Origin of the sequence: Streptomyces racemochromogenes, assembly GCF_044129415.1 — a bacterium.
GTDB lineage: Bacteria > Actinomycetota > Actinomycetes > Streptomycetales > Streptomycetaceae > Streptomyces > Streptomyces racemochromogenes_A.
Genome location: NZ_JBBDHD010000013.1, coordinates 1 through 57,017 on the forward strand (window position 1 = coordinate 1; position 57,017 = coordinate 57,017).

General features: G+C 73.1%; 51 protein-coding genes, 2 tRNA genes and 1 pseudogene (1 of these 54 running past the window's edge). 9 read left to right on the forward strand and 45 right to left on the reverse strand.

The features are described from left to right. The first annotated feature begins 210 nt into the window (after nt 1–210). On the forward strand, nt 211–879 hold the full coding sequence (locus WDV06_RS07425) for an SAM-dependent methyltransferase (RefSeq protein ID WP_395508840.1): 669 nt from the start codon (nt 211–213) through the stop codon (nt 877–879). Nucleotides 880–921: 42 nt separating this feature from the next. Here the strand turns inward: WDV06_RS07425 and era are convergent, their stop codons facing one another. The 3 genes from era to WDV06_RS07440 all read right to left on the reverse strand — a co-directional run bounded on the left by era (nt 922) and on the right by WDV06_RS07440 (nt 4,301). Continuing rightward, entirely contained in the window at nt 922–1,872 is a 951-nt protein-coding gene (gene era / locus WDV06_RS07430) for a GTPase Era (RefSeq protein ID WP_079426822.1), read from the reverse strand. A gap of 145 nt (nt 1,873–2,017) precedes the next feature. Then, complete coding sequence (locus WDV06_RS07435) at nt 2,018–3,079, reverse strand: WxL domain-containing protein (RefSeq protein ID WP_395508841.1); 1,062 nt, start codon at nt 3,077–3,079, stop codon at nt 2,018–2,020. Between the two features lie 232 nt (nt 3,080–3,311). Beyond that, nucleotides 3,312–4,301, reverse strand: a complete 990-nt coding sequence (locus WDV06_RS07440) for a GlxA family transcriptional regulator (RefSeq protein ID WP_395508842.1) — start codon at nt 4,299–4,301, stop codon at nt 3,312–3,314. A 71-nt stretch (nt 4,302–4,372) separates the two neighbouring features. Between WDV06_RS07440 and WDV06_RS07445 the strand changes: the two genes are divergently transcribed. After that, nucleotides 4,373–5,686, forward strand: coding sequence for an MFS transporter (locus WDV06_RS07445; RefSeq protein ID WP_395508843.1), 1,314 nt, complete (start codon nt 4,373–4,375; stop codon nt 5,684–5,686). Between the two features lie 57 nt (nt 5,687–5,743). Here the strand turns inward: WDV06_RS07445 and WDV06_RS07450 are convergent, their stop codons facing one another. From WDV06_RS07450 to hrcA, 12 genes are all read right to left on the reverse strand, one after another. After that, entirely contained in the window at nt 5,744–6,121 is a 378-nt protein-coding gene (locus WDV06_RS07450) for a cytidine deaminase (protein WP_395508844.1), read from the reverse strand. A gap of 175 nt (nt 6,122–6,296) precedes the next feature. Continuing rightward, on the reverse strand, nt 6,297–6,650 hold the full coding sequence (locus WDV06_RS07455) for an MmcQ/YjbR family DNA-binding protein (RefSeq protein WP_395508845.1): 354 nt from the start codon (nt 6,648–6,650) through the stop codon (nt 6,297–6,299). After that, nucleotides 6,647–7,954: a hemolysin family protein gene (locus WDV06_RS07460; protein WP_395508846.1), complete on the reverse strand. Its 1,308-nt coding sequence runs from the start codon at nt 7,952–7,954 to the stop codon at nt 6,647–6,649. Before WDV06_RS07460 ends, WDV06_RS07455 begins: the two co-directional genes overlap by 4 nt. Then, a complete protein-coding gene (gene ybeY, locus WDV06_RS07465; RefSeq protein WP_395508847.1) occupies nt 7,951–8,448 on the reverse strand; it encodes an rRNA maturation RNase YbeY in 498 nt (165 codons plus the stop codon). Before ybeY ends, WDV06_RS07460 begins: the two co-directional genes overlap by 4 nt. Before the next feature lie 13 nt (nt 8,449–8,461). Then, nucleotides 8,462–9,523 (reverse strand): PhoH family protein, encoded by a 1,062-nt coding sequence (locus WDV06_RS07470; protein WP_395508848.1) that lies wholly within the window; start codon nt 9,521–9,523, stop codon nt 8,462–8,464. Between the two features lie 127 nt (nt 9,524–9,650). Beyond that, complete coding sequence (locus WDV06_RS07475) at nt 9,651–10,748, reverse strand: carbohydrate kinase family protein (RefSeq protein WP_395508849.1); 1,098 nt, start codon at nt 10,746–10,748, stop codon at nt 9,651–9,653. Between the two features lie 117 nt (nt 10,749–10,865). Next, on the reverse strand, nt 10,866–11,768 hold the full coding sequence (locus tag WDV06_RS07480) for a ribonuclease Z (RefSeq protein WP_395508850.1): 903 nt from the start codon (nt 11,766–11,768) through the stop codon (nt 10,866–10,868). 6 nt (nt 11,769–11,774) lie between these two features. Then, nucleotides 11,775–12,134 (reverse strand): histidine triad nucleotide-binding protein, encoded by a 360-nt coding sequence (locus tag WDV06_RS07485; protein WP_395508851.1) that lies wholly within the window; start codon nt 12,132–12,134, stop codon nt 11,775–11,777. Between the two features lie 129 nt (nt 12,135–12,263). Beyond that, nucleotides 12,264–13,010 (reverse strand): 16S rRNA (uracil(1498)-N(3))-methyltransferase, encoded by a 747-nt coding sequence (locus WDV06_RS07490; RefSeq protein WP_395508852.1) that lies wholly within the window; start codon nt 13,008–13,010, stop codon nt 12,264–12,266. Next, complete coding sequence (locus tag WDV06_RS07495; RefSeq protein ID WP_395508853.1) at nt 13,007–14,098, reverse strand: nitronate monooxygenase; 1,092 nt, start codon at nt 14,096–14,098, stop codon at nt 13,007–13,009. Before WDV06_RS07495 ends, WDV06_RS07490 begins: the two co-directional genes overlap by 4 nt. A gap of 182 nt (nt 14,099–14,280) precedes the next feature. Further along, nucleotides 14,281–15,420, reverse strand: a complete 1,140-nt coding sequence (dnaJ, locus tag WDV06_RS07500) for a molecular chaperone DnaJ (RefSeq protein WP_395508854.1) — start codon at nt 15,418–15,420, stop codon at nt 14,281–14,283. After that, on the reverse strand, nt 15,421–16,437 hold the full coding sequence (hrcA, locus tag WDV06_RS07505) for a heat-inducible transcriptional repressor HrcA (RefSeq protein ID WP_395508855.1): 1,017 nt from the start codon (nt 16,435–16,437) through the stop codon (nt 15,421–15,423). Between the two features lie 149 nt (nt 16,438–16,586). Here hrcA and WDV06_RS07510 point away from each other — a divergent pair, with 149 nt between their 5' ends. Next, on the forward strand, nt 16,587–17,318 hold the full coding sequence (locus WDV06_RS07510; RefSeq protein WP_395508856.1) for an MBL fold metallo-hydrolase: 732 nt from the start codon (nt 16,587–16,589) through the stop codon (nt 17,316–17,318). Between the two features lie 28 nt (nt 17,319–17,346). Next, nucleotides 17,347–18,156, forward strand: coding sequence for a DUF3097 domain-containing protein (locus tag WDV06_RS07515; protein ID WP_395508857.1), 810 nt, complete (start codon nt 17,347–17,349; stop codon nt 18,154–18,156). On the opposite strand, the gene WDV06_RS07520 is transcribed toward WDV06_RS07515, so the two are convergent. The 4 genes from WDV06_RS07520 to lepA form a co-directional block, all read right to left on the reverse strand. After that, nucleotides 18,134–18,712 (reverse strand): Uma2 family endonuclease, encoded by a 579-nt coding sequence (locus WDV06_RS07520; protein WP_045946281.1) that lies wholly within the window; start codon nt 18,710–18,712, stop codon nt 18,134–18,136. The genes WDV06_RS07515 and WDV06_RS07520 overlap by 23 nt on opposite strands. 100 nt (nt 18,713–18,812) lie before the next feature. Further along, nucleotides 18,813–20,045, reverse strand: a complete 1,233-nt coding sequence (hemW, locus tag WDV06_RS07525; protein ID WP_395508858.1) for a radical SAM family heme chaperone HemW — start codon at nt 20,043–20,045, stop codon at nt 18,813–18,815. 57 nt (nt 20,046–20,102) lie between these two features. Further along, nucleotides 20,103–21,995: an AMP-dependent synthetase/ligase gene (locus WDV06_RS07530; RefSeq protein WP_395508859.1), complete on the reverse strand. Its 1,893-nt coding sequence runs from the start codon at nt 21,993–21,995 to the stop codon at nt 20,103–20,105. Nucleotides 21,996–22,248: 253 nt separating this feature from the next. Then, the gene (gene lepA / locus WDV06_RS07535; protein WP_045946286.1) at nt 22,249–24,114 is read right to left on the reverse strand and encodes a translation elongation factor 4; all 1,866 of its coding nucleotides are present in this window, start codon (nt 24,112–24,114) and stop codon (nt 22,249–22,251) included. Between the two features lie 198 nt (nt 24,115–24,312). On the opposite strand from lepA, the gene rpsT reads away from it, so the two are divergent. Next, nucleotides 24,313–24,573, forward strand: coding sequence for a 30S ribosomal protein S20 (gene rpsT, locus WDV06_RS07540; protein WP_030030523.1), 261 nt, complete (start codon nt 24,313–24,315; stop codon nt 24,571–24,573). 304 nt (nt 24,574–24,877) lie between these two features. Here the strand turns inward: rpsT and holA are convergent, their stop codons facing one another. Further along, on the reverse strand, nt 24,878–25,873 hold the full coding sequence (gene holA, locus WDV06_RS07545; protein ID WP_395508860.1) for a DNA polymerase III subunit delta: 996 nt from the start codon (nt 25,871–25,873) through the stop codon (nt 24,878–24,880). A gap of 61 nt (nt 25,874–25,934) precedes the next feature. Between holA and WDV06_RS07550 the strand changes: the two genes are divergently transcribed. Beyond that, nucleotides 25,935–26,177 (forward strand): hypothetical protein, encoded by a 243-nt coding sequence (locus WDV06_RS07550; RefSeq protein ID WP_395508861.1) that lies wholly within the window; start codon nt 25,935–25,937, stop codon nt 26,175–26,177. A gap of 20 nt (nt 26,178–26,197) precedes the next feature. Here the strand turns inward: WDV06_RS07550 and WDV06_RS07555 are convergent, their stop codons facing one another. The 14 genes and pseudogenes from WDV06_RS07555 to WDV06_RS07620 all read right to left on the reverse strand — a co-directional run bounded on the left by WDV06_RS07555 (nt 26,198) and on the right by WDV06_RS07620 (nt 40,498). Next, nucleotides 26,198–27,079: a YceI family protein gene (locus WDV06_RS07555; RefSeq protein WP_395508862.1), complete on the reverse strand. Its 882-nt coding sequence runs from the start codon at nt 27,077–27,079 to the stop codon at nt 26,198–26,200. 121 nt (nt 27,080–27,200) lie between these two features. Then, a pseudogene (locus WDV06_RS07560) lies at nt 27,201–29,597 on the reverse strand (ComEC/Rec2 family competence protein); the annotation flags it as partial. Between the two features lie 77 nt (nt 29,598–29,674). Further along, on the reverse strand, nt 29,675–30,313 hold the full coding sequence (locus WDV06_RS07565) for a ComEA family DNA-binding protein (RefSeq protein ID WP_395508863.1): 639 nt from the start codon (nt 30,311–30,313) through the stop codon (nt 29,675–29,677). 702 nt (nt 30,314–31,015) lie between these two features. Beyond that, nucleotides 31,016–31,861, reverse strand: coding sequence for a DegV family protein (locus WDV06_RS07570; protein WP_395508864.1), 846 nt, complete (start codon nt 31,859–31,861; stop codon nt 31,016–31,018). 105 nt (nt 31,862–31,966) lie between these two features. Beyond that, the gene (locus WDV06_RS07575; protein WP_395508865.1) at nt 31,967–32,752 is read right to left on the reverse strand and encodes a hypothetical protein; all 786 of its coding nucleotides are present in this window, start codon (nt 32,750–32,752) and stop codon (nt 31,967–31,969) included. A gap of 132 nt (nt 32,753–32,884) precedes the next feature. Further along, entirely contained in the window at nt 32,885–35,755 is a 2,871-nt protein-coding gene (gene leuS / locus WDV06_RS07580; protein ID WP_395508866.1) for a leucine--tRNA ligase, read from the reverse strand. Between the two features lie 246 nt (nt 35,756–36,001). Beyond that, nucleotides 36,002–36,074, reverse strand: a tRNA-Ala gene (locus WDV06_RS07585). A 157-nt stretch (nt 36,075–36,231) separates the two neighbouring features. Then, nucleotides 36,232–36,465 (reverse strand): hypothetical protein, encoded by a 234-nt coding sequence (locus WDV06_RS07590; RefSeq protein WP_007264019.1) that lies wholly within the window; start codon nt 36,463–36,465, stop codon nt 36,232–36,234. 143 nt (nt 36,466–36,608) lie between these two features. Further along, nucleotides 36,609–36,681 (reverse strand) — tRNA-Ala (locus tag WDV06_RS07595). Nucleotides 36,682–36,793: 112 nt separating this feature from the next. Next, a complete protein-coding gene (locus WDV06_RS07600; protein ID WP_395508910.1) occupies nt 36,794–37,471 on the reverse strand; it encodes a histidine phosphatase family protein in 678 nt (225 codons plus the stop codon). Continuing rightward, nucleotides 37,468–37,914, reverse strand: a complete 447-nt coding sequence (gene rsfS, locus WDV06_RS07605) for a ribosome silencing factor (protein WP_365159128.1) — start codon at nt 37,912–37,914, stop codon at nt 37,468–37,470. Before rsfS ends, WDV06_RS07600 begins: the two co-directional genes overlap by 4 nt. 66 nt (nt 37,915–37,980) lie before the next feature. Then, the gene (locus WDV06_RS07610; RefSeq protein WP_395508867.1) at nt 37,981–39,627 is read right to left on the reverse strand and encodes an LCP family protein; all 1,647 of its coding nucleotides are present in this window, start codon (nt 39,625–39,627) and stop codon (nt 37,981–37,983) included. Nucleotides 39,628–39,653: 26 nt separating this feature from the next. After that, a complete protein-coding gene (gene nadD, locus WDV06_RS07615) occupies nt 39,654–40,271 on the reverse strand; it encodes a nicotinate-nucleotide adenylyltransferase (RefSeq protein WP_079426883.1) in 618 nt (205 codons plus the stop codon). Nucleotides 40,272–40,330: 59 nt separating this feature from the next. Next, nucleotides 40,331–40,498 (reverse strand): hypothetical protein, encoded by a 168-nt coding sequence (locus WDV06_RS07620; protein WP_395508868.1) that lies wholly within the window; start codon nt 40,496–40,498, stop codon nt 40,331–40,333. 137 nt (nt 40,499–40,635) lie between these two features. Here WDV06_RS07620 and WDV06_RS07625 point away from each other — a divergent pair, with 137 nt between their 5' ends. After that, complete coding sequence (locus WDV06_RS07625) at nt 40,636–41,715, forward strand: M48 family metallopeptidase (RefSeq protein ID WP_395508869.1); 1,080 nt, start codon at nt 40,636–40,638, stop codon at nt 41,713–41,715. On the opposite strand, the gene WDV06_RS07630 is transcribed toward WDV06_RS07625, so the two are convergent. The 7 genes from WDV06_RS07630 to WDV06_RS07660 form a co-directional block, all read right to left on the reverse strand. After that, nucleotides 41,699–42,943: an SCO2583 family membrane protein gene (locus WDV06_RS07630; protein ID WP_395508870.1), complete on the reverse strand. Its 1,245-nt coding sequence runs from the start codon at nt 42,941–42,943 to the stop codon at nt 41,699–41,701. The genes WDV06_RS07625 and WDV06_RS07630 overlap by 17 nt on opposite strands. Before the next feature lie 67 nt (nt 42,944–43,010). Then, entirely contained in the window at nt 43,011–43,544 is a 534-nt protein-coding gene (locus WDV06_RS07635) for an SCO2584 family spore wall biosynthesis protein (RefSeq protein ID WP_395508871.1), read from the reverse strand. A 77-nt stretch (nt 43,545–43,621) separates the two neighbouring features. Next, nucleotides 43,622–44,905 (reverse strand): glutamate-5-semialdehyde dehydrogenase, encoded by a 1,284-nt coding sequence (locus WDV06_RS07640; protein WP_395508872.1) that lies wholly within the window; start codon nt 44,903–44,905, stop codon nt 43,622–43,624. A gap of 357 nt (nt 44,906–45,262) precedes the next feature. Further along, on the reverse strand, nt 45,263–45,673 hold the full coding sequence (locus WDV06_RS07645; protein WP_395508911.1) for a hypothetical protein: 411 nt from the start codon (nt 45,671–45,673) through the stop codon (nt 45,263–45,265). Nucleotides 45,674–45,754: 81 nt separating this feature from the next. Beyond that, nucleotides 45,755–46,882: a glutamate 5-kinase gene (gene proB / locus WDV06_RS07650; RefSeq protein ID WP_395508873.1), complete on the reverse strand. Its 1,128-nt coding sequence runs from the start codon at nt 46,880–46,882 to the stop codon at nt 45,755–45,757. 82 nt (nt 46,883–46,964) lie between these two features. Further along, complete coding sequence (locus tag WDV06_RS07655) at nt 46,965–47,411, reverse strand: GtrA family protein (protein ID WP_395508874.1); 447 nt, start codon at nt 47,409–47,411, stop codon at nt 46,965–46,967. Beyond that, nucleotides 47,408–48,385 (reverse strand): glycosyltransferase family 2 protein, encoded by a 978-nt coding sequence (locus WDV06_RS07660; protein ID WP_395508875.1) that lies wholly within the window; start codon nt 48,383–48,385, stop codon nt 47,408–47,410. Before WDV06_RS07660 ends, WDV06_RS07655 begins: the two co-directional genes overlap by 4 nt. 159 nt (nt 48,386–48,544) lie before the next feature. Here WDV06_RS07660 and WDV06_RS07665 point away from each other — a divergent pair, with 159 nt between their 5' ends. Both WDV06_RS07665 and WDV06_RS07670 read left to right on the forward strand, forming a co-directional pair. Beyond that, the gene (locus tag WDV06_RS07665; RefSeq protein WP_395508876.1) at nt 48,545–51,415 is read left to right on the forward strand and encodes a bifunctional glycosyltransferase/CDP-glycerol:glycerophosphate glycerophosphotransferase; all 2,871 of its coding nucleotides are present in this window, start codon (nt 48,545–48,547) and stop codon (nt 51,413–51,415) included. Next, nucleotides 51,412–52,560, forward strand: a complete 1,149-nt coding sequence (locus WDV06_RS07670) for a glycosyltransferase (RefSeq protein ID WP_395508877.1) — start codon at nt 51,412–51,414, stop codon at nt 52,558–52,560. Before WDV06_RS07665 ends, WDV06_RS07670 begins: the two co-directional genes overlap by 4 nt. Before the next feature lie 77 nt (nt 52,561–52,637). On the opposite strand, the gene galE is transcribed toward WDV06_RS07670, so the two are convergent. From galE to rpmA, 4 genes are all read right to left on the reverse strand, one after another. After that, a complete protein-coding gene (gene galE, locus WDV06_RS07675) occupies nt 52,638–53,654 on the reverse strand; it encodes a UDP-glucose 4-epimerase GalE (protein WP_395508878.1) in 1,017 nt (338 codons plus the stop codon). Nucleotides 53,655–53,671: 17 nt separating this feature from the next. Beyond that, the gene (locus WDV06_RS07680; RefSeq protein WP_395508879.1) at nt 53,672–55,303 is read right to left on the reverse strand and encodes a glycosyltransferase family 2 protein; all 1,632 of its coding nucleotides are present in this window, start codon (nt 55,301–55,303) and stop codon (nt 53,672–53,674) included. A 55-nt stretch (nt 55,304–55,358) separates the two neighbouring features. Next, nucleotides 55,359–56,804 carry a GTPase ObgE gene (gene obgE / locus WDV06_RS07685; RefSeq protein WP_395508880.1) on the reverse strand — a complete coding sequence of 482 codons (1,446 nt, stop codon included), beginning with the start codon at nt 56,802–56,804 and terminating at the stop codon, nt 55,359–55,361. Nucleotides 56,805–56,974: 170 nt separating this feature from the next. After that, nucleotides 56,975–57,017 carry the final stretch of a 50S ribosomal protein L27 gene (gene rpmA / locus WDV06_RS07690; RefSeq protein ID WP_008738950.1) on the reverse strand. The gene runs 212 nt beyond the window's last position, so only the last 43 of its 255 coding nucleotides appear in the window; its start codon lies beyond the right edge, outside the window; the stop codon is at nt 56,975–56,977.

Consider the following 57,017-nt stretch of genomic DNA (forward strand, 5'->3'; position numbering starts at 1 on the left):
GAGCGGGAGGGGGTGGTAGCGGTGGGGTTCGCTTGGGAGCCCCAACCCCGCCCGGCGGGGCGGGCGGGGGGGGCGGGGGCGGGCCGCGCCCCCCCCCGCCCCCCCCCCCCCCCGCCGCCTTTTTGCGGAAACGGCAAGAAGGATTGCCGGGGTCGCGGGAGGGGCCGGAGCATCGGCGGTGTCCGTACAGGCACCCACCGAGGAGACCCCGTGCCCACCCACTCCCCCGCCCACCACGAGCACGACCACGGCCACCGCGCCGAAGCGGCCGGCCAGGAGTTCTGGGACTCCCGCTACCGCGAGAGCGAGCGGATCTGGAGCGGCCGCCCCAATTCCGTCCTGGTCCGGGAGGTCGCGGACCTCGCCCCCGGCCGGGCCCTGGACCTCGGCTGCGGCGAGGGCGCCGACGCGGTCTGGCTGGCCGGGCGGGGCTGGACGGTGACCGGTACGGACATCTCGCCCGTGGCCCTGGAACGGGCGGCCGGGCACGCGGCCGAGGCGGGCCTGGCCGGCCGGATCGCCTTCGAGCGCCACGACCTCGGGGAGTCCTTCCCCGGCGGGGAGTTCGACCTCGTCGCGGCCTGCTTCCTGCACAGCCCGGGCGAGATGCCGCGCGAGCGGATCCTGCGCACGGCCGCCGCGGCCGTCGCCCCGGGCGGGGTGCTGCTGGTGGCCGGGCACGGCGGCCCGGCCCCGGGCGCCGAGAACCCGCATCCGGACCTGCACTTCCCCACCCCGCAGGAGGTGCTGGCCGGCCTGGAGCTGCCCGAGGACGGCTGGGAGGTACTGGTGTGCGCAGAGCACGAACGGGTCGGCGCGGAGGCCGACCGGCCCGGACACGGCTACGACAACACCCTCAAGCTCCGCCGGCTCGCCTGAGCCCCGAGCCCCCTGAGCCCGGATCCCTGGGGCCGCGCGGGATCAGAAGCCGAGCTTGCGCAGCTGCTTGGGGTCCCGCTGCCAGTCCTTGGCGACCTTCACGTGCAGGTCGAGGAAGACCGGCGTGCCGAGCAGCGCCTCGATGTGCTTGCGCGACTTCATGCCGACCTCCTTCAGGCGGGAGCCCTTGGGGCCGATGATGATGCCCTTCTGGCTGGGCCGCTCGATGTAGACGTTGGCGTGGATGTCGAGCAGCGGCCGGTCCGCGGGGCGGTTCTCCCGCGGGATCATCTCCTCGACCACGACCGCGATGGAGTGCGGGAGCTCGTCGCGGACGCCCTCCAGCGCGGCCTCGCGGATCAGCTCCGCGACCATCACCATCTCGGGCTCGTCGGTCAGGTCGCCCTCCGGGTAGAGCGGGGGGCTCTCCGGCAGCATCGGGGCGATCAGGTCGGCCAGCAGCTGGACCTGGTTGTCACCGACCGCCGACACGGGGACGATCTCGGCCCACTCGATGCCGAGCTCGGCGCCGAGCTGCTGGATGGCGATGAGCTGCTCGGCGAGCTGCTTGGACTCGACCAGGTCGGTCTTGGTGACGATGGCGATCTTCGGGGTCTTCTTGATCCCCGCGAGCTCCTTGGCGATGAACTTGTCGCCGGGGCCGAGCTTCTGGTCGGCGGGCAGGCAGAAGCCGATGACGTCGACCTCGGCCCAGGTGGTGCGCACGACGTCGTTGAGCCGCTCACCGAGCAGGGTGCGCGGCTTGTGCAGCCCGGGGGTGTCCACCAGCACCAGCTGGGCGTCGGGGCGGTGCACGATGCCGCGGACGGTGTGACGGGTGGTCTGGGGCCGGTTCGAGGTGATCGCGACCTTGGTGCCCACCAGCGCGTTGGTCAGGGTCGACTTGCCCGCGTTGGGGCGGCCGACGAAGCAGGCGAAGCCCGCGCGGTGCGGGGCGGTGGGCTCGGGGGAACGATCGCTCATACGGGCCATTCTCCCCGATGCCGCCCGGCCCGCCGACCAGACCGCCTCCGCGGGGGTACCTCGGCCCTCCCGCCTCCCGCTCACCGGGGCACGCCCCGCACCCCGTACGTGTGCTCCGCGCCCGTGCGCGCAGCGGCACCCGGCCCCGGCCCGGCTACGACAGGGTCAGCGTGAGGGACGCCCGGTACGCACCCGGCGGGGTGTACGCGGGTACCCGGAGGGCGACGGCCGCGTCGACCGTGAACCGCCCTCCCTCCCCCGTGGCCAGGACCGCCCCCTGCGCACCCACCACCCCCGCGTGGCCGGCTGCGCACCCGCCCCCGCACACGGGGGTCCACGACAGCGACGCTCCCGGGACCGGCGCCCCGTCCGCCCCCGTGAACTCCGTCAGCGTGCCCCGCAGCGTCCACCGCCCCGCCCCGGGCCCGCGCGTGTCGACCACCGCCACCGTCCCGATGCGCCCGGCGCCGCCACCCGCACCCCCGTACCCGATCGCGCCCAGCGTGATCGCCGCCCCGGCCTGCGTCATCGTCAGCGAGCCCGCCGCGGGGGCCGGCCCGACGACCGCGTACGCCTCCGGCCGCGCGCCCCGCGCCGCCGACCAGGCCCCGCCCTCGTACGCGACGACCCCCGTCGTCCCCCGGTCCGCCACCGCGAGCTCCACCGCGAACGCGCCCGACCGGTCGGCGGTGACCGTCACCCGGTCGGCCGTCTCGGCGGCGCCCGCGCGGCCCGCGACCGCCACCGCCGCCCCGGGCGTGAACCCCGCCCCGGTGATCCGGACCCGGGCGCCCGGCTCCCCCGACGAGGTGCCGAGGGCGAGGCCCCGCAGGTTCATGACGGGCCGCGGGACGGCGCTCAGCCGCGCCGCGACCGGCGCCGTCGGCGCCGCCACCCCGCAGGCGGCCCCCGCCAGTGCGTAGCCGCCCGGGCTGAGGGTGATCCCGCCGGCCCCGGTGACGACGAAGCTCCCCCGCATGACCGCGCCGGAACCGTCCACCGGCGCGACCGCCACCTCTCCGCTCTGGGCCCCGCCCAGCAGGACCCGCCCCGTCGGGGCGGGGAGGGCGCCTTCCGGCGGGGGTGCCAGGGGGGTCCGGTCCAGCCGGTAGGTCACCGTGACCGTGTCCCCCACGCGCGGCGCCGGGTCGTCCACCTCGATCAGGGCCGCCGTAGGCCCCTCGGCGGCCGGCAGGCAGCGGGTGGGGAACTCCACCCGCCCGGGAGGCGTTCCACCGTCGGCCGCCGCCGGCGCCCCCGGCGCTCCCCCTGCCGTGGCCACGAGCACGGCCACGCCCGCGACCGCCGCCCGGCCCCTCCCGCGCGCCCGTCTCCGCATCACCCGGCCCCCTCCCGCCGCCCCACCCGACCGAGGGCCCATTCACGGGCGGGTGGCCGGAGAAGTCAATGCACGGGCAGACCTGCCACTGCTCCACCGTCAGATGGCGTCAGGCCCCCGGCCCCGTCGCCCGGAACGTCCGCCGGTAGGCCGTCGGGCTCACGCCCAGCGCCGCCTGGACGTGCTTGCGCAGCGACTGGGCCGTTCCGAAGCCCGTCTCCCGGGCGACCGCCTCCATCGGCAGGTCCGTCCGCTCCAGCAGCTGCCGGGCCCGCTCCACCCGCCGGCCGGTGATCCACTCCCCCGGGCTGACCCCCGACTCCTGGCGGAAGCGGCGCGTGAAGGTCCGTACCGACACGGCCTCCTGGCGGGCGAGGTCGCTCAGCCGCAGCGGCTCGTGCAGCCGGTCCAGCACCCAGGCGCGCGCGGCCGTGGTGCTGGCCTGCTGCGGCTCGGGCACCGGCCGGCCGACGAACTGCGCCTGCCCGCCCTCCCGGTGGGGCGGCACGACGGTCCGACGGGCCGCCTCGTTGGCGACGGCCGCGCCGTGGTCGCGCCGCACGATGTGCAGGCACAGGTCGACCCCGGCGGCGACCCCGGCGGAGGTCAGCACGTCTCCGTCGTCGGTGTAGAGCACGTCCGCGTCGACCCGTACCGCCGGGAACAGCCGCTGGAAGTGCTCGGCGGAGGCCCAGTGGGTGGTGGCCGGGCGGCCGTCCAGGTACCCGGCGGCGGCCAGCACGTAGCCGCCGGTGCAGATGGAGACCAGGCGGGTGCCGGGCCGGATGTGGGCGAGGGCCGCCGCGAGCCCTTCGGTCAGCCGCCCCTCCTCGTAGACCGGCCCCAGCTCGTAGGAGGCGGGCACCACCACGGTGTCAGCCGTGGCGAGCAGCTCCGGTCCGTGCTCGACGTGGATGGCGAAGTCGGCGTCCGTACGGACTGGCCCGGCGGCGAGTCCGCAGGTCAGGGTCTCGTACAGGGGCCGCCCGCCGGGGCCCTTGGCGTAGCCGAAGATCCGGTGCGGAATGCCGAGTTCGAACGGCAGCAGCCCGGCGAGGGCGAGGATGACGACGCGGTGCGGCTTCTCGGCAGCGGTCATGGCCCGATCGTATCGAAGCATGTCAGTCAGGCCACTGTCGGGTGGGGACCTCCTGGCCGGAAGCTGTCGGGGTGACGCAGACAGCCCCCACCTCCGGCCGGCAGGACGCCGCCCTCCGCGCGCCCCGCGAGCCCGGCCGCATCCACCGGGCCTGGTTCGCCGCGGCCGTCGCCTTCGTGACGATCATCGGCGCCGCCGCCTTCGCCTCCCTCCCCGGACTGCTCATCGAGCCGCTGCATCAGGAGTTCGCCTGGTCGCGCGGCACCATCGGTTTCGCGGTCTCCGTCAACCTCGCCCTCTACGGGCTCACCGCGCCCTTCGCCGCCGCGCTGATGGACCGTTTCGGCATCCGCAGGGTCGTCGCCCTGGCCCTGACCGTGATCGCCGGCGGTTCGCTCGCCACGGTGTGGATGACCGCCTCCTGGCAGCTGGTGCTGTTCTGGGGGGTGCTGGTGGGCCTGGGCAGCGGTTCGATGGCGCTGGCCTTCGCGGCGACGGTGACCAACCGCTGGTTCACCGCCCGGCGCGGGCTGGTCACGGGCGTCCTGACCGCCGCCGGAGCCTCCGGGCAGCTGATCTTCCTGCCGCTGCTGTCCTGGCTGGTGGAGCACCACGGCTGGCGGCCGGCGTCGGTGACCGTGGCACTGGCGGCGCTGTCCGTCGTCCCCTTCGTCTGGCTGCTGCTGCGCGACCACCCGGCGGACGTGGGCCTCGCCCCGTACGGGGGCGCGTACGAGCCCAAGCCCGCGCCGGTGCGGGGAGCGGCCCGGCGAGCGGTGACCGTCCTCTTCCAGGCGGCCCGGACGGGACCGTTCTGGCTGCTGGCGGGCACCTTCGCGATCTGCGGGGCCTCGACGAACGGCCTGGTCCGGACCCACTTCACGCCGGCCGCCCACGACCACGGCATGCCGGTGACGGCCGCCGCCGGACTGCTCGCGGTGATCGGCGTGTTCGACGTGCTCGGCACCATCGCCTCCGGCTGGTTCACCGACCGGTTCGAGGCGCGCCGCCTGCTGGCGGTGTACTACGCCCTGCGCGGCATCTCGCTGCTGTTCCTGCCGGTGCTGCTGGCGCCCGCCGTGCACCCGCCGATGGTGTTCTTCATCGTCTTCTACGGGCTGGACTGGGTGGCGACCGTCCCGCCGACCATCGCCCTGTGCCGGGAGCACTACGGCCAGGACAGCGCGATCGTCTTCGGCTGGGTGCTGGCCTCGCACCAGGTGGGCGCGGCGGTCGTGGCCTTCCTCGGCGGGGTGGCCCGGGACGCGTTCGGCTCGTACGACCTGGTCTGGTACGCCTCGGGCGGTCTGTGCGCGCTGGCGGCGCTGATGGCGATGGTGATCCGGCGCCGGCCGGAGCGGGCCGCCGTCGCCGTCGCGGCCTGAGCCGCGGGCCCGCGCGTCGGCGCCGCCCGGCCCTCACCGGGCGGCGCCGAGCGGGTTTCAGGCCCCGGCGGGGGTGGTGGACTTCAGGGTGCCGTCCGGACCGGCGAGGAGGACCGGGGTGTCCGGGCCGCCGAGGTCGCGGACGGCCGCGCGGTCGGCCGCGGCGGGGGTGTCGGCCGCGCTGACCACGGCCGCGGCCTCCAGGGAGCGGGCACCGCTGGCCACCGCCATGGCGACGGCCGTCTGGAGCGCGCTGAGCTTGAGGGAGTCCAGCTCGACGGTGCCGGCGACGTAGGTGCGGCCGGTCTCGTCCCGTACCGCCGCCCCCTCCGGGACCCCGTTGCGGGCCCGGGCGCTGCGCGCCAGGGTGATGATCTTGCTGTCCTCGGGGTCGATCCCCGCTCCCACGCTGCTCTCGGTCATAGGCGAAAGCATAGGGAGCGCCCCGGCGGGGGCCTGCAACGACCCCGCCGGGGCGCGGTTCCCCCGTCACGCCTCCCCCCGGGGCGTAGGACAAACCTAAGCAGTCACCGACCGGGACCCTACGATCCGAAGGTCCCGAACCCTCATGACCTTGGACCCTAACCTTCGGCCAGGGGGTAGCCGGGACTCACGGCCGGTCGAGCCGCAGCCGCTGCTCCTTCGGCAGGCCCGCCACGACCAGGTCGTACGAGTCCTCCACCAGCTCGCGCACCAGCGCGTCCGGCAGTTCGCCCACGGTCACGGTGTTCCAGTGCCTCTTGTTCATGTGCCAGCCGGGAACGATCGCCGCGTGCTGCTCGCGCAGCCGCACCGCCGCCTCCGGCTCGCACTTGAGGTTGACCTTCAGCGGTACGCCGTCCAGGGCCGACAGCGCGAACATCTTGCCCAGCACCTTGAACACCGAGGTCTCGGGGGAGAAGGGGAACTCCTCCACCGCCGCGTTGAAGCCGAGACAGAACGCGCGCAGTTCCGCCGGGGTCACGATGCCTCCTCGATCTCGTCGGCCTCCGGAGCCACGGGCTCCACCAGCACCGTGACGATCTTGTTCCGGCGGCCGGCCGGGGATTCCGCCGTCAGCCGCAGCGGACGCCCGTCCGGCAGGTCCACCACCGCCGAGGCCCCCGCGATGGGCACCCGGCCCAGGGCCTTCGCCAGCAGCCCGCCGACCGTCTCCACGTCCTCGTCGTCGAAGGCCAGGGCCCCGAACAGCTCGCCGAGGTCGGTGATGTCCAGGCGCGCGGTGACCCGGTAGCGGTCGTCCCCGAGCTCCTCGACGGGCGGGGTCTCCCGGTCGTACTCGTCGGTGATCTCACCGACGATCTCCTCCAGGATGTCCTCGATGGTGACGATGCCGGCCGTGCCGCCGTACTCGTCGATGACGACGGCCACGTGGTTGCGCACCGACTGCATCTCGCGCAGCAGGTCGCCGGCGTTCTTGGTGTCGGGCACGAAGACCGCCGGCCGCATCACGGTCGAGACCAGGTCGGTCTCGGCCTCGCGGTTGATGTGCGTGCGCCGGACGAGGTCCTTGAGGTAGACGATGCCGACGATGTCGTCCTCGTTCTCCCCGGTGACCGGGATCCGGGAGAAGCCGGAGCGCAGGGCGAGGGTGGTCGCCTGGCGGATCGTCTTGTAGCGCTCGATGCAGACCAGGTCCGTGCGCGGAACCATCACCTCGCGGACGAGGGTGTCGCCGAGCTCGAAGACCGAGTGCACCATCCGGCGCTCGTCGTCCTCGATCAGCGACTCCGCCTCCGCGAGGTCCACCATCGCGCGCAGCTCGGCCTCGGAGGCGAAGGGCCCCTTGCGGAAGCCCTTGCCCGGGGTGAGGGCGTTGCCGATGAGGATCAGCAGCTGCGGGATCGGCCCCATGATCCGCGCCAGCGGGACGAGGACGTACGCGGCGGCCGTCGCGGTGTTCAGCGGGTGCTGGCGGCCGATCGTACGGGGGGACACCCCCACCGCGACGAACGAGACCAGCACCATCACGCCGATGGCCACCAGCAGCGCGGTCCAGTTCTCCCCGAACGCGTCCAGGCAGACGTACGTGACGAACACGCCCGCCGCCATCTCGCAGGTGACGCGCACCAGCAGGGCCACGTTGACGTAGCGGGTGGGGTCGCCGGCGACCTGGGCCAGCTTGGCGCTGCCGCGCCGGCCCTCCCGTACGGCCTGGTCGGCGCGGAAGCTGGAGACGCGGGCGATCCCGGACTCGGCGCACGCCGCGAACCAGGCCACCACCGTCAGCAGGACCGCCCCGGTGATCAGCTGGTAGGCGCCGGTCACGAGACGGTCGGGGCCGGGGAGGGACCGGTCAGGCCGCGCTCACCGCGCCAGCCGTCGACGATGGCCGCCTGGAGGCCGAACATCTCGGCCTTCTCGTCCGGCTCCTCGTGGTCGTACCCGAGCAGGTGCAGCACCCCGTGGACGGTCAGGAGCTGGAGCTCCTCGTCCATGGAGTGCTGCGTGGGGGCGTCCTGGCCCTGCTTCTTCGCCACCTCCGGGCACAGGACGATGTCGCCGAGGAGCCCCTGCGGGGGCTCCTCGTCGTCCTTCGACGGCGGACGCAGCTCGTCCATCGGGAAGGACATGACGTCGGTGGGTCCGGGCAGGTCCATCCACTGGATGTGGAGCTGCTCCATCGCCGCCTCGTCGACGACGATGACGGAGAGCTCGGAGAGCGGGTGGATCCGCATCCGGGCGAGCGCGTAGCGGGCAATGTCGAGGATCGCCTGCTCGTCGACTTCGGTTCCGGACTCGTTGTTGACGTCGATCGACATGGTGCGCTGGGTTCTACTTCCGCTGGTTGCCGTTCCGGGCGGGTCCGGTCTCCCGGGCCGCCCGGCTGTCGTCGTACTTCTCGTACGCGTCGACGATACGGCCGATCAGCTTGTGCCGGACGACATCCTCGGAGGTGAGCCGCGAGAAGTGGATGTCGGGGACCCCGTCGAGGATCTCCTGGACCTGGCGCAGACCGCTCCTGGTGCCGTTCGGGAGGTCGACCTGGGTGATGTCACCGGTGATGACGATCTTCGTGTCGAACCCGAGGCGGGTCAGGAACATCTTCATCTGCTCGGGGCTGGTGTTCTGCGCCTCGTCGAGGACGACGAAGGCGTCGTTCAGGGTCCGGCCCCTCATGTACGCCAGCGGGGCCACCTCGATGGTGCCGGCGGCCATCAGCCGGGGGATGGAGTCGGGGTCCATCATGTCGTGCAGGGCGTCGTAGAGCGGACGCAGGTAGGGGTCGATCTTGTCGAAGAGCGTGCCCGGCAGGAAGCCGAGCCGCTCCCCCGCCTCGACGGCGGGCCGGGTCAGGATGATGCGGCTGACCTGCTTGGACTGCAGGGCCTGCACGGCCTTGGCCATGGCGAGGTAGGTCTTTCCGGTACCGGCGGGGCCGATGCCGAAGACGATCGTGTTCTTGTCGATCGCGTCGACGTACCGCTTCTGGTTGAGGGTCTTGGGGCGGATGGTGCGGCCGCGGCTGGAGAGGATGTTCTGGGTGAGCACCTCGGCCGGCGTCTCCAGCGGGCGCCCCTGCGCGTCGCTGCCGTTCGCCTTGAGCATGGCGATCGAGCGTTCCACTGCGTCCTCCGTCATCGGCTGCCCGGTGCGGAGCACCAGCATCATCTCGTCGAACAGGCGCTGGATGAGCGCGACTTCCGCCGCCTCACCGACCGCGCTGACCTGGTTGCCCCGAACGTGGATGTCGGCCCTCGGGAAGGCCTTCTCGATCACGCGCAGCAGCGCGTCGCCCGAGCCGAGGACGGTCACCATCGGGTGCGTCGCCGGGACGGTGAAATGGGCTCGCGCCTGACCCGGTACGGGGCTGTGGGCTGTCGGTGTCTGAGTCATGGGCCGGCACTGTGGCCTGCGCATACCTCCCGCTGAGGGGCCGCGCCGATCGACGGCCTCCGGAGTACCAAGGGTACGTCCACCCCGGACCGTTCCCGAGGGGTTTTCCGGCCCGGGGCAGGGCTCCCTAGGCGGGGCTGCGGAAGCCGATGGTGGGGACGGCCCGGCGGCGGTAGCAGGGGACGGCGCCCGGCGGGACGAGGGCGTCCAGGAAGGCGTAGCGGCCCCGCAGCTCCTCGGGGGCGGTGCGCCACCAGTGGGCCACCTCGGCCCAGCCCGGGGCGGAGAGGGAGCCGCCGAACTCCTGCACCGAGAGGGCTGCGGTCAGGCCCGCGAAGGCCAGCCGGTCCGCCAGCGGCCAGCCCGCGAGGCTGCCGGTGACGAACCCGGCCACGTACACGTCCCCGGCGCCGGTGGGGTCCAGGGCCTCCACGGCGATCGCGGGGACCTCGGCCGTCTCCCCGGTCCGGGAGTCCACGGCGTAGGAGCCCTCGGAGCCCATGGTCACCACGGCGACCGGCACCTTCTCGGCCAGGGCCCGGGCCGCGGCGCGGGGGCAGTCGGTGCGGGTGTAGCGCATGGCCTCGCCGGCGTTGGGCAGGAAGGCCTCGCAGTGCTCCAGGTCGGTCAGGGAGCCGAGGTCCCAGCGGCCGGTGTCGTCCCAGCCGACGTCGGCGAAGATCCGCGAGCCGCGGCGGGCCGCCTCGCCGATCCAGTCCTCGCGGCGGCCGGCGGCCAGTGAGGCCACGGCGGCGCGGGCCCTGGGCGGACACCAGGGGAAGGGGCCGGGGCCGGCCGGGGGCGGGGCCTCGTGGCCGTGGGAGACCATCGTGCGCTCGCCCTCGTAGGCCATGGAGACGGTGACGGGGCTGTGCCAGCCGGGGACGGTGCGCGACATGGCCAGGTCGATGCCCTCGCCCTGCTCCAGGGCGTCCCAGCAGTACTCGCCGTAGTGGTCGTCGCCGAAGGCGGCGGCGAGGGAGGTGCGCAGGCCGAGGCGGGCCAGGGCGGTGGCCATGTTGGCGACGCCGCCGGGGCTGGAGCCCATGCCGCGCGCCCAGGACTCCGTGCCGCGGACGGGGGCGGAGTCGAGGCCGGTGAAGATGATGTCGAGGAAGACCGTGCCGGTCAGGAAGACGTCGCAGCCCGGCTCTTGGGGGTCGCGCAGCGGGCCCAGGGGGTCGAGGGTTCCGGGGCGGCTGATGCGGCTGGCCCGACTGGTCACGGTGTACTCCCCGTTGAGGTGTCGTTTCTGCGTTCGACTGGAGGGCTGCCAGGTTTGCCAGGGAACCCTGAAGCCAAACCCAGTGTGACGCACCTCACCTGAGCCGGCGCAACACCCCTAGCGCTTCGGGAGGGCCACCCGCGCCAGGTCCGCCGCGATGGTCAGCTCCCCCTCGAACCCGGCCCCGCGGGCCTCGCGTTCGAACTCAGAGGGGTCGGAGTACCGCTGCGAGAAGTGCGTCAGCACCAGGTGCCGGACCCCGGCGTCCCGCGCCACCACCGCCGCCTGTCCGGCGGTGAGGTGGCCGTGGTCCTCGGCCAGCGCCGCGTCCGCCCCGAGGAACGTGGACTCGATGACGAGCATGTCGCACCCCTCCGCCAGTTCGGTCACCCCCGGGCAGAGCCGGGTGTCCATGACGAAGGCGAACCGCTGCCCGGCCCGGTGCTCGCTGACCTCCTCCAGGGTGACCTCGCCCAGCCGCCCCTCGCGCTGGATCCGGCCGACGTCCGGACCCTTGATCCCGTACCGCGCGAGCAGCTCCGGCCGCATCCGGCGCCCGTCGGGCTCGGTCAGGCGGTAGCCGAAGGACTCCACCGGGTGCGAGAGGCGCCGCGCCTCCAGGACGTACGAGGGGCCGTGCGCCAGCACCCCGTCGTCCGCCACCGGCTCCTCCCGCAGCCGCACCGTCTCCCGGTAGGCGGTCGCGTACCGCAGCCGGTCGAAGAACTTCTGCCCGGAGGCCGGGTAGTGCGCGGTCACGGGGTGCGGGACCTGGTCGAGGTTGATCCGCTGGATCACCCCGGCCAGGCCCAGGCTGTGGTCACCGTGGAAATGGGTGACGCAGATCCGGTTGATGTCGTGCGCCGCGACCCCGGCCCGCAGCATCTGCCGCTGCGTGCCCTCGCCCGGGTCGAAGAGGATGCCCTCACCGTCCCAGCGCAGCAGGTAGCCGTTGTGGTTGCGGTGCCGCGTGGGTACCTGGCTGGCGGTGCCGAGGACCACGAACTCGCGTACGGACACGGACCGCTACCCGGGGGGCCACTGGAGGCCGCGGCCGCCCAGCACGTGCAGGTGGGCGTGGAAGACGGTCTGGCCCGCCCCGGCACCGGTGTTGAACACGACCCGGTAGCCGTGCTCGGCGATCTTCTCGTCGGCGGCGATCTCCCCGGCCTCACGCAGTATGTCGGCGATCACGCCCGGCTCGGCGGCGGCGAGGGAGGCCGCGTCCGGGTAGTGCACCTTCGGGATGACGAGCACGTGGGTCGGCGCCTGCGGGTTGATGTCCCGGAAGGCGAGGGTGGTCTCGGACTCCCGGACCACGGTCGCAGGGATCTTGCCCTCGACGATCTTGCAGAACAGGCAGTCCGCCTGCGGTTCCCCGGCCATGGCCGCGCCTCCCGTGATGGTGATCGGTCGGGGCATGCTACCGGCCCGGCCCCCGGAACGCCCCGCCGCCCGGGCGGGGTTCGACCTCCGCCCGGCAGCGGGCCGCGCGCGGCGACCGCCCCGCGGGCCCTACCCCCACCGCCCCGTGCGCGCCAGCAGGACCGCCGTGGCCGCCGTGCCCGCCGTCGAGGTGCGCAGGACCGACCGGCCCAGACGGTACGGGCGGGCGCCCGCCTCGGCGAAGACGGCCAGCTCCTCCGGGGAAACCCCGCCCTCGGGGCCGACCACCAGGACCACCGATCCCGACTCCGGCAGCGCGGCCGTCGCCAGCGGCTCCGAGGCCGCCTCGCGGTCCTCGTGGAGCACCATCGCCAGGTCGGCGGTCGCCAGCAGCGCGGCCACCTGCTTCGTGGACAGCGCCTCGCCCACCTCCGGGAACCGCACCCGGCGCGACTGCTTGCCCGACTCGCGGGCGGTGGCCCGCCACTTGGCCAGGGACTTGGCCCCGCGTTCGCCGCGCCACTGGGTGATGCACCGCGAGGCCTGCCACGGCACGATGGCGTCGACGCCGGTCTCCGTCATCGTCTCCACCGCGACCTCGCCCCGGTCGCCCTTCGGCAGCGCCTGCACCACCGTGATCCGCACGGCCGGCTCCGGCTCCTCGCGGATCTCGCGCAGGTCCGTGACCACCAGGCGGTCCTTGCCCTCGGCCGCCTTGACCACGCCCTCCGCCCAGCGGCCGCGCCCGTCGGTGAGGACCACGTCCTCACCCGGGGCCAGCCGCTTCACCGATACCGCGTGCCGCCCCTCGGGACCCTCCAGCACGAACTCCGGCCCCGCGGGGACCTCTTCGACCACGAACACGGGGGCCGTCATGACGCTCTCCTCATCTGCAACACCTTCAACGCGCTCTGCGCATCGGCCAGTTCGGCCGCCAACACCTCCACCAGCTCCCCGGCCGGCAGTGCCCGGGCCAGCCGGTGCCCCTGCCCCGCCCACAGCGCCATGCCCTGCGGGTCCCCGGCCGCGGCGGCCGCCGTGCGCAGCCCCGAGGTCATGTGGTGGACCTGGGGGTAGGCGGCCGGGGCGTAGGGGCCGTGCTCGCGCATGAAGCGGTTCACCAGGCCCCGCGCGGGCCGGCCCGAGAAGGCCCGGGTGAGCTCGGTGTGCGGGAACATCGGGTCGGTCAGGGCCTTCTTGTGCAGCGGGTGGGCGCCCGACTCCCGGCAGGCCAGGAAGGCCGTGCCGAGCTGCGCGGACTCCGCGCCCGCCGCGAGCAGCGCCGCGATCTGCGCGCCGCGCATCACCCCGCCCGCCGCGATGATCGGCAGGGCCACGGCCTCCCGTACCTGCGTGACCAGGGCGAGCAGGCCGACGCCCGCCGTGCCGTCGGTCTGCGGGTCGTCGCGGTGGGTGCCCTGGTGGCCGCCGGCCTCGACGCCCTGGACGCACACGGCGTCGGCGCCGGCCGCCTGGGCGGCGCGGGCCTCGTCGGCCGAGGTCACGGTGACGACCGTGTACGTGCCGACCGCCCGCAGCCGTGCGAGGGCGGCGGGGTCCGGGCAGCCGAAGGTGAAGGAGACGACCCGTACCGGGTCCTCCAGCAGGATGGCGAGCTTGGCGTCGTAGCCGTCGTCGCTGGTGCCGATGATGTCCTCCTCGGCGAGGGAGACCTCGTACCAGCTCGCCTCGCCTGCCAGCTGCCCGCGGTAGGCCTCGACGGCGGCGGGGTCGACGTAGCCGGTCTGCGGCAGGAGGAGGTTCACGCCGAAGGGGCGCCGGGTGAGCCCGCGCGTCTGCTTGATCTCCTGGTACATCCCGTCGGCGGTCTTGTAGCCGCCGGCCAGGAAGCCGAGCCCGCCCGCTTCGCACACGGCGGCGACGAGGGGCGGGCCGGAGACGCCGCCCGCCATGGGAGCCTGCACGATCGGGTACGGGTGGAGACCGTTCGGTGCGGAGGACATGGACTGCATCGTGCCATGTCCGGGTCACCGCGCCGAATCACGGCATTCGCCTGGCATAGTCCGCTTTCCCGGCCACTTTCCCGGCCGCTTTCGCGTCGGGTTTTCTTCCGGGGCCCACGACGGCGAGGAGCCCGGTACGGGGTCTCCCGTACCGGGCTCCTGCCGCGCTGCCCGCCCTGCGGTCAGCGGCCGTTGAACGCGTCCTTCAGGCGGCTGAACAGCCCCTGCTGGCCCGGCGCGAACTGGCCCATGGGCCGCTCCTCGCCGCGCAGCTTGGCGAGCTGGCGCAGCAGCTCCTCCTGCTGGGCGTCCAGCTTGCCGGGGGTGGTGACCTCGACGTGGACGATCAGGTCGCCGCGGCCGCCGCCGCGCAGGTGCGTGACGCCGCGCCCGTGCAGCGGGATCGCCTGGCCGGACTGGGTCCCGGGGCGGACGTCGATCTCCTCCATGCCGTCCAGCGTCTCCAGCGGGCACTTGGTGCCCAGGGCCGCGGCCGTCATGGGGATGGTGACCGTGCAGTGCAGGTCGTCCCCGCGCCGCTGGAAGGTCGGGTGCGGCAGCTCGTGGATCTCCACGTAGAGGTCGCCGGCGGGGCCGCCGCCGGGGCCGACCTCGCCCTCGCCCGCGAGCTGGATCCGGGTGCCGTTCTCGACGCCGGCCGGGATCTTGACCGTCACGCTGCGGCGGGAGCGGACCCGGCCGTCGCCCGCGCACTCGGGGCACGGGGTCGGGACCACGGTGCCGAAGCCCTGGCACTGCGGGCAGGGGCGCGAGGTCATGACCTGGCCCAGGAAGGACCGGGTGACCTGCGAGACCTCACCGCGGCCGCGGCACATGTCACAGGTCTGCGCCGAGGTGCCGGGGGCGGCGCCCTCGCCGGAGCAGGTGCCGCAGACGACGGCGGTGTCGACCTGGATGTCCTTGGTCGTGCCGAAGGCGGCCTCGTCCAGCTCCAGGTCGAGGCGGATCATGGCGTCCTGGCCGCGGCGGGTCCGCGAGCGCGGGCCGCGCTGCGAGGCCTGGCCGAAGAAGGCGTCCATGATGTCGGAGAAGTTGCCGAAGCCGCCCGCACCGAAGCCGCCCGCGCCACCGCCGCCGCCCGAGGAGGACAGCGGGTCGCCGCCGAGGTCGTAGACCTGCTTCTTCTGCGGGTCGGAGAGGACCTCGTAGGCCGCGTTGATCTCCTTGAAGCGCTCCTGCGTCTTCGGGTCCGGGTTCACGTCCGGGTGGAGTTCACGCGCGAGGCGGCGGAAGGCCTTCTTGATCTCGTCCTGCGATGCGTCGCGGCGCACGCCGAGTACGGCGTAGTAGTCCGTGGCCACTTACGACTCCGCCAGGATCTGTCCGACGTAACGTGCCACTGCGCGTACCGCTCCCATCGTTCCGGGGTAGTCCATGCGGGTCGGTCCGACCACGCCGAGTTTGGCGACTGCTTCGCCGCCCGAACCGTAGCCGACGGACACGACCGACGTGGAGTTGAGTCCCTCGTAGGCGTTCTCGTGCCCGATCCGTACGGCCATCCCCGACTCCCCGGCCTCGCCCAGCAGCTTGAGGAGCACCACGTGCTCCTCAAGCGCTTCGAGCACCGGCCTGATCGTCAAGGGAAAGTCATGTCCGAAGCGAGTGAGATTGGCGGTGCCGCCGATCATCAGCCGCTCCTCCGCCTCCTCGGCCAGCGTTTCGAGGAGGGTCGCGAGCACCGCCTTGACGGTGGCCCGGTCGTCGATCTCGAACGACTCCGGCAGGTCCTGCACCAGGTTCGGGACGTCCGTGAACCGGCGGCCGACGACCCGGCTGTTGAGCCGTGCCCGCAGGTCGGCGAGGGAGTTCTCGCCGAACGGGGTCTGGGTGTCGACCATGCGCTGCTCGACCCGTCCGGTGTCGGTGATCAGCACGAGCATCAGCCGGGCCGGGGCCAGCGACAGCAGCTCGACGTGCCGGACGGTGGAACGGGTCAGCGACGGGTACTGGACGACGGCGACCTGGCGGGTGAGCTGCGCGAGCAGCCGGACCGTGCGGCCGACGACGTCGTCGAGGTCCACGGCCCCGTCGAGGAAGTTCTGGATGGCCCGGCGCTCGGGGGTCGACAGCGGCTTGACGCCGGCCAGCTTGTCGACGAAGAGCCGGTAGCCCTTGTCCGTGGGGATCCGCCCGGCGCTGGTGTGGGGCTGGGCGATGTAGCCCTCCTCCTCCAGCACGGCCATGTCGTTGCGCACGGTGGCGGGCGAGACGCCCAGCCTGTGCCGCTCGGTGAGGGCCTTGGAGCCGACGGGCTCCTCCGTCCCGACGTAGTCCTGGACGATGGCGCGCAGCACTTCGAGTCTGCGTTCACTGAGCATCGCGCACACCTCCGGATGCGGTCGGTCGTGGTCGGGCGGTCTGGGTTTGGTTGGCACTCTGGCCGTCCGAGTGCCAGGGATCCCCCGGTCAGTGTACGGCCGGGTAGTACGCCGGGGGCAAGGGCGGCCCGCCAGGGTAGCGTCGCCGCATGGACGTGCGTTGGGAAGAGGCGGGCTGGGAACGGCTGACCGGGCGGGCGGGCCGGCGACGGCTCCCGGTGTGGGACTGCACCGTGGGACTGGTGGTGGGGGACGAGTCGGTGCTCCTGATCGACCCGGGATCGAGCGTCCGGGAGGGCGCCGGGGTGCGGGCCGAGGCGGAGCGGCTGACCGGCCGGCACGTGACCCATATCGCATTCACCCACGGACATTTCGACCACGTGCTGGGCGGTGCGGCCTTCGCGGGCGCCCAGTTCTACGGCGCGGTGGGGCTGGACCGGCTGCTGGCGACGCCCCGGGGCCGCGAGGAGCTGCGGGCGAGCGCGGTGGCCCACGGCTTGGCGGAGGAGGCGGCGGCCGAGGCGAGCGACCTGCTCAAGGCGCCCGGGCACCTGGTCTCGGGCGAGTGGACGCTGGAGCTGGGCGGGGTGCAGGTGCTGCTGGCGAACGTGGGGCCGGCGCACTCCCAGCACGACCTGGCCGTCTTCGTGCCGGGCGAGCGGGAGACGGTGTTCTGCGGGGACCTGGTGGAGGAGTCGGGCGAGCCGCAGGCGGGCTCGGACGCGGTGCCGGGGCAGTGGCCGGCCGCCCTGGACCGGCTGCTGTCGCTGGGCGGGGAGGACGCGCTGTACGTGCCGGGTCACGGAGCGGTGGTGGAGGCGGGCTTCGTGCGTGCGCAACGCGACACACTGGCGGACCGGTTCGGCGTGTCGCGGGCGTGAGGGCGGCCGCGCTCCTAGTGTCGGCCGGATGCGTGAGTACTCCCCCGACCTGACCCCGCAGTGGAAGCGTGCCAAGGCCGTGCCGGAGGTGCCGGCCGACCCCGATCTGGTGGTCGAGGTGGCGGGTACGGACTTCTGCGGCGCGGTGGTGGCGTGCGAGGCGGGGACGGTGACCCTGGAGGACCGGTTCGGCCGGCGCCGGGTGTTCCCGCTGGAACCCCGGGGTTTCCTGCTGGACGGCGCCGTGGTGACGCTGACGCGCCCGTCACGGGCTCCCGCCGCGCCGGCCCGTACGGCCTCGGGCTCGATCGCCGTCCCGGGGGCGCGGGCGAGGGTGGCGCGGGCGGGGCGGATCTACGTGGAGGGGCGGCACGACGCCGAGCTGGTCGAGCGGGTCTGGGGCGACGACCTGCGGATCGAGGGCGTGGTGGTGGAGTACCTGGAGGGGATCGACGACCTCGCGGCGGTGGTGGCGGAGTTCGCGCCCGGACCCGACGCCCGCCTGGGGGTCCTGGTGGACCACCTGGTGCCGGGCTCGAAGGAGTCCCGGATCGCGGCCTCGGTGACCTCGCCGGACGTGCTGGTCGTGGGTCACCCGTACGTGGACGTCTGGCAGGCGGTGAAGCCGTCGGCGCTGGGCATCGGCGCGTGGCCGGAGGTCCCGCGCGGCCAGGACTGGAAGACGGGCGTCTGCCGGGCCCTGGGCTGGCCGCAGAACACGGGGGCCGCCTGGCAGCACATCCTGTCCCGCGTGACGTCCTACCGGGACCTGGAGCCGACGCTGCTGGGGCGGGTGGAGGAGCTGATCGACTTCGTCACGGGTAGTGGTGAGGCCTGACGCCCTGGAACGTGCCGAAGTCGCTCGTGTCCAGCTCGATACCGAGCGGTTCCAGGGACACCGACTCGCCGAACTTCCACAGCCGTTGCGACCGGTAGTCGGCATCGTCTCCCTTGCCGACCGGGCTGGTCAGCAGGACACACTGCCCGACGACGGGGTCGATGATCAGGTAGGCGGGTACCCGGCCGGCGGCGTAGATCGAGCGCTTGGTCACGTAGTCCCTGTCGACGCTGGTCTTGGAGACGACCTCCACCACCAGCGTGATCAGTTGCGACGGCAGGAGACGTCCCGACCCCGGGTTCGCCTGACGATCCAGGACCACCAGGTCGGGAACGGGCTCGCTCGCCTCGTCGACGATGTCGACGTCCTGGGTCTGGAGCCGTACCCACCGCTTGCGCGGGATCTGGTCCTGCACGTCCTCCACGATCAGGTTGTGCACCAGATCGGGACCGGCCATCATCACGATTTCCCCCCGGAGGAGCTCGGCCTTAACGCCCTCGGGGGGCTCGAACCCCGCGAAGAATTTGGCCATCCCGTACTCGTCCACAGCGGTCATCTCCGTGGTCCTCCACATCCGCCGCGTACTGTCGACGGCAGCCTAGGAACAGCCTAGGCAGTACGGGCCCGGTAACGGGGGGATTCACCCGGGCGGGGGATCAGTCCACCAGGTCCCGCACCACCGCGTCCGCCAGGAGCCGCCCCCGCAGGGTCAGGACCGCGCGCCCGGCCTCGTACGGGGCCGCCTCCAGGAGGCCGTCGGACAGGGCGCGGCGTGAGGCCGCCAGGCCCGCCGGGGCCAGCAGGGACAGCGGGACGCCGTCGACCAGGCGGAGTTCCAGCAGGATCCGCTCCACCCGCCGGTCCTCCTCCGAGAGGAGCTCGCGCCCCGCGCCCGGGGAGCGGCCCTCCGCGAGGGCGGCCGCGTAGGCGCCGGGGTGCTTCACGTTCCACCAGCGGACCCCGCCCACGTGCGAGTGGGCTCCGGGGCCGGCGCCCCACCAGTCGGCGCCGCGCCAGTACAGCTCGTTGTGCAGGCAGCGGCCGGCCTCGGAGGTGGCCCAGTTCGAGACCTCGTACCAGGAGTAGCCGGCCCGCTCCATGACCTCGTCGGCGATCAGGTACCGGTCGGCGTGGACGTCGTCGTCGGTCATCGGGACCTCGCCGCGGCGGATCCGCCGGGCCAGCTGGGTGCCCTCCTCGACGATGAGGGCGTAGGCGCTGACGTGGTCCGGCCCGGCGCCGAGGGCGGCGTCCAGGGAGGCCCGCCAGTCGTCGTCGGACTCGCCGGGGGTGCCGTAGATCAGGTCGAGGTTGACGTGCTCGAAGCCCGCCGCGCGCGCCTCGGCGACGCAGGCCTCGGGGCGGCCGGGGGTGTGCGTGCGGTCGAGGACCTGCAGCACGTGCTGCCTGGCGCTCTGCATGCCGAAGGAGATCCGGTTGAAGCCGCCCGCGCGCAGCTCCGCCAGGTACGCGGGGTTCACGGACTCCGGGTTGGCCTCGGTGGTGACCTCGGCGTCCTCGGCCAGCCCGAACTCGTCGCGGATCGCCGCGAGCATGCGGACGAGGTCGCCGGCGGGGAGCAGGGTGGGCGTGCCCCCGCCGACGAAGACGGTCCGCACCGAGCGCGGGTCGTCGCCGAGCACCTTGCGGGCGAGGCGGACCTCGTCGATCAGGGTGTCGGCGTAGTTCTCGCGGGAGGCGAGGACGCCGCCGGTGCCGCGCAGCTCGGTGGCGGTGTAGGTGTTGAAGTCGCAGTACCCGCAGCGGGTGGCGCAGTACGGGACGTGCAGGTAGAACCCCAGCGGCCGCTCGCCGGCGCCCGCCAGGGCGTGCGACGGCAGCGAGCCGTCTTCGGGCATGGGGTCACCGTCGGGCAGTGCGGAAGGCATGGGCCCATTGTCCCGCACTGCCCCATGGTCGTTTACGCCCTCGGCCGCGGGGCGGGGTCAGGCCTCGCGGGACCCGGCGTACATCTCCTCGATGAGGTGCTTGAACTCGCGCTCGACGACCGGGCGCTTCAGCTTGAGGCTGGGCGTGAGGTCGCCGTGCTCGACGTCCAGGTCGCGGGGGAGGATGCGGAACTTCTTGATCGTCTGCCAGCGCTGGAGGTTCTCGTTGAGGGTCTGTACGTAGGTCTCGATCAGGCGGTGGGTCTCGGGCGCGGCCAGGACCTCGCCGTACGTCTTGCCCTCCAGGCCGTTCTCGGCGGCCCAGCCGAGGATGGCGGGCTCGTCGAGGGCGACCAGGGCGGTGCAGAAGTTGCGGTCGGCGCCGTGGACGACGATGGCGGAGACGTAGGGGCAGATGGCCTTGAACTGGCCCTCGATCTCGGCCGGGGCGACGTACTTGCCGCCCGAGGTCTTGATCAGGTCCTTCTTGCGGTCGGTGATGCGCAGGTAGCCGTCCGGGGAGAGCTCGCCGATGTCGCCGGTGTGGAGCCAGCCGTCGCTCTCCAGGACCTCGTCGGTCTTGTCGGGCTGGCGGTGGTAGCCCTGCATGATGCCGGGGCCGCGCAGCAGGACCTCGCCGTCGTCGGCGATGCGCACCTCGGTGCCGGGCAGCGGCTTGCCGACGGTGCCGGTGCGGTAGGCCTCGCCGGGGTTGACGAAGGAGGCGGCGCTGGACTCGGTGAGGCCGTAGCCCTCCAGGATGTGGATACCGGCGCCGGAGAAGAAGTAGCCGATCTCGGGGGCGAGGGCGGAGGCGCCGGAGACGGCGGCGCGGAGCTTGCCGCCGAAGGCCTCGCGGAGCTTGGAGTAGACGAGCGCGTCGGCGACCTTGTGCCGGGTCGAGAGGCCGAAGGGGGCGGTGGCCCGGCCGGTGCGGCGGTAGTTGTCCTGGGTGACCCTGGCGTACTCGCGGGCGACGCCGACCGACCACTGGAAGATCTTGTACTTCGCGCCGCCGCCGGCCCGGGCCTTGGCGGCCACGCCGTTGTAGACCTTCTCGAAGATGCGCGGGACGGCCGCCATGTAGGTCGGCTGGACGACCGGCAGGTTCTCGATGATCTTGTCGATGCGGCCGTCGACGGCGGTGACGTGCCCGACCTCGATCTGGCCGGAGGTGAGGACCTTGCCGAAGACGTGGGCGAGCGGCAGCCAGAGGTACTGCACGTCGTCGCTGTTGATCATGCCGGTGGCGACGGTGGCCTTGGCCATGTACGACCAGTTGTCGTGCGGGAGGCGGACGCCCTTGGGGCGGCCGGTGGTGCCCGAGGTGTAGATGAGGGTGGCCAGCTGGTCGGCGGTGATGGCCGCGATCCGGTCCTTGACCGCGGCCGGGTGCTGGTCGAGGTACTCCCTGCCGCGCGCCTCCAGGTCGGCGAGGGAGAGCACCCAGCCCTCCGGGTCGCCCGCGGCGGGGACCGCGTCGGCGGTCTCCATGACGACCACGTGGCGCAGGTCGGGGAGGTCGGCGCGGCGCTCGCGGGCCTTGGCCAGCTGGGCGGCGTCCTCGGCGATGAGCACCCGGCTCTCGGAGTCCGAGAGGATGAAGGCGGACTCGTCCGCGTTGGTGCTGGGGTAGATCGTGGTGACGGCGCCGCCCGCGCACATCACCCCCAGGTCGGCGAGGATCCACTCGACGCGGGTGTTGGAGGCGAGGGCGACGCGCTCCTCGGGGTGCAGGCCCAGGGTGATCAGGCCGGCGGCGATGGCGAAGACCCGGTCGGCCGCCTGCCCCCAGCTGAGCGACTTCCAGTCGTCGGGGCCTCCCTCGGGGCGGGCCGAGGGGACCGGGTAGCGGTAGGCCTCCCCGTTCGGTGTGGCGGCGACGCGGTCAAGGAAGAGGGCCGCCACGGTGGGCGGGCGGTTCTCGATCAAGGTCTGTGTGTCGCTCACGACATCCTCCGGACCGGGTCCACGCGGCCAGGGCGTGGGCGTGGGGCGCTTGGGCTGGCGGGGTGCAGCCGCCGGGTACGCGGCTGGCGTGTTTCATTACCGGTCGGTTAACTGGCCGGTAACCATCGAGCTTCGATCAGGGTAGAGGCCGCCCGCCCGGTGCGTAAGGGCCCCCGAGCGGCCGCTTCATAACGAAAAGGGCCCCCATGCGTGTGCATGTGGACCCTTTTCGCGCGACATGGAACGGCCGCGGCTACTTCTTCTTGCCGCTGGACTCGTCGCTGGAGAGGACGGCGATGAAGGCCTCCTGCGGGACCTCCACGGAGCCGACCATCTTCATGCGCTTCTTGCCTTCCTTCTGCTTCTCCAGCAGCTTCCGCTTACGGGAGATGTCACCGCCGTAGCACTTGGCGAGGACGTCCTTGCGGATGGCGCGGATGGTCTCGCGGGCGATGACGCGGGAGCCGATCGCGGCCTGGACCGGCACCTCGAAGGCCTGCCGCGGGATGAGCTCGCGCAGCTTCGCCACCAGGCGCACGCCGTAGGCGTAGGCGGCGTCCTTGTGGCAGACGGCGGAGAAGGCGTCGACCTTGTCGCCGTGGAGCAGGATGTCCACCTTGACCAGGCTGGAGGCCTGCTCGCCGGTGGGCTCGTAGTCCAGGGAGGCGTAACCGCGGGTCTTGGACTTCAGCTGGTCGAAGAAGTCGAACACGATCTCCGCGAGCGGGAGCGTGTAGCGGATCTCGACGCGGTCCTCGGAGAGGTAGTCCATGCCGAGCAGGGTGCCGCGGCGCTGCTGGCAGAGCTCCATGATCGCGCCGATGAACTCGGTGGGTGCGAGGACGGTGGCCCGGACGACCGGCTCGAAGACGTCCTTGATCTTGCCTTCGGGGAACTCGCTCGGGTTGGTGACGGTGACTTCCTTGCCGTCCTCCAGCACCACCCGGTAGACCACGTTGGGCGCGGTGGCGATCAGGTCGAGGCCGAACTCGCGCTCCAGGCGCTCGCGGACCACGTCCAGGTGGAGCAGGCCGAGGAAGCCGACGCGGAAGCCGAAGCCGAGCGCCGCGGAGGTCTCCGGCTCGTATACGAGCGCGGCGTCGTTGAGCTGGAGCTTGTCCAGGGCCTCGCGCAGCTCGGGGTAGTCCGAGCCGTCGAGCGGGTACAGGCCCGAGAAGACCATCGGCTTCGGGTCCTTGTAACCGCCGAGGGACTCGGTGGCGCCGTTCGTCTGCTGGGTGATGGTGTCGCCGACCTTGGACTGGCGGACGTCCTTCACACCGGTGATCAGGTAGCCCACCTCGCCGACGGACAGGCCGTCGGCCGGGAGCATCTCGGGCGAGTTGGTGCCGATCTCCAGCAGCTCGTGCGTGGCGCCGGTGGACATCATCCGGATGCGCTCGCGCTTGTTGAGCGTGCCGTCCACGACACGGACGTAGGTGACCACGCCGCGGTACGAGTCGTAGACCGAGTCGAAGATCATCGCGCGGGCGGGGGCGTCCTTGACGCCGACCGGGGCCGGGACGGTGTCGACCACGCGGTTGAGCAGCGCGTCGACGCCGAGGCCGGTCTTCGCCGAGACGCGCAGGACGTCGTCGGGGTCGCAGCCGACCAGGTTCGCCAGCTCCTCGGCGAACTTCTCCGGCTGGGCGGCCGGCAGGTCGATCTTGTTCAGGACCGGGACGATCGCGAGGTCGTTCTCCATCGCCAGGTACAGGTTGGCGAGGGTCTGGGCCTCGATGCCCTGGGCGGCGTCCACCAGGAGGATCGTGCCCTCGCAGGCGGCGAGGGAGCGCGAGACCTCGTAGGTGAAGTCGACGTGGCCCGGGGTGTCGATCATGTTCAGGATGTGCGTGGTCCCGGTCCCGGCGCCCTCGGTGGGGGCCCAGGGCAGGCGGACCGCCTGCGACTTGATCGTGATGCCGCGCTCACGCTCGATGTCCATGCGGTCGAGGTACTGGGCGCGCATCTGCCGCTGGTCGACGACACCGGTGAGCTGGAGCATCCGGTCGGCGAGGGTCGACTTGCCGTGGTCGATGTGCGCGATGATGCAGAAGTTGCGGATCAGCGCCGGGTCGGTACGGCTCGGCTCGGGCACGTGGCTGGGGATGGCGGGCACGCAGTGTCCTGATTCTCGGGTCGCTGTCGGATCTGCTGTCGAACGGTACGCAGGGTCCCATGGTCCCATGGACCGGGCGATGCGCTCGGTTTGGGCCGGTCGAAGCGCGCCTGGTAGCCTGGGTGGCTGTGTCTCGCATGCCCTCTCAGCAGACGTGACACATCCGGAAAAATACTCTGAACCTGAAAAGGCTCTTTCGTGGCGAACATCAAGTCCCAGATCAAGCGGAACAAGACCAACGAGAAGGCCCGCCTTCGCAACAAGTCGGTCAAGTCCGAGCTGCGCACCTTCATCCGCAAGGCCAACGAGGCCATCCTCGCCGGCGACGCGGAGAAGGCCACCGCTGCGGCCCGCCTGGCTTCCAAGAAGCTGGACAAGGCCGTCTCGAAGGGTGTCATCCACAAGAACGCCGCCGCCAACAAGAAGTCGGCGCTGGCCTCCAAGGTTGCCGCCATCTGAGGTTCCGCACTCGATGTGAACGCCGGGAAGGACCAAGCGGGCCCTCTCATCCGCTCCTGACCGGCACCCAGCGCCGCACGCGGCCTGCGTTCGCCACGCGGGTGCGGCGCACACAGCAGTGACCGAAGGCCCCGGCCTCCGCCCTTCCCCAGGGCAGAGTCCGGGGCCTTCGCGTACACCCGCGCCGACATCCGGCCCCGCCGGCGTTCGAAGCGCCGGGGTCCGGGGCCGGAGCCCCCAGGCCGGCCCCGCGCAGCGGCAACTCGCAGCTCCCGGCCGGCCCGGGCGTCCGGCGGCAGACCGGCTACTGTCCCCGCGAGGCCCTGGCGGCCCGCGCCACCGCCACGACGGCCTTCTCCAGGGCGTATTCGGGGTCGTCCCCGCCGCCCTTGACGCCCGCGTCGGCCAGCGCGACGGCGCGCAGCGCCTGCGAGACCCCGTCCGCCGACCAGCCGCGCATCTGCTGCCGGACCCGGTCGATCTTCCACGGCGGCATGCCGAGGTCGCGGGCGAGGTCGCCGGGGCGGGCGCCGCGCGGGGCGGAGGCCAGCTTCCCGATGGCCCGGACGGCCTGCGCCAGCGCGCTGGTGATCAGCACGGGAGCGACCCCGGTCGCCAGGGACCAGCGCAGGGCCTCCAGGGCCTCCGCCGCCCGCCCCTCGACCGCCCGGTCGGCGACGGTGAAGCTCGATGCCTCGGCCCGGCCGGTGTAGTAGCGGCCGACCACGGCCTCGTCGATCGTCCCCTCGACGTCCGCGCACAGCTGTGCCACCGCGCTCGCCAGCTCCCGCAGGTCGGCGCCGATCGCGTCGACCAGGTTCTGGCAGGCCTCGGGGGTGGCGGAGCGGCCCAGCGTGCGGAACTCGCCGCGGACGAACGAGAGCCGGTCCGCGGCCTTCGTCATCTTCGGGCAGGCGACCTCCCGGGCCCCGGCCTTGCGGGCGGAGTCCAGCACGGCCTTGCCCTTGACCCCGCCCGCGTGGAGGAGGACGAGGGCGATCTCCTCGTACGGGTCGGCGAGGTAGGCCTTGACCTCCTTCACCGTGTCCGCGCCCAGGTCCTGCGCGTTCCGCACGATCAGGACCTTGCGCTCGGAGAAGAGCGAGGGGCTGGTCAGCTCCGCCAGGGTGCCGGGCTGGAGCTGGTCGGAGGTGAGGTCCCGCACGTCCGTGTCGGCGTCGGCCGCGCGGGCGGCCTGCACGACGTCCCGGACGACGCGGTCGAGCAGCAGGTCCTCCTGCCCCACCGCGAGGGTGATGGGGGCGAGGGGATCGTCGGTGGGGTTCTTCCTGGTGGCCATCGGCTCCAGCATCCCACGCCGCACCGACAGCGCCCCGCCCCCGGTGCCCGAGAATGGTCCGGTGAACCTGCGACATGTACTGGTCCTGCCCGACCGCGACGCCGCCGAGGATGTGGCCCAGGAGGCCGTCGACCGCTTCGGCCTCACCGAGGAGCCGCAGCTGGTGCGTGACGCCCTGGCCGGCGAGGACGACGCCGAGGACGCCCAGTGGCTGGTGGTCGTCGAGGACCCGCGGCAGCGGCTCGACGCCGCCCTGCTGGACGAGCTCGCCGCCGCGTACGAGGGCTGGCTCGAAGCCCCCTGAGCCGGGCGGCGGCGCCGCCCTCAGGCCTTGTGGACGATCTGTACGTCCAGCGCCACTTCCACGCTCGAACCGATCGCCGCGATCCCCTGCGCCAGCACCGACTGCCAGTTCAGGCTGAAGTCCTCGCGGTGCAGCTCCGCCGTGGCGCGGCAGGCGGCACGGGGCTCGCCCTCCAGCCCCGTGCCGACGCCCAGGTACTGGGTGTCCAGGGTGACGGAACGGCTCACCCCGTGCAGGGTCAGGGCTCCGGCGACCGCCCAGCGGCTGCCGCTGCGGTGGATGAACCGCTCGCTGTAGAACTCCACCGTCGGGTACCGGGCGGCGTCCAGGAAGTCCGCCGACCGCAGGTGGTCGTCCCGCATCCGCAGCCCGGTGTCGATGCTCGCCGCGTCGATGATCACGTGCATGGAGGAGTCCTCCATCCGCTCCGCGATCCGCACCGCTCCGGCGAAGGTGGCGAACCGGCCGTGGATCCGGGCGAAGCCGATGTGCTTCGCGGTGAACCCGATCGACGAGTGCGTCGGGTCCAGTTCCCAGTGGCCGGGCTGCGGGAGCACCGGCGGCTCCACCGAGTCCAGGATGATCTCCGCGGTGCCGGGCTGCGCCGGGTCCCCCACGAGGGTCGCCCCATGGAACGGGGCGTATCCCTCGGCGCTGACCGAGAGCCGGTACTCCCCCTCCGGCACGGCCGCCGTGAACCCCCCGTACGGGTCCGTCTCCCCGCTGACGACCCGTCGGCCGATCGGGTCGGTGACCTCGAACTTGGCCTGCCGGATGGGCTGGTGGACCGTGTCGAGGACCCGACAGCTCAACAGGCGTGCCGTGGGCGGCAATGTCAGCGTGGCGGACGTCTGCGAACTGCCGCTCCCGGCCGTATCCGTCCCCCGTCGGCGACCGAACATGACTGATGCACCCCCGTGCTGTGTGTACGTCGGTTCTGGCGAAGACGCATTCGATCATGCTGTCGGGTTGTGGGCAAACAGAGTGGTCGCGCCCGGTATGACCGCGCCTTTTCGGCCGCCGTCCGGCGGGAACCGCACGGAGCCCCGAGCCGCCGCCACAGACGGCCACGGAGCCGTCCGTATCGGTGCGCAGCACAGCCGCCCCAAGGGCTTCGAGCCGTGCGAGGGTGCTCCGCGCCGGGTGCCCGTACCGGTTGTCGGCCCCGACCGGAACCAGGGCGAGGCGTGGCCGGATCCGCTCTACGAGGCCGGGGTCCTGGTGCGCCGAACCGTGGTGGGCGACCTTGAGCACGTCCACCGGCCCCAGTTCCGGATGCTCCCTCAGCAGGGCCTGCTGGGACGGCGGTTCCAGGTCCCCGAGGAGCAGGAACGTCAGCCCCGCGGCGCGCGCCAGCAGGGCCACGCTCGTGTCGTTGGGTCCCTGCGGCGGCGGCGCGGACGCCGACGGCCACAGCACCTGCCACTCCAGCCCCCCGACCCGCCGCCGCTCCCCCGCGACCGCCGGCACCACGGGCACCCCGGCCCCGGCCGCCGTCCGCCGGACCCGCGCCGCCTGTGCGGGCGGGTCCGCCACGGCGGTGGTCTCGATCACACCCACCGAGCGGCCCCGCAGCACCCCGGACAGGCCGCCCACGTGGTCGGCGTGGAAGTGCGTCAGCAGGAGCAGGGGGACGCGCGTGACCCCGAGGGCGCGCAGACAGCCGTCCACCGGGCCGGGCTCCGGTCCGGCGTCGACCACGACGGCCGTCCCCTCCCCGGCGGCGAGGACGGCGGCGTCCCCCTGGCCCACGGCGCACTGGACGTAGCTCCAGCCGGGCGGGGGCCAGCCCGTGAGCATACGGGTCAGCGGGGGCGGCCGTACCACCGCGACCAGCAGCACCACCACCACGGCGGCCCGCACCCCGCGCCGCCGCCCGAACCGGACCCCGAGCCCAGCGAACGCCAGCGTGACCACCGCCAGCAGCACCCCGCCGCCCGGCCCGCCCGGCCACGGCAGCCCCGCCCCCGGCAGCCCCGCCCCGGCCCGCGCGACGGCGGCGATCCACCCGGCCGGCACCCCGGCGCCCCGGGCCAGCAGCTCCGCGAGGGGCATGCACAGCGGGGCGGACACGAGTGCGGCGAATCCGAGCACCGTGGCCGGCCCCGCGGCGAGCTCCGCCAGGAGGTTGCAGGGCACGGCGACCAGGCTCACCCGGCCCGACAGCACGACCACCACCGGAGCGCACACGGCCTGCGCCGCGGCCGCCGCCGCCAGGGCCTCCGCGAGCCGCGGGGGCAGCCCGCGCGCCCGCAGCGCCCCGGCCCAGCGGGGCCCCAGGGTGAGGAGCGCCCCGGTGGCCAGCACCGAGAGCAGGAACCCGTACGCCCGGGCCAGCCAGGGGTCGTACAGCACCAGCAGCAGCACCGCCGCGGCCAGTGCCGGGAGGAGGGACCTGCGCCGCCCCGTGGCCAGGGCCAGCAGGGTCACCGCCCCGCAGGCGGCGGCCCGCAGCACGCTCGGATCGGGCCGGCACATCACGACGAAGCCCAGCGTCAGGGCCGCCCCGCACAGGGCCGTGAACCGCAGCGACAGCCCCAGCCGGGGCGCCAGCCCGCCCCGCTCCACGTACTGGGCCCGCCCCGGAGGCCCGATGAGCAGGTACAGCACCACGGTCAGGTTGGATCCGGAGACGGCCAGCAGGTGCAGCAGATCGGTGGCTTCGAACGCGTCGTGCAGCTCGGGCGGTACCCGGGAGGTGTCTCCGACCACCAGCCCCGGCAGCAGCGCCCGGGCGTCCCCCGGGAGCCCCTCGGAGGCCTGCCTCAGCCCGGCGCGCAGCCGCCCCGCGACCCGCTGCGCGCGGTCCGGGCCGCCCGTCACCCGCGGTGGGACGTCCCCGGCGGGCCGGACCAGCGCCACGGCCCGCTCCCCCTCCCGCGCCGGCGCCAGCCGGGCCACCACCTCCACCCGTGCCGAGGGCTCCAGCCGGGCCCACCCCGGATGCCCGGCCAGCACCCGTACCGGGGTCTCCACCCGGGTCCGCGCACCGTCGGGGCCGGTGACCCCGGTGACCACCGCGTCCAGCACGACCACGGGCGGCCCGCTCCCGCTCCGGGCGGCCCGCGGGTCGGAAGCCACGGTGAGCTCGGCGCGCACCCGGGCGTGTTCCCCCGCCAGCCGGGCCACGGGCCCCGCCCGCGCCTCGGCCCGCTCCAACCCGGCCACCCCCGCCCCGGCGGCCGCGCACAACAGGGCTGCCGCCGCGGCGGTGGCGATCTGCCAGACCGGCCGCCTCCCGCGGGAGCCCGCCACCAGCAGCACCCCGGCCGCGGCCACCGCGACTCCCGCCCCGACGGCACACCACGCCGCGGAGACCCCGAGACCGACGGCAGCCGCGCCCCAGGCGCCCAGGGCGGGCCCCACCAGCCGCAGATCGAGGGGCCCACCCCCGCCCTCCACCGCCCCGCCGTCCGCCACCCTGCCGTCCGCCGCCCCGGCGTCCCCCGGCCCGGTCCCACCGGCCCCGGCCTCCGCGCCCGGAGGCCCGGCGGCGCTCACAGCCGCACCAGCTTGCGCAGCTCGGCGAACCTGCGCTCGCCGATGCCCTCGACCTGCCGGAGGTCCTCCACCGCCCGGAAGCCGCCCCGGGCCGTGCGGAACTCCACGATGTGCCGGGCCAGCACCGGGCCGACCCCCGGCAGCCCGTCCAGCTGCTCGACGGTCGCACCGGCCAGACTCAGCGGGCCCGGGACCGGACCACCCGCGGGACCCCCGCCGCCCGGCACCGGCTGCGCCGTGACCCCCACCAGCACCTGCTCGCCGTCCACCAGGACCCGGGCCAGGTTGAGCCCGGTGGTGTCGGTGCCCGGCCGTACTCCGCCGGCGGCGGCCAGCGCGTCCTCCACCCGTGAGCCGCCGGGCAGCCGCCGCACACCGGGATCGCGGACCTTGCCGGCCACGTCCACCACGATGCGGCCGCCCGGCCCGGCCGAGCCCGCTCCCGGCACCGGGGGCGGGGCGGGGGGCGGCGCGGGGGCGAGCACGGCGGGCGCCTTCACCGGCTGCGGGCGGGCCGCCCCGTACTGCTGGACGGCGAACCCCACCGCCACGGCCAGGACCACCCCCACGGCGGCCACCGACCGCGGCTCCACCCCGCACCGGACCTGCACCCACACCGGCAGCCGCTCCCGCACGGCCGGCCACCACCCGGCCCCGGCACGCGCACCACCGGCCCCGCCCTCCGACGGCGGCCCAGGCGGCGGAGCCCCGGCCACCGCCCCTGCGGCACCCCCCGAGGGAGCCGCGGCCGCGGGTCCCGCCCCGCCCCCTGCCCCGAACGACGCGGACGACCCGGCGAGCGCCCCTGACCCGGCCCCCGGCACCACCGCAGGCCGCCCGGGCACCCGCGCCCGGCGCTCGACCACCCCCGAAGGCAGCCCCGAAGGCAGCCCCGTGGCCAGCCCGGGCCCCGGAGGCACCCGGGGGTCCGGAGGCGGCTCGGGCCGTCGGGGGGAAGGGGCACCGGCCAGCAGGGCCTCCGCGCGGCGGCGCACCGCGGCGGGGTCGGGGCGGGGCTGCGACCGGGCACGGCGGCGGTCACGAAACCGGCCGTCGGAAATGAGCCCCCTCCCCGGCCCGCTGCCGCCACCGCGGCCGGCAGCGGTGGCCGAGGCGTCGGAGGGCCCGGGACCGGCGGCTGAGGGCCCGGGACCGGCGCCGGAAGGCCCGGGGGCGTCGAAGGATCCGGAAGTGCCCGAGGGGCGCGGAGCGCGCGTGCGAAGAGTCATGCCCCGACGCTAGGCCCGGCCCCCGTCCCCCCGCTCGGAGCCCCCGATTCCGGTGCATGACCGGCCCGTTGTGGAAAACCCCGCCACCCGTGCGGGTGCACCGGGCGGTCAGCGCGGCGAGACCACCGCCGCGAGCAGCCCCGGCCCGGTGTGCGCGCCGATCACCGCGCCGACCTCGCTCACGTGCAGCTCGACCAGGCCGGGGATCCGCTCCCCCAGCCGCTGCGCGAGCTTCTCGGCCCGCTCCGGCGCCGCCAGGTGGTGGACCGCCACGTCGACGCTGCGCGTCCCGGCCCGCTCGACGGCGAGCTCCTCCAGCCGTGCGATGGCCTTGGACGCCGTCCGCACCTTCTCCAGCATCTCGATCCGCCCGCCGTCCAGCGTGAGGAGCGGCTTGACCGCGAGCGCCGACCCGAGGAGGGCCTGCGCCGCCCCGATCCGGCCGCCGCGCCGCAGGTAGTCGAGGGTGTCCACGTAGAAGTACGCCGACATCTCGGCGGCCCGCTTCTCGGCGGCGGCCACGGCCTCGTCGGCCGATCCGCCCGCCTCGGCCGTCTCGGCCGCGGCGAGGGCGCAGAAGCCCAGGGCCATCGCGACCATGCCGGTGTCCACGACGCGCACCGGGACGGGGGCCGTCTTCGCCGCGACCACGGCGGCGTCGTAGGTGCCGGAGAACTCGGCGGAGAGGTGCAGGCTCACGATGCCGGTCGCACCGGCGTCCGCCGCCGCCCGGTAGGCCCGTACGAACTGTTCCGGACCGGGGCGGGAGGTGGTGACCGGGCGGCGCTTCTGCAGGGCGGCGGCAAGGCTGCGGGCCGAGATCTCGGTGCCCTCCTCCAGGGCCTCGTCCCCCAGGACGACGGTCAGGGGAACGGCGGTGATCCCGTGCCGCGCCACCGCCTGCGGGGGCAGATAGGCCGTGGAATCGGTGACGATCGCGACATGGCGGGACATGAGCCGGAGGTTACCGCCCGGGGAGGCGATCCGGCAGCCCGCACCACATGCGTCACCCTCGCCTCCGCGGCCTCCCCGGCGCCGGCCCCGCCGCGGGCGCCGCGCTCAGGAAGCGGCTTCCGGCCTGCGGGCCTTCTGCCAGGGGTGGGTCGCCGCCGGCTTCGCGGGGTCCAGCGCGGCCCGCTGCTGCCCGGTCCGCCCCCGCGCGGCCGCACCGGCTCCCGGGGCCCCGGATCCCGCCGCACGCGACGACTCCGCACCCGCACCGGACGCCCCCGAACGCGCCCCCGGCCCCGCGTCCCACGCCGCCGCCGCGGCCGTCAGGTCGTCGACCGACTCCCGGGACCAGTCGCGCAGGGCGCTCGACTCGACCTCGATCTGCGCCGACAGCGCCTCCAGGTCCTCGTCGGCGAATTGGCGGGCCCGGTCACGGGCCGCCCACCGCAGCGAGTCGGCCGACTCCGTGATCTTCGCGGTGCGCTCCCGCAGGTCGGGCAGGCGCTCCGCGATCCGCTTGCGGTCCGGTTCCTGCTCCAGCCGCTTGAGCTCGTCGTCCAGCTCGTGTCCGTGCCGGCTCAGCCGCTCGAAGAGGGCGATGGACTCCTTCAGCGAGGCGTCCGCCTGAACGCCCTGGTAGAGGGCCGCCTGCGTGGCGCGCATCGACGACCGCAGGTCCAGGCGCAGCTGTGCCAGCGCCGCCGGCACCCCGCCCTGGGCGAGGCTCCTGGCCCTCAGGGTGGTGTCCTCCACCGTCCGGCGGGCCTGCGTGATCGTCCGGTCCACACCCCGCTTCGCCGCGCCGACCGCCTTGACGGTGGCCCAGGCTCCCAGCCCCAGGAAGGCGAACAGCACCACCAGGGCAAAGATGATGACCAACGCGCCTACCTCCATGAGGTTCCCTTCCCCGGCCGGATCCCGTCCCTTCCACCGTAAACGCCACGGGCAGGTCGGGGGTTCCATTCGAACCCCCAACCTGCCCGTACGGGATCACCCGGAGAACGGCGCCCCCGGGCGCCCCCGGCGTCAGATGACGATGTTCACCAGCTTCGGGGCGCGCACGATCACCTTGCGGATCTCGGCGCCGCCCAGCGCGGCCACGACGGCCGCGTCGGTGACCGCCAGCTGCTCCAGGTCTGCCTCCGAGATGGCCGGCGGCACCTCCAGGCGGGCCTTGACCTTGCCCTTGACCTGCACCACGCAGGTGACGGTCTCGTCGACCACGTACGCCGGGTCCGCGACGGGGAAGTCCTGGTGGACCACCGAGTCGGTGTGCCCCAGGCGGTGCCACAGCTCCTCCGCGATGTGCGGGGCGAGCGGGGCGATCAGCAGCACCAGGCGCTCGGCCACGGACCGCTCCAGCGGGCGGCCCGCCTTCGTCAGGGTGTTGTTCAGCTCGGTGATCTTGGCGATGGCGGTGTTGAACCGCAGGCCCGCCATGTCCGAGCCGGCCCCGTCGATGGCCTTGTGCAGGGCGCGCAGGGTCTCCTCGGCGGGCTCGGCGTCGACGACCGTCACCGCGCCCGTCTCCTCGTCCACGATGTTGCGCCACAGGCGCTGGAGCAGCCGGTACTGGCCGACGACGGCGCGGGTGTCCCAGGGACGGGAGACGTCCAGCGGGCCCATCGCCATCTCGTACAGGCGCAGCGTGTCGGCGCCGTACTCCTCGCAGATCTCGTCCGGGGTGACGGCGTTCTTGAGGGACTTGCCCATCTTGCCCAGCTCGCGCTTGACCGGCTCGCCCTGGAAGAAGAACCTGCCGTCGCGCTCCTGGACCTCGGTGGCCGCGACCGGGAAGCCGCGCTCGTCGCGGTAGACGTAGGCCTGGATCATGCCCTGGTTGAACAGCTTGTGGAACGGCTCGACCGAGGACACGTGGCCCAGGTCGAACAGCACCTTGGACCAGAAGCGCGCATACAGCAGGTGCAGCACCGCGTGCTCGGCGCCGCCCACGTACAGGTCGACGCCGCCGTGCGGGGCGCTCTCGCGCGGGCCCATCCAGTACTGCTCGATCTCCGGGTCGACCAGCGCGTCCGCGTTGTGCGGGTCCAGGTAGCGCAGCTCGTACCAGCAGGAGCCGGCCCAGTTGGGCATGGTGTTGGTCTCGCGGCGGTAGCGGCGCACGCCGCGCCCGTCGCCGAGGTCGAGCTCGACGTTGACCCAGTCGGCCTTGCGCGAGAGGGGGGTCTCGGGCTTGGAGTCGGCGTCGTCGGGCTCGAAGGTGCGCGGCGAGTAGTCCTCGACCTCGGGGAGCTCCAGCGGCAGCATCGACTCGGGCAGCGAGTGGGCGACGCCGTCCTCGTCGTAGACGATCGGGAAGGGCTCGCCCCAGTAGCGCTGGCGGCTGAACAGCCAGTCGCGCAGGCGGAAGTTGACGGTGCCCTCGCCGATGCCCCGCTCGGTCAGCCACTCGGTGATGGCGGCCTTGGCCTCGACCACGCCCATGCCGTCCAGGGAGATGCCCTCGCCGGCCGAGTTGACCAGCTTGGCGTCGTAGGAGACGAACGCGTCCTCCCACTCGGCCGGGTCGGTGCCGCGGCCGTCCGTGGGCTCGACCACGCAGCGGATCGGCAGCTCGAAGGCGCGGGCGAACTCGAAGTCGCGGGTGTCGTGCGCGGGAACGGCCATGATCGCGCCGGTGCCGTAGCCCATCAGCACGTAGTCGGCGATGAAGACGGGGACCTTCTGGCCGCTGACGGGGTTGACCGCGTACTCGCCGGTGAAGACGCCGGTCTTCTCCTTGGCGTCGGCCTGCCGCTCGACGTCGGACTTGGCGCCGGCCTGCTTGCGGTACGCGGCGACGGCCTCGGCGGGGGTGGCGTGCCCGCCGGTCCACACGTCGCGGGTGCCCTCGGGCCAGGCGGCGGGGACGAACTTCTCGACCAGCGGGTGCTCGGGCGCCAGCACCATGTAGGTGGCGCCGAACAGGGTGTCGGGGCGGGTGGTGAAGACCGTGATGGCCTCCTCGCCCAGGGCGAAGTCGACGCGCGCGCCCTCGCTGCGGCCGATCCAGTTGCGCTGCTGGAGCTTGATGGCCTCGGGCCAGTCCAGCGCGTCCAGGTCGTCCAGCAGCCGGTCGGCGTACGCGGTGATGCGCATGTTCCACTGGCTCAGGCGGGACTTGAAGACCGGGAAGTTGCCGCGCTCGGAGCGGCCGTCGGCGGTGACCTCTTCGTTGGCCAGTACGGTGCCCAGCCCGGGGCACCAGTTGACGGGCGCGTCGGAGGCGTAGGCCAGGCGGTACTGGTTCAGCACGTCCGCGCGCTCGCCGGCGGTCAGCTCCGCCCAGGCCCGGCCGCCGGGGACCTCACGGGAGCCGTTCTCGAAGGCGGCGACCAGCTCGGCGATAGGCCGGGCCTTGTTCGCGTCGGTGTCGTAGTACGCGTTGTAGATCTGCAGGAAGATCCACTGGGTCCACTTGTAGTACTCCGGGTCGATCGTCGCGAACGACCGGCGCTTGTCGTGGCCCAGGCCCAGCCGGCGCAGCTGGAGCTTCATGTTCTCGATGTTCGCCTCGGTCGACACGCGCGGGTGCGTGCCGGTCTGCACGGCGTACTGCTCGGCCGGCAGGCCGAAGGCGTCGAAGCCCAGGGTGTGCAGGACGTTGTGGCCGGACATCCGCTGGTGGCGGGCGTAGACGTCGGTGGCGATGTACCCGAGGGGGTGCCCGACGTGCAGGCCCGCGCCCGAGGGGTACGGGAACATGTCCATGATGAACTTCTTGGGCCGGGCGACGACCGCCGGGTCGCCGGCCAGGTCCCCGGTCGGGTTGGGCGCCTCGTAGGTGCCCTCCGCGTCCCATACGTCCTGCCAGCGTGCCTCGATGTCGGCGGCCATGGCAGCCGTGTAACGGTGCCCCTCGGCCGCCTCGGGGGCCGGGGTGTTCGTCTCGCTCATGATTCCTGAAGCTCCATCGATCGTCTCTGCCGTCTCTGCCTGCCCAAACGAAAAAACCCCTCGCACAGGAGGGGACGCCGCGCCGATGCCGACCCTCTCGGGGTCGGTGCTGCTCAGCGCGGCTCGGTAAGCAGAAGGCGTACGGCACGCATGGCGTCAGGGTACCGCAGGGGCTCGTCCGGCCGCTCTGCCGTTCCGCACAACGAGAAGAGGGCCACCCGATCCGGGTGACCCTCTTCCACACTGTGGAGCTAAGGAGAATTGAACTCCTGACCTCCTGCATGCCATGCAGGCGCTCTACCAACTGAGCTATAGCCCCTTGTTTCTCTCTGCCGCCGGGCCCCTTCTCGGTTTCCCTTGCCGGTTCCCCCTGGCGACATCGAGAACATTACACGGTCATGGCCCCAGACCAAAAATCGGTTTCCCCGGGCCCCGTTATGTCCGATTCGCCCGTATTTTGACCTCGTGTGAGCCGGTCATGCCCGGGCGAACTGGTAGAAGCGTTTGAGCGTGCAGTGCTCGTCGAGGAGGCGGCCGTAGATCGGCTCGCCCTCCAGCTCCCGGTAGGTCTCGATGGGATCGCCTTTTATGATCAGCGCCCGCGCGCATTCCTCGCACCAGTACTGGTAGTCGGGATTGACCGGCTCCATGTCCCGAACGATCGGCGTGCCGTTGTTGCACCAGTCGCACCGCCGCCGGTGTGCACCCATCCGTCAGCGACTCCCTCCCGCGTCGGACCGTCGTGTCCCCCTCCGGCCGTCCGATTCTGCCACGCCGGTCCCGGCGGGGTCAGCAAGCACAGGGAGGACAAACGCAAGGATCCCGCCCCCTGTTGGGGACGGGATCCTGATTGTGGAGCTAAGGAGAATTGAACTCCTGACCTCCTGCATGCCATGCAGGCGCTCTACCAACTGAGCTATAGCCCCGCTCTCCGCGGCGTTCCCCCCGTTTCCGGTGTTCTTCGCTGCGAACAAGAAGAACTCTAGCCTGTGACCAGCCGGAAAGTGAAATCCGGGTCGGAGCGGCCCGCGGAGGGGCTCAGTCGTCGTCGCCGAGCACCGGCTCCGGCAGGGTGCCGGCGTTGTGCTCCAGCAGCCGCCAGCCCCGCGCGCCCTCGCCGAGGACGGACCAGCAGCAGTTGGAGAGGCCGCCGAGGCTCTCCCAGTCACGCGCCTCCAGCCGCAGCAGGCGGCCGATGGTCGTACGGATGGTGCCGCCGTGGCTGACGACGACGAGCGTGCCGCCCGCGGGCAGCAGGTCGGCGTGTTCGAGCACCACGGGGGCGGCACGGTCGGCGACCTCGGTCTCCAGCTCGCCCCCACCGCGCCGGACGGGCTCGCCGCGCTTCCACGCCGCGTACTGCTCGCCGTACTTCTCGACGATCTCCTCGTGCGTCAGCCCCTGCCACTCACCGGCGTACGTCTCGCGCAGCGCCTCGGTGTGCGCCACGGGCAGACGCGTGACGGCGGCCAGCTCGGCGGCCGTGGCAGCGGCCCGCTTCAGGTCGGAGGCCACGATGGCGTCCGGCTTCAGCGAGGCGAGCAGCCGGGCGGCGCGGCGCGCCTGCGCCAGCCCCGTCTCGGTCAGCTCGATGTCCGTGGAGCCCTGGAAGCGGCGCTCCAGGTTCCAGGAGGTCTGGCCGTGCCGCCAGAGGACGATCTTCCTGCCGGTACCGGCGGCGCCGCCGGGCCTCCCGGTGCTGGTGGCCGCGCTCAGAACAGATCACCGTCCAGGTCGTCGTCGCCCTGCGCCTCTCGCAGCTTGGCGTGCTCCTCGGCCTTGCCGATGGTGAGCTTGGCGTCCTCGGGGAGCTCGATCTCGGGGCAGTCCTTCCACAGGCGCTCCAGCGCGTAGAAGACGCGCTCCTCGCTGTGCTGGACGTGGACCACGATGTCGACGTAGTCGAGCAGGATCCAGCGGGCGTCGCGGTCGCCTTCGCGGCGCACCGGCTTGGCGCCGAGCTCCTTGAGCAGCCGCTCCTCGATCTCGTCCACGATCGACTTGACCTGGCGGTCGTTGGGCGCGGAGGCGAGCAGGAAGGCGTCGGTGATCGACAGCACGTCGCTGACGTCGTACGCGATGATGTCGTGCGCGAGCCGGTCGGCCGCCGCCTGGGCGGCGGTGGTGATGAGCTCGATGGAGCGGTCCGTGGCGGTCACTGGCCATGCTTTCGGGTTGGCGGGCAGATTCCTACAAGGGTCTCATGTACTGCCGGCACCGCCCGGTCAGGACGGCTTCCAGTCCTTGCCCAGGGTCACCACGACGTCCGCGTTGACCAGGCTCTCGGCCTTCTTCACGGCCGTCTCCGGCAGCCCCAGCGTCTTGGCGACGTCGACCGCCCGGGCCCGCTGTCCGTCGTCCTGGTACGTGATCTGCGTGGTGGCCGCCGCCCGGTCGGCCTTGCCGCCGTCCACGAACGAGTAGCCGCCGTTGAGCAGCGCCGCCTTGGCCGCCACCTGCGCCTTCTCGTCGCCCGTGGCGTCCTTGAGGCCCACGCGCGGGGCCGCTCCGGGCTGGGCCGCGGAGACGGTGCCGCCGAGGAGTTCCCTGACCGTCTTCTTGGAGGCGTCGTCGGTCAGGCTCCCGTCGGGCTTCACCGCGAGCACCTCGGTGCGGTACGCGGCCGTCTTGGCGTGCTCCCCGATCCGCGCCAGGAGGCCGCCGAGGTTCTGCGCGTCGAGCCCCGGGTCCAGGATCTGGCCCAGGCTCTCGACGGTCGTGGCGGCGGCCTTGGGGTCGGAGGGGATCTTGCGCAGGACGGCGTAGAGGACCCGGCCCGTGCGCTCCAGCTGCCTGGCCTCGGGTTCGCCCTGGGCCCGGTGGGTGGCGTAGGCGACGGCCATGGCACCGGTCAGGCTCTGCTTGGGCCCCTGTCCGACGGCCGGGGTCTTGGCCTGGTCGTCCGCGGGCACGGCCGCGTCGGTGTCGACCTCGATGCCGCCGACCAGCTCGACCAGGCGCTCCAGGAAGGGGGTGTCCAGGCGCCAGGTGCCGCCGATGCGGGTGCCGAGGGCGGTGTCCAGGGCCTCGCGGGTGCCGATGCCGCCGTCCTCGACGGACTTGCCGAGGGTGGTGCCGGTGCCGTCCTCCTTGGTGACGGCGAGGGTGCCGGGCAGCAGGACGGTGGCCCCCTGCCGCGCGGTGACGTTGTCGACGAGGAGGGCGGTGGAGCTGCCGCCCCGCTTGGTGTTGCGCAGGTGGACGACGATCATGTCGCGCTTCTGGGCGCCGGCGGCCGTCGCGGCGCCCTTCTTCTGGCCGGGGCCGTCGAGGAACGGAAGTCCGCCCGCGTACCAGAGGTAGCCGAGCCCGCCGACGACGAGGAGGGCCAGGACGACGACCAGCGCGACCACCCGGTTGCGGCCGCGGCGGCGGGCCTCCTCGCGGCGCTCGGTGCGGCTCTCGGTGAAGGCGAGCCAGTCGATGACGTCCTCGGAGTCCTCGTCGGGCTGGTCGAGGAAGGCGAACTGCTCGGTGCGGTAGCCGGCGGCCTCGGCCGGGGCCTCCCGCTCGGCCCGGCGCGGCTCGGGGACGGGGGCGGCGGCGGGCTGCTGCGCGGGGGCCTCGGGGGCGTCGGCCTGCTGCGGGATCCACTGCTGGGGCTGCCGGGCGTCGTGGCCGTGGGAGGGGGCCTCGGCGTATCCCTGCACCTGCCGCTCGTACCCGTACTGCTGTTCGTGGGACTGCTGTGCGTACGACTGCCCGTACGGGGGCTCGTACTGCTGCTCGTACCGTTGCTCGTACGGGGGCGGGGCGGGCTGGAGGGGCTGCTGCGCGGGCACCTGGCCGTACAGCGGCCGGCCGTACGGGTCGTAGCCGATGAGCTGCTGCTGGGCGGCGTACGGGTCGTACGGATCCTGTGGGTCGTTCACCGCGGGCCTCTCGTCGTTCCGGAAGCTCAGGCTCCCCGGTACAGCTCACGCTTGTCGATGTAGCGCACCACACCGTCCGGGACCAGGTACCAGACGGGGTCGCCTTCGGCGACGCGGGCGCGGCAGTCCGTGGAGGAGATCGCCAGCGCGGGCACCTCGACGAGCGAGACGCCGCCCTCGGGCAGGCCGTCGTCGGTCAGGACGTGGCCCGGCCGGGTCACGCCGATGAAGTGGGCGAGGGAGAACAGCTCGTCGGCGTTGCGCCAGGTGAGGATCTGCGCGAGGGCGTCGGCGCCGGTGATGAAGAAGAGGTCGGCGTCCTCGTTGAGCGCGCTCAGGTCGCGCAGGGTGTCGATCGTGTACGTGGGACCGCCGCGGTCGATGTCGATGCGGCTCACCGAGAACTGCGGGTTCGAGGCGGTGGCGATGACCGTCATCAGGTAGCGGTCCTCGGCGGGCGACACGGCCCGCTGGGACTTCTGCCACGGTTCGCCCGTGGGGACGAACACCACCTCGTCGAGGTGGAAAAGGGCGGCCACCTCGCTGGCGGCCACCAGGTGTCCGTGGTGGATCGGGTCGAACGTCCCGCCCATCACGCCGAGCCGGCGCTTGACCGGGCCCGTAGGCACTTCCTGCTCTCCCATGAGCGCAGAGCCTACTGGCCCGGTGCCGCGCGCGCGGAGGCCCGGTCCGAACGAGTGGTTCAGCGGTCGCGGTTCAGGCGCGTGGTCACCCAGAGCATCAGCAGCAGGATGAAGAGCGCACCGCCACCGGTCAGGTAGGGGTTCAGGCTCTCGTGGTTGCCGCCTTGCTGCTCGGCGCCCTCCGAAGCGAGGAGGACGAGGTTGTGGGCGGTGGCGGAGAGGCTCATCAGGCAGGTACCTATCGAGTCGGGGAGCGAGCGGAGACTTCCCTCACATCGTATGCGGGGGCCCGGGGCACGCTCACGCCGACTCAGGCGTTGAGAGGATGGACGCAGTTCAGCGGAGGCCGAGCCAGGGGGAAACCATGACGGACAGCGGATTCGAGAAGACACCGGCACGCGATCGCCGCAGGTTCCCGGGCATCTCCTCCCGGGCCTACGAGCACCCGGCGGACCGGTCGGCGCTGGTCGCCCTGCGCAAGCTGGCCGGGTTCGACACGGTCTTCAAGGCCCTGAGCGGGCTGCTCCCCGAGCGGAGCCTGCGGCTGCTGTTCCTGTCGGAGTCGGTGCGCGTGGGCGAGAGCCAGTTCCCCCACCTGTACGAGATGCTGCGGGACGCCTGTTACATCCTGGACCTGGAGAAGGTCCCCCAGATGTACGTGCAGCAGGACCCCAAGCCGAACGCCATGTGCATCGGGCTGGACGAGCCGATCATCGTGGTGACGACGGCGCTGGTGGAGCTGCTCGACGAGGAGGAGATGCGGGCGGTCGTGGGCCACGAGGTGGGCCACGCGCTGTCCGGGCACTCCGTGTACCGCACGGTGCTGCTGTTCCTGACGAACCTGGCGCTGAAGGTGGCGTGGATCCCGCTGGGCAATGTGGCGGTCACGGCGCTCGTCACGGCGCTGCGCGAGTGGTTCCGCAAGTCGGAGCTGTCGGCGGACCGGGCCGGGCTGCTGGTGGGGCAGGACGCGAACGCGTCGATGCGCGGGCTGATGAAGATCGCGGGCGGCAACCACCTGCACGAGATGAACGTCGACGCCTTCCTGGCCCAGGCCGACGAGTACGAGGCGGGCGGGGACCTGCGCGACTCGGTCCTGAAGATCCTCAACATGCTGCCGCGCACGCACCCCTTCCCCACGGTGCGCGCCGCCGAGCTGCGCAAGTGGTCGCAGAGCCGGGACTACCAGCGGATCATGGACGGGCACTACCCGCGGCGGGAGGAGGACAAGGACACGTCGGTGACCGACTCCTTCCGCGAGTCCGCCTCGCACTACGCGGACTCGGTGCGGACGAGCAGGGATCCGCTGATGAAGCTGGTCGGCGACATAGCCGGCGGCGCGGGCGACCTGGGCGGGAAGCTGCGCGACCGGTTCACCGGGGCGGCCGGCGGCGGGAACGCCCGGGCGGGCGGCGAGGACGGGGGCGCTACCGGCCGGGGCTGAGGGACGCGGGCGGGGGCGGCGCCTGCGGCCGGGCCACGGGCGTTCCGGCCGCCTGATCCGCCCGGGACGGCTCCGAGGACTGCGCCGGCTGTGACGGCGGGGTGGACGAGGGCGGGGCGGAGGCGGCCCCGGCCGGGTCCATGACCCCGCACAGTCCGGCGGCGCGCCGGGGGTGGCCGTTGGCGTACGGGTCGCTGACCGGCGGGCCGACCGTGGTGGGCCCGGCCCCGGCCAGCAGCGGGCGGAAGCCTCCGGCCGGGTCGGCGGCGCAGTCCTGGGGGCCGGCCATCACGTAGGAGGAGGTCAGCTCCGCCCGGCGGGTGGTGAGGTCCTCGTGGTCGAAGCGCAGCCGCAGCTCGCGCCGGACGGTGAAGAGGGAGGCCGCGTCGGGTCCGGCCGCTCCCCGTACGGCGTACACGAAGGTGTGGTCGGTGGTGACGACCAGCTCCTCCGGGCTGGTCTCCTCGAAGGCGAGCACGCCGTCGACCCGGACGCGGGAGTCGGCCAGGACGGCGGTCTGCGGGTCGAAGCGGACCAGCCAGCCGGTGGCGGCGTGCCGGCCGTCCCCGGACGGCGATGTCATGCTCTCGTCGAACTGGGCCAGCTGCCCGGGGTCCAGGAGCACGCGCACGGGCCGGGAGGCGGCACCGGAGAGCACGTCGGGGTCCAGGGAGGACTGCACCAGGTAGTCCTTGGCGATGGACAGCGCGGCCAGGACCTGGCTCTCGGTGAAGTGGTGGGTCCGGCGTACCGCCGGCAGGGTGATCCCGGCCGCCCCGGTCCGGTAGTCGGCCGCCGGGCTCTGGGCGTAGAGGTCGGCCGGTTTGCCACCGGGGACGGCGGAGGACGGCGCCAGGGGCACGACGGTGCTGCCGAGGGGCTCGGCACCGCCGCCGGCCGGGGGCACGTAGGGGTTGCGCAGGCCCAGGTAGACGGCGACGGCGAAGGCCGTCGCGATGAGCAGGACCAGCAGCATGCCCTGGCGGGCACCGCGCCCCGGGGTTCCGTTCCCGCGGCCGGCGGAGCCGCCGCCGGACCAGATGGAGCGGCTGCGGACGGCCCGGGCGTGCTCACCCATGCGTTCCTGGGCGGAGAACTCCTGGAGGCGGGCGGCGCGGACGAAGTCCTCGTCGAACACCACCGACCGGTACTCGTCCGGGCGCAGTTCGTCGTCGCCCCCGCCGAATCCCTCGGGGGTGCCGTTGGGTGGGTCTCCTGGTACGGCCATCGCTTCTCCCGCTGTCCCCGCTTCAGAGAAGCCCCCGGCCCTGGAACGGGCGAGTGGGGTCGTACCTTCAGGGTTGGCGGCCGACGGGGTACGTAAACGCGCCGACGCCGGTGACTTCCCCGAGCGGGGTACTGGCGGGAGCGGGTGCGGGGTCCGCTTCGCCGGCGGCGCTGCGGTAGACGGCGCCGAAGGCCAGCGCCACCATCCCGAGCCCCATGACGACGGCGAGTACCCAGGCGACGGGTCTCAGCCAGCCGGCCCGGCCGCGGTAGGGGCGCAGGCTGCCGCCGTAGGCCCCGTACGGCCCCTCGGCGCAGCCGTGGGCGCCGGCTTCCCAGTCGGGGTCGTCGTAGGGGTACCCGTCCGGGTGGGCGTGGTCGTCCTCGCCCGCCCAGCCGCCCGCGACGCGGGCGGCCTCGGCCTCGGCGCGGGCCAGGTCGGCGGCGCGCTGGCGCTCGGCCGCGCTCGGTTCATGGATCTCGGCGCCCCGGACGAAGGCCTCGTCGAACACCACGGAGGCGAAGTACTGATCCGCGCCTCCGCGGTCGTCGTCGGGCTCCCCGTCGTCCGGGAACGGCTTGCCCCCCACGTCGTCCGGCACGGGAACAGCGTAGACCTGGGGGGCCGCTTTGGGCAGGGTGAAAGCCGGAATCCGGCCACACCGGGTTCGGGTGGCGGTTACCGGATGTGACCGTCGCCGGTGACGATGTACTTGGTGGAGGTGAGCTCGGGCAGCCCCATCGGGCCCCGGGCGTGCAGCTTCTGGGTGGAGATGCCGATCTCCGCACCGAACCCGAACTGGCCACCGTCGGTGAACCGGGTGGAGGCGTTCACGGCGACGGTGGTCGAGTCGACCAACTGGGTGAAGCGGCGCGCGGCGGCCTGCGAGGTGGTGACGATCGCCTCGGTGTGGCCGGAGGTCCAGCGGCGGATGTGGGCGACGGCGTCGTCGAGGGAGTCCACGACGGCGGCGGCGATGTCGTACGACAGGTACTCGGCGGCCCAGTCCTCGTCGGTGGCGGGCAGGGCGGTGACCTTGCTCTCCTCGGCGGCGGCCAGCACCCGGGCGTCGCCGTGGACGGTCACGCCGGCGTCGGCGAGGGCGTCGAGGGCGCGGGGCAGGAAGGCGTCGGCGATGTCGCGGTGGACGAGGAGGGTCTCGGCGGCGTTGCAGACGGAGGGCCGCTGGGCCTTGGAGTTGACGAGGATGTCCACGGCCATGCCGAGGTCGGCCTGGGCGTCGACGTAGACGTGGCAGTTGCCGGTACCGGTCTCGATGACCGGGACGGTGGACTCCTCGACGACGGTCTTGATGAGGGAGGCGCCGCCGCGCGGGATGAGCACGTCGACGAGGCCGCGGGCCCGCATCAGCTCGCGGACGGAGTCGCGGGACTCGCCGGGGACGAGCTGGATCGCGTCGGCGGGCAGGCCGGCGCTCACGATCGCGTCGCGCAGGATGGCGACGAGGGCGGTGTTGGAGGCGTAGGCGGAGGAACTGCCGCGCAGGAGGACGGCGTTGCCGGACTTCAGGCAGAGGGCGGCGGCGTCGACGGTGACGTTGGGGCGGGCCTCGTAGATGATGCCGACGACGCCGAGGGGGACGCGGATCTGCCGGAGGTCGATGCCGTTGGGGAGGGTGGAGCCGCGGACGACCTCGCCGACGGGGTCCGGGAGGGCCGCGACGTCGCGGACGTCGGAGGCGATGGCGGCGACGCGCTCCGGGGTGAGCGTGAGCCGGTCGACGACGGTCTCGCTGGTGCCGGCGGCGCGGGCCTTGTCGGTGTCGACGGCGTTGGCGGCGACGATCTCGGCCGTACGGGCCTCCAGCGCCTCCGCGATGGCCAGCAGGGCGGTGTCCTTGGCGGACCGCGGGAGTGGCGCGATGGCGGCGGCGGCGGTACGGGCCGCCTGCGCGGTGGCGGTGACGGGGGAGGTCGCGGGGGCGTCGTCGAGCGAGGTCATGCCGCCCAGGGTAATCCCCGGCCCCCGCCCCGCTCACGGGGTTCCACCCCGCGAGACGCCCCTCCCACCTCGGCCGGAGCGGTGGCCGGGCTGCCGCGGCGCGGAGCCGTCTCCCCGCCCCGCCCTTTCTCCGTTTCCCGGGGCAAGCCCCGGCCCCCTGTTCCCGGGGCTCCGCCCCGGACCCCGCGCCTCGACCGCCGGCGGGGCCACACGTGGCCCGCGCGGCGGCGCACCCCCCGCCGAGGCCCCCGGACCCCAGCCGGGGCCGGCATCCCACCCGGCTCCCGGCGGACGGAGTCCGCCGCAGCGGCGCGAAGCCGGGGAGGCGCCCCGGCGCCGGGCCGTGCGAGCGGTGCGTCAATAGGGGTGCACGCCCACCGGGTGGGCCGGGGGTGGGCCGTAGCCCTCCGCGACGCGTTGGTGGTACGTCGTGCGGTCGATGACCTCCAGCCCGACGATCTCCCACGGAGGCAGCTGCGCCGTGGAACGGTGCTCGCCCCACAGCCGCAGGGCGACGGCCGCCGCGTCGTGCAGGTCGCGGGCCTCCTCCCAGTACCGGATCTCCGCGTGGTCGTCGGCGTACCGGCTCGTCAGCAGGAAGGGGTGGTCGTGCGCGAGCTGCTCCAGCCCGCGCCGCACCTCCGACAGCGGCGTCGGCCTGCCCGAGACGCTCAGCGTCACGTGCCAGAGGCGGGACACCGGGCCCGGCTCCTCCCCGCCGGCGCCGCCGTCCCCGGTACCGACGCTGGTCAGCGCTCGTCTCACCAGCCGCCTCCTGTCTGCGCTACGCGTGTCCGCCCCTCACAGTTGACCAGTCCCCGGCCCGCCGCGCGGTGGTTTTCCCGAACCTCAGCCCTGCAGCAGGACCAGATCGTCCCGGTGCACGACCTCCCGCTCGTACGCGGGTCCGAGCTCCCGCGCAAGCTCGCGGGTGGAGCGGCCGAGGAGCTGCGGGAGCTCCTTGGCGTCGAAGTTGACCAGGCCCCGCGCCACCGCGACCCCCTCGGCGGAACGCAGCTCGACGGGGTCGCCGGCGACGAAGTCGCCCTCGACGGCCGCGATGCCCGCCGGCAGCAGGGAGCTGCCGCGCTGGGTGACGGCGCGGACGGCGCCGTCGTCGAGGACGAGGTGGCCCTGCGGGGTGGAGGCGTGCTGGAGCCACAGCAGCCGGTCGGCCGAGCGCCGGCCGGTGGGGTGGAAGAGGGTGCCGGTGTCACGGCCGGCCAGGGCGTCGGCCGCCCTGCTGGCGGAGGTGAGGACGACGGGGACGCCCGCCGCCGCGGCGATCCGGGCGGCCTCGACCTTGGTGACCATGCCGCCGGTGCCGACGCCCGCCTTGCCGGCGCTGCCGATGGAGACGTGGGCGATGTCCTCGGGCCCGCGCACCTCCTCGACGCGGGCGGTGCCGGGCAGGGAGGGGTCGCCGTCGTAGAGGCCGTCGACGTCGGAGAGGAGGACGAGCAGGTCGGCGCGGACCAGGTGGGCGACGAGGGCGGCCAGCCGGTCGTTGTCGCCGAAGCGGATCTCGTCGGTGGCGACGGTGTCGTTCTCGTTGACGACGGGCAGCGCGCCCATGGCCAGGAGCTGGTCCAGGGTGTTGAAGGCGTTGCGGTAGTGCGCGCGCCGGCTGGTGTCGTCGGTGGTGAGCAGCACCTGACCGACGCGGACGCCGTAGCGGGCGAAGGAGGCGGTGTAGCGGGCGACGAGGAGGCCCTGGCCGACGCTGGCCGCGGCCTGCTGGCGGGCCAGGTCCTTGGGCCGGCGGGCGAGGCCGAGGGGGGAGAGCCCGGCGGCGATGGCGCCGGAGGAGACCAGGACGATCTCCTTCTCGCCGCCGCTGCGGGCCTTGGCCAGGACGTCGACCAGTGCGTCCACGCGGTCGGCGTCGAGTCCGCCCGCCGCGGTGGTGAGGGAGGAGGAGCCGACCTTGACCACGATCCTGCGGGCGTCCACGACACCCTGCCTAGCCGCTGACACGTCTTTCCCCTCACACATGCACGAAACCGACCAACCAACTGGCTCAATCTACGGGGTCCCGTGCCGGCCCCGCCCGCCGGTTTCAGCCCCTGGACGCGGAGCCCGCCGCCGCCCGCTCCGGTTCGCGGGCCTGGTCGGGGCCCGTCCCCGGGATGAGGATCTTGCGGGAGAGCACGAAGGTGAACGGGATGGCGAGGACGGCGGCGACCAGCGGGGCGATCCGGGTGTCCATGCCGACCCAGGTCACCAGGGCGTAGAGGCCCGCGGACTGGATCACGTAGTTGGTGACGTTCGTCAGCGGGAAGAGCAGGAACTTCTTCCAGGTGGGGCGGGTGCGGTAGGTGAAGTAGGTGTTCATGAAGAACGAGCCGACCATCGCCAGCAGGAAGGCCAGGGTGTACGCGGCGAAGTACGGCATCCACGGGTGCAGGCACAGGTAGATGACGAAGAAGGTGCCGGTGTTGACCCCGCCCACCAGGGCGAAACGGAAGATCTGCCCGAGCTGCTCGCGGCGGGAGTGAGTGTTCATCGGCTGCTGCGCTCCGCGACGACCGGTTCCGAGGGCGCGGCGGCCACGGGCGCGCCGTGGGCCTCCTTGACCAGGAAGTGCGGGCGGCGCTTGGTCTCGTAGTAGATGCGGCCGATGTACTCGCCGATCAGGCCCAGCATGATCATCTGCATGCCGCCGATGCCCGCGATCATCGCGATGATCGTGACGTAGCCGGGGGCGTCGATGCCGTTGGTGATGGCCATCACGGTGATCCACAGCGCGTACAGGCCGGTCAGCGCGACGAGCGAGACCCCGAGCCAGATACCGATGCGCAGCGGCCGGTTGTTGAAGGAGATCAGTCCGTCCATGCCGTAGTTCAGCAGGGAGGCGAACTTCCACTTCGTCTCGCCCGCTTCGCGCTGGGCGTTCCGGTAGTCGAAGTGGACGGTGTCGAAGCCGATCCAGGAGAAGAGCCCCTTGGAGAAGCGGTTGTACTCGGGGAGCGCGAGCAGGGCGTCCACGGCGGGCCGCGACAGGAGCCGGAAGTCGCCGACGCCGTCGGTGAGCTCGACGTCGACCCAGCGGTTGACCCCCCGGTAGTAGAGGCGGCTGAGGGCCGAGCGGAGCTTCTTGTCCCCTTCGCGGGTGCGCCGGGCGATGACCTGGTCGTGGCCCTGGCGGTAGTGCTCCAGCATGGTGGCGATGAGCTCCGGCGGGTGCTGGAGGTCCGCGTCCATGATCACGACGGCGTCGCCGGTGGCCTCGCGCAGGCCGGCGAGCATGCCCGCCTCCTTGCCGAAGTTCCTGCTGAAGGAGACGTAGCGGGTCCGGTCCCGGTGCTCGGCTGCGATCTTCCGGAGTTTCCCGAGGGTGCCGTCGCGGCTGCCGTCGTCGACGTAGCAGACCTCGTACTCGACGGGCAGGGCGTCCAGAACCTTGCGGATCTCCTCGTCGAAGCGGTCGATGACCGCTTCTTCGTTGTAACAGGGGACGACTACCGACAGCTTGGTCATGGGCACTTCCTGCTGGGGTCCGAACGGGTGATTGTCGGCGACCGGACCCGCGACTCACCTCTTCCTTAGAAGTATGCACGGCGCAGGTCGCCCTGCCCGAGTCGCGTGCGGCACACGGTAGCTTTGACGGGATAAGCGGAATGGAACGAAGGGATCGAGGTGCACGTGCCTGACGTCTCCGTGGTCGTCATCGTCTACAACGACGCAGAGCGTCTGCCGACAGCCGTCCGGTCGGTTTTGGACCAGACCCTGCGCGGGGTCGAAGTCGTGATCGTCGACGACTGCAGCAAGGACCGGTCCTACGAGGTCGCCCAGGAGCTCGAAGCGGCGCACCCCGGGCGGGTCCGCGCCTTCCGGCTGCCCGAGAACAGCGGCGGCTGCGGCGCGCCGCGCAACCACGGCATCAAGCAGGCCACCGGCACCTACGTCATGTTCCTGGACAGCGACGACGTCCTGGAGCGCAACGCCTGCCGCAACATGCTGGCCGCCGCCGAGCGGACCGGCTCCGACCTGGTATCGGGCATGTGCGTGCGCGTGCACCTCGACAACCGCTGGGGCAAGACCACCGAGTGGTACCCGTGGATCTACGCACGGACCCGCACCCTGGAGTCGATCACCGAGTACCCGGATCTGCTGGTCTACGACACCCTCTCCACGAACAAGTGCTACCGGCGCTCGTTCCTGCTGGAGCAGGGCCTGGAGTTCCCGGTCGGCATCCACTACGAGGACCTGCTGTTCTCGGCCCAGGCGTACGTGGCGGCCCGCCGCATCACGCTGATCCCCAACCACGTCTACTACTGGAACGTGGTCGAGAAGGCCGCGGCCAAGTCGATCAGCAACCGGCGCCACGAGATCGCGAACTTCGCCCACCGGATGGAGATCCACCGCCGGGTCGACGAGCTGCTGGCCGCCAAGGGCCACACCGCCATCAAGACCGCCAAGGACGCCAAGTTCCTCAAGCACGACCTCGTGCTGCACCTGCGCGACCTGCCGCTGCTGGGCGACGCCTACCGCCAGGAGTTCGCCCGGCTCGCCAACGGCTACCTGGCGGGCATCGACCCGGAGGCGTACGAGCACGTCACCCACCTCCAGGCCATCTGCGCCTACCTGCTCGGCAAGGAGGACTGGAAGAACCTCCTCGCCGCCGCCGACGCGATGACCAACAAGGGCCGGCTGTCCTCCCCGCTGGCCGAGCGCGACGGCCGCGTCTACTGGTGCGCCGAGCACCTCGACGACGCCGAGGGCCGCCGCATACTGGACGTCACCGCCCAGGGCTTCCACACCACGCCGCTGACCTCCCTGATCCTGGGCAACCGCCTGACCTCGTACGCGGACGACGGGCGCGGCAAGGTAACCCTCTCCGGCGCCGTCGTGAACCCCCTGGGCCGGATCGCGGAGGACGCCGAACTGTCGGCCTCCCTGGAGTTCCGGGCCCGGCGGCAGATCGGCGTGCGCTCCTTCAGCTTCCCCGTGGCAACCGTGCGACACGCCGGTGACACGATCGAGTGGTCCGCCACCGCCGACGTGGGCGGCACGGTCCGCCCGCTGGGCATCATCGACGCCGTCTGGGACGTGCGCCTGAAGCTCACCGCGGGCGGGGACCGCATCACCACCCGCGTCTCGGTCGGCGGGGTGGACCTGGAGTCCGCGGCCAGGCTGCGGGTGCGCCCCCGGCTGACCCGGCTGGTCTCCGACCGCTTCGAGCCGGAGATGACCAAGAAGGGCAACCTCTCCTACGTCCTGACCGCCGAGGGGGCCGCCGCCGTCCGCACCCAGTCGCTGATCAACAGCGCGATGCACGGCAAGGCCGCCGGAGTGGTCAAGCGCAGCCTTCGCCGCGCCCTGAAGGCCCGCCGCAACATCGGCTCGGGCGAGCAGAAGGTGAAGGTCTACCACGAGGTCTTCTCGAAGCTGCCCGTCAAGAAGGGCACCGTCGTCTTCGAGAGCCACATGGGCAAGCAGTACAGCGACAGCCCGAAGGCCATCTACGAGGAGCTGGTCCGCCAGAGGGCCCCCTTCGAGGCGATCTGGTCCTACGCGGGCGCCAAGCCCACCGGCTTCCCCAAGGAGGCCACCCTGGTCAAGCGCTGGAGCTGGCAGTACCTGAGGGCGCTGGCCCAGGCCGAGTACTGGGTGGACAACCAGGGCTTCCCGCTGGCCCTGTCCAAGCGCCCGGGGACCACCTACATCCAGACCTGGCACGGCTCCGCCCTCAAGCGGATGGGCTTCCACGAGCCCCGCACCAAGGCCCAGGGCAAGCCGGCCCAGGACAGGTTCCAGGCGGCCGTCGACCGCTTCGACCACTTCCTGATCCGCTCCGAGCACGACGTCCGCACCCTCGCCAAGGGCTTCCGGCTCCGCGACGAGGTGCTGCTGCGCACCGGCTACCCGCGCAACGACGCCCTGGTCGAGGCGCACCGGGCCGAGGCCGACAGCGGGGAGCGGGTGCGCGGGCCGCTCGCCGCCGAGCTGGGCATCGACCCGGACAAGCGGGTGCTGCTGTACGCGCCGACGTTCCGGGCCACCGCGGACGGCGCCGTCGAGGGCTTCGAGTTCCCCTTCGACGTGGAGGAGTTCGCCGACCGGCTCGGCGACCGCGTCACGCTGCTGGTGCGCACCCACTACCTCAACAGCGTCTCCCTCCCGCCCTCGGTCGCGGGCCGGGTGATCGACGTCTCCCGGCACCACGACATCACCCCGCTGCTCGCGCTCGCCGACGGGCTGATCACCGACTACTCGTCCGTGATGTTCGACTACGCGGTGCTGGACCGGCCGATGCTCTTCTTCGCGTACGACTACGAGAAGTACGCGACGGACATCCGCGGCACCTACTTCGACCTGCTGGACAAGGCCCCGGGCCCGGTGGTGGCCACGGCGGACGAGCTGATGCAGGCCGTCGCCGCCTTCGACGAGGCCGACGCCAAGTACGCCGAGGCCCGCCGCCGCTTCCTCGCCGAGTTCGGCGAGTACGACCGCGGGGACGCCGCCCGTCAGATCGTCGAGAAGTTCTTCACCAGGAGCGGCAAGTGAGCCGGGACATCTTCATCGTCTCCAACAGCGTGGACGAGCTCGGCGGTGTGACCACCTGGTCCCACCAGATGGCACGGCTCTTCACCGACCGCGGTCACCGCGTGCACATCGTCGGCATCGCCCCGGTCGCCGAGGAGATCCGGCAGAAGCTGCCCGCCGGCCTCCCGTACGAGATGACCACACTGTACGAGACCCACCCGCCGAAGGCCCGCCGGCTGCACGGCGTCAAGGGCCGCCTCAACGCCCCCGAGCGGCGCCGCCAGGCGGCCCGGCGGGCGGGCATGCGGGCCAGGGCGGACCGGCTGAGCGAGATGTTCCGGGCGGCCGGCCCGGGCGCCGTCGTGATCGTCACCCAGGTGTGGGCGATGGAGTGGGTGGCCCTCGCCGACACCAAGGGGCTCTCCGTCATCGGCATGAGCCACGAGTCCTTCGAGGCCAGCCAGAAGTCCACCCGGGGCGACCGGGTCCGGCGCTGGTACCCGGAGGTCGACCGGCTGCTGGTCCTCACCCCGGAGGACGCCGACCTGTGGATCCGGTCCGGCATGGAGAACGTCGACAGCATGCCGAACCCGCTGCCGTTCATGCCGGACTCCCCCGCCCCGCGCACCTCGAAGGTCGTCGCGAGCGTCGGCCGCCTGGCCTTCGAGAAGGGCGTGGACCTGCTGCTCGACGCCTGGGCGGACGCCGTTCCGCGCCACCCCGACTGGAAGCTGCGGATCTACGGGGCGGGCGTCGAGGAGGCCGGCCTGCGGGCGCACTGCACCTCGCTGGGGCTGGACGACTCCGTGGAGTGGATGGGCAGCACGGACGACGTCCTGGGCGCACTGAGCGGGGCCTCGGTCTTCGCCCAGGCCTCCCGGGCCGAGGGCTTCCCGATCACCCTCCTGGAGGCGATGGCGGCGGGCCTGCCCCCGGTCGCGTTCGACTGCGCGCCGGGCGTACGGGAGATCGTGCGGCACGGCGAGGACGGGCTGCTGGCCCGCCTCGGCAACACGATGGAGCTGGCCGGGCACCTCGACGCCCTGATGTCCGACCCCGCCACCCGCGACCGGCTCGGCGACGAGGCGTTCCGCAGCGTGCGCCGCTACTCCAGCGCGGAGATCACCGACCGCTGGGAGGAGCTGTTCGCCTTCCTGGAGCGCTGACCCCCCTCCCGCACAGCGGAAAGCCGCCCGCCCCGGACCGGCTCCGGGGCGGGCGGCTTCGCAGGCCCGAGGGGGCGTCAGACCGTGTGGGCGTCCCTGCGGCCCTCCTGCTGCGGGGCCCGGCGGTTCGCCTCCCAGCCCGCCCAGGCGGAGCTGATCATCTCGCGGACGTCGTGCCGGGCCTTCCAGCCCAGCTCCGCCGCGATCCGGTCGGCCGAGGCGACGACCTTCGCCGGGTCGCCGGGGCGGCGCGGGGTGACGACCGGCGCGTACGTGTGCCCGGTGCCCTCGTTCAGCAGCTCGACCATCTCCTTGACGGAGACGCCCTCGCCGCGCCCGATGTTGACCGTGAGGTCCTTGTACTCCCCCGCCGCGCCCCACTCGGCGAGCCTGCGCGCGGCCACCACGTGGGCGTCCGCCAGGTCCTCGACGTGGATGTAGTCGCGGATGCAGGTGCCGTCCGGGGTCGGGTAGTCGTCGCCGAAGATCCGGGCGCCCTCGCCGGCGTCGTAGCGCTCGAAGACCATCGGGACCAGGTTGAAGACGCCGGTGTCCGCGAGCTCGGGGGCGGCCGCGCCCGCCACGTTGAAGTAGCGCAGGCAGGCGGTGGAGATGCCGTGGGCCTTGCCGGCGGCCCGGACCAGCCACTCGCCGGCCAGCTTGGTCTCGCCGTACGGGCTCAGCGGCCGGCACGGGGTCTCCTCGGTGACGGAGTCCACGTCGGGCATCCCGTACACGGAGGCGGAGGAGGAGAAGAGGAAGTTGCGGATGCCGGCCTTGGCCACCGCCCCGAGGAGGACCTGGAGGCCCTCCACGTTCTCGTGGTAGTAGTACAGCGGCTTCTCGACGGACTCGCCGACCTGCTTCTTGCCCGCCAGGTGCACCACGCCGGTGATCTTGTGCTCGGCGATGGCCTCGTCGAGGGCGAGGCGGTCCAGCACCGAGGCGGTCACCAGCGGCACGCCCTCGGGGACCCGGTCCTCCCGGCCGGTCGAGAGGTCGTCGAAGACCACGACCTTCTGCCCCGCGAGCAGCATCGCGCGGACGACGTGCGCGCCGATGTATCCGGCGCCACCGGTGATCAGAAACGTCATGCGTATTCTCCCGAGCTCTAGCGTGACCTGCGCGCGCGGGCGCGGTCGAGGCGGTTGCGTACGAAGGTCAGCGCGCCCCCGGCACCGGGGGCGAGGCGCAGCGCCAGTGCGCCGGAGGCCGTGCGGTAGGGCTGCGCCAGCAGAACACCGTACCGGCTGCTGGGCAGGGCCCGGCGGCGGAGCAGCCCGTCGAGGGGGCGCAGCGAGGTGACCGGGGAGCTCCCGTCCGCGCAGTCCACGCCCGCCCTGACGTCCCAGGCCTGCAGGCCGCGCAGCCCCCGGCGGCGGCCCTCGGCGGCCAGGGCCGCGAGCCGGAAGGGGACCTCGGCGGTCCAGCCGTCCCCGTCGGCGGCGGGCCTCAGCTCCACCGGGCGCACCAGGACGGGGTCGCCGCCGGCGCGGGGCAGGAAGCTCAGCCGCACCGTCCGCGGGCGGGCCTGCGCGAGCCGCCCGTACAGGTCGCGCACCCGCAGCCGGACGGCCCCGCCCCCGGCGGGCTTGGCGTCGACGGTCAGGGGCAGGTCGGCGGCGGGCAGGTCGGCGAGGCCGTCCAGCGGGACCGGCAGCTCCTCGCTCCACACCGGCTCCCCCGCGGGGCCGCAGGCGTACGGCGGCAGCAGCCGGGCGGGCTCGGCGGCCAGGCCCGTCATCAGCCGCTCGACGTCGGCGGGCGGGGTCTTCGAGGCCAGCAGCACCCGGGCGGTCCAGCGGGCGCGGGCGGGGGCCGCGTCCAGGTCGGCGGCGGCGAAGCCGGCCAGGTAGTCGCGGGTCAGGGTCCACCAGGCGGCCCGGTAGCCGGGGTCCTTGCCGAGCTCGCGCAGGTACATGCGCAGGTCGTAGTCGAGGAACTTCACCTGGCAGGCGTGCCCCAGTTCCGGGGAGGCGTCCGCGAGGGTGCGGGAGGCGGTGCGGTGGGCCTCCACGCGCGAGCTCCAGTTGCCGATGTCCTTGCGGTCCAGGGAGATGGACACCTGGGCGGCGCGCCGGCGCACGTGCCAGACGTAGACGAGGTCGCCGACGACGGCGATGCGGGGGGCGGCAGCCAGGACCCGGGAGGTGAAGACGAAGTCCTCGTAGACGAACCGCCCGTCGGGGAAGCGGATCTTGTGCTCCTCCAGGAAGGAGCGGTCGTACAGCTTGTTGACGCAGAGGGTGTCGCGGACCAGCTCGGGCCGGTCGGCGGGCCGCTCGACGACCTCGCCCGGCGTGTAGAGACCGGGCATCCACGGCACGTCGCGGCCCTCGGGCAGCTCGCGCCGGACGCACGCGCCGACCGTGACGGGGGCCCGGTGCTCCTCGGCCGCCCGCACCAGGGCGTCGGCCGCACCGGGCGGCAGCACGTCGTCGCTGTCGAGGAAGAGGACGTACGGGGAGGTGGCGGCGGCGATCCCGTCGTTGCGGGGGGTGCCGCAGCCACCGCTGTTCTGCGTGCGGTGGATGACCTTCAGGCGCGGGTGGGCGGCCGACAGCTCCTCCAGCACCCGTGCGGTCCCGTCCGAGGAGGCGTCGTCGACGGCGATGACCTCGGCGACCACCGGGCCCTGGGCGAGGGCCGAGGAGACGGCCTCGCCCACGAGCCCGGCGTCGTTGTACGCGATCACGACCACGGACACCGAGGGGGTGTCACTGCTGGAATTGCTGCTGCTCACCCGCAGGATCCTAGGCGAACGGCGTAAAGCGGGCTTCAAGTCCGCCGACGGGCCGCTAGAAGGGACGGAACTCGTCGTACTCCTGCTGGGCGGCGTCGCCGCGCCGGGCTTCCTTCTCCTTGCGGCGCTGGGTGGCCGGACGCGGGGCCTCCATGCGGTGGTCCTCACCGCGGCGGCCCAGCATCTCGGCGCCGGCCATCATGGTCGGCTCCCAGTCGAAGACGACCGCGTTCTCCTCGGAGCCGATGGCCACGCCGTCGCCCGCCTTGGCACCGGCCTTCTTCAGCGCGTCCTCGACACCGAGGCGGTTGAGCCGGTCGGCGAGGTAGCCGACGGCCTCGTCGTTGTTGAAGTCGGTCTGGCGCACCCAGCGCTCCGGCTTCTCGCCGCGCACGCGGTACACGTCCTCGACCTCGTCGTAGGTGACGGTGAAGCCGGCGTCGTCCACGGCCTTCGGGCGGATGACGATACGGGTCGCCTCCTGCTTGGGCGTGCGGGCGCGGGCCTTGGCGACGACCTCGGCGAGGAAGTAGGAGAGCTCCTTCAGGCCGGTGCGGGCGACCGCGGAGACCTCGAAGACCTTGTAGCCGCGGGCCTCCAGGTCCGGGCGGACCATTTCGGCGAGGTCCTGGCCGTCGGGGATGTCGACCTTGTTCAGCACGACCAGGCGCGGGCGCTTCTCCAGACCGCCGCCGTAGAGCTTGAGCTCCTCCTCGATCAGGTCGAGGTCGCCGACCGGGTCGCGGTCCGACTCCAGGGTGGCGGTGTCCAGGACGTGCACGAGGACGGAGCAGCGCTCGACGTGGCGCAGGAACTCCAGGCCGAGGCCCTTGCCCTGGCTGGCGCCGGGGATCAGACCCGGGACGTCGGCGATCGTGTAGACGGTCGAGCCGGCGGTGACCACGCCCAGGTTCGGGACGAGGGTGGTGAAGGGGTAGTCGGCGATCTTCGGCTTGGCGGCGGAAAGCACCGAGATCAGCGAGGACTTGCCGGCGCTGGGGAAGCCGACGAGCGCCACGTCGGCGACGGTCTTCAGCTCCAGTACGACGTCGCCCGAGTCGCCGGGCTCGCCGAGGAGGGCGAAGCCGGGCGCCTTGCGGCGGGCGGAGGCCAGCGCCGCGTTGCCGAGGCCGCCGCGGCCGCCCTGGGCGGCCACGTACGTGGTGCCCTGGCCGACGAGGTCGGCGAGGACGTTGCCCTGCTTGTCGAGGACGACGGTGCCGTCCGGCACGGGCAGGACGAGGTCCTGGCCGTCCTTGCCGGAGCGGTTGCCGCCCTCGCCGGGCTTGCCGTTGGTGGCCTTGCGGTGCGGGCTGTGGTGGTAGTCCAGCAGGGTGGTGATCGCCTGCTCCACCACCAGGATGACGTCGCCGCCGCGGCCGCCGTTGCCTCCGTCGGGTCCGCCGAGGGGCTTGAACTTCTCCCGGTGAACGGAGGCGCAGCCGTGGCCTCCGTTACCCGCGGCGACGTGCAGCTCGACGCGGTCCACGAAGGTGGTCATGGGTGTTCCTCCAGATACTTACGGGAATGTCCCGGACAGGCCTTGCTGCCCATTAAACGTGTCTATGTGACAACGCGCCGAGGGCGGACCTCTCTTCCCGGCACGTGCCGGGAAGAGTTGAGATCCGCCCTCGGGGTGTTACGAACGCTTGTGATTCAGCAGGAGCTGGATCAGGCGGCCGGAACGATGTTGACGACCTTGCGGCCACGGTGC

Coding starts and splice junctions, on each gene's coding strand:
- nadD (WP_079426883.1), bottom strand. CDS start 40,271: ATGGGAGAGCAGGAAGTGCCTACGGGCCCGGTCAAGCGCCGGCTCGGC.
- obgE (WP_395508880.1), bottom strand. CDS start 56,804: ATGACCACCTTCGTGGACCGCGTCGAGCTGCACGTCGCCGCGGGTAAC.
- WDV06_RS07485 (WP_395508851.1), bottom strand. CDS start 12,134: ATGGCCGGGGAACCGCAGGCGGACTGCCTGTTCTGCAAGATCGTCGAG.
- WDV06_RS07440 (WP_395508842.1), bottom strand. CDS start 4,301: ATGACCGCTGCCGAGAAGCCGCACCGCGTCGTCATCCTCGCCCTCGCC.
- WDV06_RS07630 (WP_395508870.1), bottom strand. CDS start 42,943: ATGGCCGTACCAGGAGACCCACCCAACGGCACCCCCGAGGGATTCGGC.
- galE (WP_395508878.1), bottom strand. CDS start 53,654: ATGACGTTTCTGATCACCGGTGGCGCCGGATACATCGGCGCGCACGTC.
- hemW (WP_395508858.1), bottom strand. CDS start 20,045: ATGCCTTCCGCACTGCCCGACGGTGACCCCATGCCCGAAGACGGCTCG.
- WDV06_RS07555 (WP_395508862.1), bottom strand. CDS start 27,079: ATGTTCGGTCGCCGACGGGGGACGGATACGGCCGGGAGCGGCAGTTCG.
- WDV06_RS07520 (WP_045946281.1), bottom strand. CDS start 18,712: ATGACCGCTGTGGACGAGTACGGGATGGCCAAATTCTTCGCGGGGTTC.
- WDV06_RS07575 (WP_395508865.1), bottom strand. CDS start 32,752: ATGGAGGTAGGCGCGTTGGTCATCATCTTTGCCCTGGTGGTGCTGTTC.
- ybeY (WP_395508847.1), bottom strand. CDS start 8,448: ATGTCGATCGACGTCAACAACGAGTCCGGAACCGAAGTCGACGAGCAG.
- WDV06_RS07570 (WP_395508864.1), bottom strand. CDS start 31,861: ATGTCCCGCCATGTCGCGATCGTCACCGATTCCACGGCCTATCTGCCC.
- WDV06_RS07510 (WP_395508856.1), top strand. CDS start 16,587: ATGGACGTGCGTTGGGAAGAGGCGGGCTGGGAACGGCTGACCGGGCGG.
- hrcA (WP_395508855.1), bottom strand. CDS start 16,437: ATGCTCAGTGAACGCAGACTCGAAGTGCTGCGCGCCATCGTCCAGGAC.
- WDV06_RS07620 (WP_395508868.1), bottom strand. CDS start 40,498: ATGAGCCTCTCCGCCACCGCCCACAACCTCGTCCTCCTCGCTTCGGAG.
- WDV06_RS07590 (WP_007264019.1), bottom strand. CDS start 36,465: ATGGGTGCACACCGGCGGCGGTGCGACTGGTGCAACAACGGCACGCCG.
- WDV06_RS07640 (WP_395508872.1), bottom strand. CDS start 44,905: ATGACCTCGCTCGACGACGCCCCCGCGACCTCCCCCGTCACCGCCACC.
- WDV06_RS07515 (WP_395508857.1), top strand. CDS start 17,347: ATGCGTGAGTACTCCCCCGACCTGACCCCGCAGTGGAAGCGTGCCAAG.
- WDV06_RS07660 (WP_395508875.1), bottom strand. CDS start 48,385: ATGACCAAGCTGTCGGTAGTCGTCCCCTGTTACAACGAAGAAGCGGTC.
- leuS (WP_395508866.1), bottom strand. CDS start 35,755: ATGAGCGAGACGAACACCCCGGCCCCCGAGGCGGCCGAGGGGCACCGT.
- era (WP_079426822.1), bottom strand. CDS start 1,872: ATGGCCCGTATGAGCGATCGTTCCCCCGAGCCCACCGCCCCGCACCGC.
- holA (WP_395508860.1), bottom strand. CDS start 25,873: ATGGCCACCAGGAAGAACCCCACCGACGATCCCCTCGCCCCCATCACC.
- WDV06_RS07490 (WP_395508852.1), bottom strand. CDS start 13,010: ATGACGGCCCCCGTGTTCGTGGTCGAAGAGGTCCCCGCGGGGCCGGAG.
- WDV06_RS07655 (WP_395508874.1), bottom strand. CDS start 47,411: ATGAACACTCACTCCCGCCGCGAGCAGCTCGGGCAGATCTTCCGTTTC.
- WDV06_RS07470 (WP_395508848.1), bottom strand. CDS start 9,523: ATGACTCAGACACCGACAGCCCACAGCCCCGTACCGGGTCAGGCGCGA.
- WDV06_RS07450 (WP_395508844.1), bottom strand. CDS start 6,121: ATGCTTTCGCCTATGACCGAGAGCAGCGTGGGAGCGGGGATCGACCCC.
- WDV06_RS07495 (WP_395508853.1), bottom strand. CDS start 14,098: ATGTCCTCCGCACCGAACGGTCTCCACCCGTACCCGATCGTGCAGGCT.
- WDV06_RS07625 (WP_395508869.1), top strand. CDS start 40,636: ATGACGGACAGCGGATTCGAGAAGACACCGGCACGCGATCGCCGCAGG.